Genomic DNA, 49,026 nt, shown 5'->3' with positions numbered 1-49,026 from the left:
AAAACAACCAGCACAACGCAAACCCCAACTCCCCAACTCACTGGACTTCAGACCAGTGAACTTCCCAACCAAAAATAAAAATAAACAATAATAATTATTAGTTAATAATTATTAACATTAAATTTTATTATTGATTATTTTTGAACAAATTAACATTTCATAAAACATAACTAAATAAAGTTATGTTCTTTAGCTTGATTTACTATTATCTGCTTTAGAAAATTTAATTTAATAAAAATATTATTATGCTTAAGTTAAATTTTAAGACTATATTTATCTAATAAGCTCCCAATCAGTCTCTTCTCTTGGTTCTTTTTTCTTATCTTTATCACCTTTAAAGATATCACTATACTTAACTACTTCTCTCTTTTTTTCTTCTTTATCTTGTTCCATAAAAGCTTCACTCTCCCTAAAATATTATTCTCTTTTAGTATTTCAATAAATTAATAATATATTTATTATCACATATTATTTAGAAGCTAATTTTTTATATTCTCTATTTTTTAAATTTTTATAAAAATAAAGAACTCCTTAAGTAGGGTTAAATACCTTAAGGAGTTCTCATTTATATAAAGTTTAAAATCTTATAGGCCTTCTACTTCTAATGCTTTTCTGCTTGATATCACTACGAATGGAATGTAGATTAATACTGATACAGCTAAACATATAAGTGCTACTAATCCACCAGTTAATGACCCTGTTGAAATAACAGCTCCAAGTATTGGTGGAGTTACCCAGTTTGCAACTATACTTACAGCAGGAACAAATCCTATTAAAGTTAATCCATAAGCTATACTTGCTGAAGCAAGTGGTGCTAATATAAATGGTATAAAGTATACTGGGTTAAGTACTAATGGCATACCAAATATTACTGGCTCGTTTATATTAAAGCAAGCAGGTGCAATACCTAATTTTGCAATCATCATTTCTTGTTTGCTTCTTCTACCTACTATAAATATAGCGATTAGAAGTGCTATTGTTGTACCTGATCCCCCCATATTTACATATGAATCTAAGAATTGGCTATTAACAATATTTTGTGGTATTTGTCCATTTTGTAATGCAGTTGTATTAGCTAATGTAAGTGGTAATAATACAGCATTTACAATTGGTGCTATTATATTGGAACCATGTATTCCGAAGAACCATAATAATTGTTGGAATAATATTAATATAAGCATTCCACCAAAGCTTCCAACTAAGCCTTCTAAAGGTTTTTGGATTGTTAAGAATAATGATTCAAATACATTGTCAATTCCAATTGCAACGAACATCATTCTTAGAGCTCCAGCTATTACTAAAACTATTATTGATGGTAATAATCCAGCAAATGATCTTGATACTGCAGGTGGTACTCCATCTGGCATCTTAATAACTAATTTAGGATTTCCAACAAGTCTTACATATATTTCAGTGGCAACAAGTGCTACTATAATTGCAATAAATAATCCAGTTGAACCTAAGTAATTGCTATTGAATCCTAAATTATCAGCAAGTTGCATAGGCGTTTTTGGATATAGTATAAAGAATGAACCTATTGATATAACTGCTGCTCCAACACCATCTTTATCATATCCTTTAGCTAAGTGATATGCTATTGTAGCAACTATCAATATTGACATGATTGTGAAAGAACCATCGTAGATAACTCCTCCGAAATCCTTCCAGTTAGCTGGTAATACTGAACTCATGAAGTTTTGATAAGCTTCCCATGGTAAGTTATTAATTAATACTGCAAATGAACCAGCTATAATTAATGGCATTATTGTAACAAATCCATCACGGATAGCAACTAAGTGTCTTTGTGAACCTATCTTTGCCGCTATAGGTACAAAATATTTTTCCATCCACTCAAAAAACTTTTTCATATGTAATTCCTCCTATCGTTTCGAATTACTATCTTATTTCTAATTTTTATTTTACAGTCTAAGTATTAGATTATGATAACTTTATTTTGAAATAAATTAGTAATCCCTTTGTATCTTATATTTTGTAATTTATTTACGTTTACACTATTTATATATAGCAATTTGCATGCCAAAACTTTTATTCAATTACATTTTCACAAAATGGCTACTTTTCGTGAATCTAATCACACTTTTTCGACATTATCTTACACACTTTTCAAATATCACTGTGTAAAATTATTACACAGTATTACACTGATACGCTTTTCTGTGTAATATATTATAAAACGTTTACTAATAAAATAAAAAGATGTTAGAAATATTTATATTTCTAACATCTTTTTTTAATTAACTATTTTCTCTTTCTTCTTATTATTACTGCACCTCCTACTAATGATAATACGCCTGCTAATAATATACCACTAGATACCATACCACCTGTTGCTGGTACTTTTCCTGGGTTATTGCTATTTCCTGTTCCCTGGTTACCACTTCCACCATTATTGTTTCCGCTAGCATTTCCATTATTAGAATTATTATCTCCTGGCTTATCTATATTTGTATTATCATCTTTGTCCTCATCTTTATTATCATCATCTACGTTGTCATCTGAATTTTCTTTTAATTCATTTCTAGCTTTAGTAAGAGATTTTATTGCATTATCAATATCTTCTGATGTTGCAGCATCATTTTTTAATACCTTTTCTGCATTATCTAATGATTTGTTTAAGTTATCTACACTTTCCTTAGTATATTTTGATAAATCCATAGCCTTAATTTCCTTTATTAATTCTTCAAGCTTAGATTTATCTGGTTTGAATCTTAAATCAAGGTAAGCTTTCATTAAGTTATCAAAAGCACTATCAACTTCTGCTTGCATAGCATTTTCATCAGCTAATACATTTTTAGCTGCTTTTAAATATTTTTCTAATTTAGTCCATGTTGATTCTATATACTTATCTTTTTCTAAAGCGTCTATTATATCAACTATTCCATGAAGTGCTTCCTTGTCCCCTTGCTTAAATTCTAACATATGAATTGCATTCATTAATCTCTTGAATACACTATCTACATCTTCTGCTGTAGCATCTTCATTTCCATAAACAGCTTTAGCTTCCTTTAATGCTTCTTTAAATTCTTTAACTACTGCTGGAACTACATCATTAAGTGCTCCATCAGCTTCTGCTTTTTCGGCATAATTAATTGCCATTCTTAGTGCAGTTTTATTAACTTCTGTAGCATCTTCTCTTTCTATAGTTAGTGAATATGTCTTATTTTTAAGACCATCTTCTGATTTAATAAGAACATCTATCTTTTCATCTTGTCCTGCTGTATAGATAACTGAAACCGATGCATTATTTGTAACATCTGCTGTTATCTCTGGTAATTTTTCATTATTTTTAAGTTTTAAAGTATAATCTACTCTATCTTCTCTAAAATCTTTTAAGTCTTCTCCATTAACCTTAATCATATTTGTACTAAAGTCTTGATTTATAACTGCTTTCTTTTCAAATGCTTTTATTTCAGTTATACCAAGTCCCATATTTTCTTTTGCATTCATCTTTATTCTTAATGCAAAAGTTTTAACCATATCAAAATTTAGATAATTAGTATCTGTTCCTGATGTTACCTCTGGAGTAGAAGTCATATTAGCAACTGATTTCCAATTGTTATCATCATTTAATGGTGAATTTTCTTCATCTAAAATATGTGCTGGATCACTTGGTAATGATATCGTGTCTCCAGTATAATACTCAACTACAAAATCTTTTGGAATCTTTGTTCCATTATCTTCAAAGAAATCAACTTCTAAGTTATTTATATATTTCATTTCAGGTACACCTGATCCAAATATAACGCCAACCCAATCTGTTGCATTTTTATTTGACCTTTTCCAATTTGACCATCTATTATTTGCAGCACTTGGATTATGCTCTATTACACCATCATTTACTTTTTCAATACTATCTTGTGATGCTTGATCTATCTTAGTATCATTTGTATATGATGCAAATGCCATTGGAAGATCATAACCATTTCTTCCTAGAGCTATATTATCTCCATTTACAGACTCATTACTTACTCTTATAGATATACTTGCCTTAATATCTGTTCCATTTACTGTTCCTTCTACTTTAAATGTTCCTTCTTTATTTAATAACTCTTTATCATACTCTGCCCAAGTTACATCAACATCAACACTTGTACTATCAGTATAGTATGCTTTAACTGTTCCTGGAAGCTTTGGTGCTACTCCTTTATTTGTAACAATCGATAAGTTTCCTAGTGCTGAAATACCTTTAACTGTAACTTTCGCTACTGGCTTTAACTCTTGTCCTTCAACTGTTCCCTCTACTGTAAATACTCCATATTTATTGTAGTCTTCTTCCTTTATATCATTCCATTTAACTTCTACATCTCTTGAAAGTCCTACATCATAGTTTGCTTTTATCTTACTTGGAAGAACTGGCTTAACCCCTTTATTAGTATCTACATTAACCTTCTCATAAGAAACAACTGTTTTATCGGCAGTATTCTTTCCTATATTAACATTTATTGTATTAGTAGTTTTCTTTACACCTTTATAAGTTACTTCTGCTGAAAGACTTATATCTCCTTCAGTAAATGCATATAACTTATTATCTTTTATTTGAACTTCTGCACCACTTTCTGCGCTTACATTATATTTAATGTCTAACTCATTTTTATTTATATTGTTTCCATCTTGTAATTTAGCTTCTATTATGATGTCAACTATATCGTCTTCTATTATATTTTCTTTTCCAAGTGATATACTTGCACTGTCAATTGTTGGATCACTTTCTTTGAACTTAATTGAATAAGTGCTTCTCTTTGTACCATCTTCTCCAATTACTATTATTCTAGTTGTTCCATTAACATCTAATGCTGGAACTACAAATACACTTCCATTATCTTTAGCCATCGCTGTAACCTCTGGAACTTTTGATCCATATGGAAGATTAACAATGTAATTCATAGTACCTTCTTTAAAGTTTTCTATAGCTACACCATTAACTTTAATTTCTTTTAAAAGTGATGTTCCTTCACTTACTAATACATTTGAATAAACTTCAAATTCAGTAAGTCCTACAGCTTTATTTGCATCTGTGTCTTCTTTTAATAATGCTCTTATTTTATTTGTTTTTACTGTGTCAAAAGTTATCTCTTCAGTTCCCTCAGCTGAGAAACCTGTCTTCTTACTTTGATTTGCAACTTCCTTCCACTCTTCTCCATCTAAATATTCAATTGTTATCTCGCTTGGAATCTCTACCCCGTGATCTTTGTACAAGGAAATTCCAACCTTATTAATTGAATAAGCTTTATTAAATTCAATTCCTACATAGTCATCATAGTTTTCTCCTGGTTTTCCCCAGTTAGTCCACCTATTTTGTGGAGAATTATTTTTTGATATTACTCCATCATTTATATTGTTTATATTGTCTGCTCCTAAATAAGTAGTAAAGGCTTTAGGGAATTCTTTACCTTCATTTACTGCAATGTTTTTCATTTCAAAGTTATCAGTAACAGTAACTATTACTTTCCCCTTAATACCTGAAACTTCTTCTACAGTTCCTTCTACCTCTACTGTTTTAGCACTATTAACATCCTCATCAGTTAATTCTCTATCCCAAGTTACTGGATAATTTTCTATACTACCGTCATTAAATATTGCTGAAACTTCTTTTGGTAGTTCTGGTTTATCTCCAACAGCCGTTAAAATTCTACTATCTAGTATGCCTATTATATCTTTTACAATAACAGTTACTTCAACAGGAATATTACTATATTCAGTAGTACCACTAACTTTAAAAGTACCTGCTTTGCTTAATTTATCACTAGGAACATCCTCCCAAGTAACTGGCACTTCACCTTTGCTTCCATTACTATATAATGCAGTAACTTTATCTTGAAGATTTAGCTCCCCATTAACTGGTACTGTTATATCACTAACGTCATACCCTACTATCTCCATCTTATCCATATCTTCTTCATCAACTGAATAAACTTTTATATTATCTGTACCTAAACCTTCACTTGTTGCAGTTAATGTAAATGATCCTGCATTAGCATCTGATTGAACAATAACAAGCGCCTTACCATGGTCTGCTTTTCTCTTATTATCTTTATATCTTTCAACACTCGCAGCATTACCATTATCAACCCCAACTATCTTTCCGTTACCTGATATTTCAAAGTTAATTAAATTATCAGCATTTGGCACTATTGTTCCATTTTCATCAACAACATCTACTGTTATATAAGAAAGATCAGAGCCATTTGATTTAACGACCTGTCTATCAGCAGTTAAATTAAGCTTCTTTGCTTCTTTTGCTGTTTTAACTTCATCTCTTGAAATTTCTTTTCCACTCGCATCTTTTGCAACAGCAGTTAATTTTCCTGGCTTATATGGAACTCTAAATTCTAAATGAAGTTTTCCTTCATTAGTTTCTTTATATTCTCCATTATATCCAGCATTTGTTACTTCGTAAGTATCTGTTCCAACTAACTCTCCAAGTTCCTTAGAGTTAACATCTTCGTTATAATATAAATCAACACTATTTGCATTAGTGTATGCATATACTAAAATCTTATCTCCATCAACCTTTATGCTATCATCATTTTCAAAGTTCCAGTGTGGTAGTAAATGAACCATTGGCTCATCTGACCATTGACTTTGGTAGAAATAAAAAACATCTTTTGGGAATCCAGCTGTATCTATTGCTCCAAAATATGAACTCTTTGCTGGATATGATCCATAATAAGGAGTTGGCTCTCCAATATAGTCAAAACCTGTCCAAATATATTCTCCTGCTATATATCCTCTATCTCTATCTCTCTTCCAAGCTTCTTCAGCTGTCTTTCCCCAACCAACATAATCATTATCATATGATGACTGTTGTTTATCTTGATGTGTATGCATTTGAAGTTTTTGCTCTGGATGTGAATAAACTCCACGACTTCTTGTTGCAGATGAATTTTCTGATCCATATATCTTCCAATCTGGATGTTTTTCTCTAAGACTATCGTAATTATCTTCAGCATAGTTAAATCCAACTACGTCTATAATATTTGCTACAGCCTCATGAGTACCTTGTCCATTACCCATTCTAAATTTATCTTCACCCATTGTTGTTGGTCTTGTAGGGTCCACTTCCTTAACCCAATCGTTTAAATTTTGAGCTGTTTGTACCGCTTTATCTTGGTTAGTTTCCCATATTTCATTTCCTAAAGACCACATTATTATACTTGGTGCATTCTTTCCACGCTCAACCATTTGCTTTATATCAAATTCTGCCCAAGTCATATCTCCATGTATTGATTTCTTTTCAAAAAATCTTCCATAATCATATGATTTCTTTCCATCATACCAAGTGTCAAAAGCTTCTTCTATAAGAAGTATTCCTTCTCTATTACATATATCTATTAATTGCTGTGAAGCTGGATTATGAGTAACCCTTATAGAATTTACTCCCATATCCTTTAATAGCTTAACTTGTCTTTCTATTGCAGCCTCATTTGATACAGCTCCAAGTGCTCCCTGGTCATGATGCATACAAACGCCTTTTAGTTTCATTTGCTCTCCATTTAGGAAGAAACCTTCATCATCTGAAAAATCAAACCATCTCATACCAAAGTCAGTTTCATACTCATCAACTACATTTTCATCAATAGAAACAGTAGTTACAACTTTATATATATAACCACTCTCAGTGCTCCAAAGTTTTGGATTCTTAACTGCTACTTCTTGGCTAAATTTCTTTTCACTCTTTTTAGTTACTACTTCTGTACTACTAACTTCTCCAACATTTTTGCCCTCTGCATCATATATAGTTGAAGTTACTTTTACATCCTTATCCTCATTCTCTTCATTTATAATATCAGTCTTTATATCAACTAAAGCTCTACCTTTTTTGTATTCTTCTTCAAGGTTTGGAGTTGTAACAAATGTTCCGTATTTATCTACGCTAACTTTTTCTGTAACAGTTAAGTGTACATCTCTATAAATACCACTTCCTGAGTACCATCTACTGCTAGGTTGCTTATTATTAACTTTAACTGCGATAACGTTTTCAGTAACTCCATCATAAACTAGGTTATCTGTTATATCAAAAGAAAATGGAGTATATCCATAAGGATGATTCCCAACTTGCGTTCCATTTACATAGACATAACTGTCCATATATGCACCATCAAAATCTATTGATATCTTTTTACCTTCCATTTCTTTAGGAAGTACAAAACTCTTTCTATACCAACCTATTCCCCCATCTAAATAACCACCTTCATGAGTAGATGGTGAATTTTTATTGAAGTCTAATTCTATACTCCAATCATGAGGAAGGCTTAATTGTCTCCATGAATCATCATTAAAATCCTTATCCTTTGCTTCTGGGACATCCCCTAAATTAAATGTCCATCCATCATTAAATAATATTGATCTTTGTTTCTCTTCTGTTAGTACTTTACTCACCGGATTTTTCCCACCTTCCTTTATAGTATCTGCTAAGGCTGTTACCCCTGAGGATGTTACTATTATTGATAATGAAAGTAGGGCTCCTAATATCTTCTTACATTTCATTTTTTTCTCCCCTTATACCCTTTATTTTATGTTATCCATAATGTAATTTATCTCGTATTCATCAACTATATTATCCTTATTGATATCATACTCGCTTTTATTTTTTCCATAATATTTAGATGCTATAGATAAATCTCCTAAGTCAATTTTCTTATTTTTATTGAAATCTCCTAATAGGATTTCTTCTCCACTGCCTCCATTATCTTTAGTGTTTATAAAAGCATGATTAATTTGAGAATCAACTCTTCCTCCATGTGGATTACTTCCTACAGATAAGAAAGTTAATGTATGCTCTCCATATGCTAAATCTTTACTATCGAATATTACTTCATTCTCTAGTCTATTTTCTGAATATGGATCAATTTCTAAAAATTCTCCATCATCAATCTTAATCTTATATAATCCATGATTTGGGTCCTTAGCTCCAATTAATACAATTCTTGATCCTTCAAACTTAATGCTATAAGTTTTATTTTCTCCTCTTGCCCAGGCTCCATTTGATTCTTGATTCCACCCCTCTCCAAAGGTAAACTTATTCATTCCATTTCCAGTATCAGTTGTATTAATCTTTAAATAAGTATTGTCATCATCTTCTATAGTCACCTCTAAATTATCATTAAATCCTATTATTCCCCCTATAGGATTGCTTAAGGTCACAAAGAAGTTCTCATCCTCTTCGACTTCATCATCATCTATTATTGTTATTCTATCTATTACCTTTTCTGTTTCATTTTCATCAAAGGATAAAGTTCCAGACCATACATGTAGATCCTTTAAATTTTCTGCACTTCCTAACACTGTATCATAGTTTACTTCAATTCTTCCTCTGCTTCCCCCTTTTCTAATAACCTTAAATTCTGGATTTTTAGTGCTCTCTGAAACTCTTGTTGAAGTTTTTTCAAATTCTACTAATCCCATACCATTATTATCAAGTATAAAAGCGCCATCAAGATGACCTGAAATTCCAGTAGATCTTTCATTTTTTCTTCCAGATACCCTTATAGTTGCAGTATGCTCTCCATATTCTAAGGTTTCACTTTCATATACTATTTGTTTTGTTTTTCTGCTTTCTGCATATAAATCTATATCTTTAAATTCTCCTCCATCAATGGAAATTTCCATTATTCCATGACTAGGATCTTTAGCAGCTGATAAATAAAATAGACTTCCTTTAAATTTTATATCCACAGTTGATCCAGCTTTATTGGACCAATGTGCATCTCCACCTCTATCATTGTCTCCATGAATATCCTCATAGTTCCAATTAGCTCCAAAGTTAAATTGATTTACCTCAGTTCCTTTATTTGAATCATTTAGAAACTTTAGTCCATCAGGAATATCCTTTGGTAATTCTATATTTTTAGGTGCCTTATATACATTAATTTCATTAATTAAAGGAGTTGCTAATGAATCCTTTATATTAATTCTTATCTTCTTGGCAGTTGTTGGTGGAACTCTTACATATCTTTTATATCCAATAGTTTTTCCTGAATATATTTCACTCCACTCTTCTCCATCTCTAGATGCTTCAACTGAAAATTCCTTTACTCTCTGTCCTAAAGTTATATACTCTTGAAGACTTACTACATCAAATGTTGTATTCTCATTAAACTCAATCTCTATAGTTCCAGTTTTAGCTGAATTATTTGGAGCCCAATAAGTATCAAAGTCATTGTCATTAAGCTTATCTTTGCTGTAAGTATTATTTATTTCACTGTCAACTGACAATGTACTGTTATCAGTTAAATCTTCATCTAATAATCCCTTTACTGCATCTCCAAATTCTTTTATTCTATTAACATCATTTTCATGTAATATTCCCTCCTTATTAGGTGGGACATTTAATAATAAAACAGAATTTCTGCCAACTGACTTAGTATATATATCCATCAATTTTTCCAATGATTTAACTGCATTGTCTTGAGATTTATGATAGAACCAGCCTGGTCTTATAGATACATCTGACTCACCTACAACCCAGTCTGGACCATTTTCTTCTCCAGTATTTAAATAGCTAGGTACTTCTCTCTCACTCATCTTAGCTAAATCAATTGTTGACCAGCATGGCTCTCCTGCATATCCATTTTCATTTCCTATCCATCTTATATCTGGTCCTTTTGGACTAAATATTGTACAGTCTGGCTGAAGTTCTTTTATTAACTTAAACCATTCATCAAATTTATACTCCTGTGTAACATTAGAGCCCTTAGCACCATCCATCCAAACCTCTGAAACTTCTCCGTAATTAGTTAAAAGCTCAGTAAGTTGTTCCATATAAACTTCATTGTAATCTCTTCCATTTCCCTCACCATAATCTGGAGAGTTTTGATCCCATGGAGATAAGTAAACACCAAACTTTAATCCATATTTTTTGCAGGCATCAGCTACTTCTTTAACAACATCACCCTTTCCATCCTTCCATGGACTTTTTTCTACACCATGATCTGTTGTCTTACTTGGCCAAAGGGCAAATCCATCGTGATGCTTTGCTGTAAATATAACTTTCTTAAAACCCCCATCTTTTAATGTTTTAACCCACTGATCCGCATCTATCTTTGTAGGATTAAACCTTGCCGGGTCTTCATTTCCATTTCCCCATTCAACATCATAGAAAGTGTTTATTCCAAAATGTATAAAGGCTGTTAGTTCATCTTTTTGATAATCTACTTGTTGAGTAGTTGGAGTAGCACCATAAGCTTCTGTAACAGATTTTAATGAATCTTTTGATGATGTAGCATTTGCTTGTATTAAGTTACTTGCTGTACCTAATAAAAATGTAGTAAACAATCCATAGGCTATAATCTTCTTAATTCTACTTTTATTCATAAATAAACTCCCTATATAAATATTCTTACTTAGATTTAATTACTTCTATAAGATACTCTTCTAAAGTTTAGTTCTGTTTTATATTATAGTTTTAGAAATTATTCTATTATTGAAAGGATGCCTTTAAGGCTATCCTTCCAATAAATTTAGATTAGTTTACTTTCTTTTTCTTCTTAGTATTACTACTCCACCTGCTGCTGACATTATTCCTGCAAATAATAATCCTGTCTGTACCATTCCTCCAGTTGCTGGAACATTTCCTGAACCGTCTCCACCATTTGGCTTATTATTATTATTATTATTATTATTATTATTATTATTATTATTTCCTGAACTACTATTATTTCCTCCATTTGTTCCGTTGTTATTTTCTCCTGGTTTATTTCCACTTCCATTATTATTTCCTGGCTCTTCATTATCACTATTATCTCCAGGCTTCTCTGTTTTTTCCTCTAAGCCAGCCTTTGCTTTTTTAAGAAGTTTTATAGCATTATTAATATCTTGCTTTGTAGCATCTTCATTATTAAGAACCTCTTCACCTTTACCTACAGCCTCATTAAGATTTTTTACACTTTCTTCTGTGTATTTAGATAAATCCATGCCTTTAATTTCATTTATTAGCTCTTCTAATTTTGATTTATCTGGTTTTAATCTTAAATCAAGATAAGCTTTCATTAAGCTATCAAATGCTTTATCTACTTCTGGTTGCATAGCATTCTCATCAGCTAATACATCCTTTGCCTCTTTAAGTGCTTCTTCTAACGGAGCCCATGTTGTTTCAATATAATCACTCTTTTTTAAAGTTTCTATTATATCAACAATTCCTTTAAGGAGTTCCTTATCACCTTGTTTAAACTCTAGCATATGAATTACATTCATTAACTTTTTAAGTGCATCATTAATTTCTACCTTAGTTGCATCTTCTTTATTGTAGACTTCCTTAGCTAAATCTAATGACTTATTAAACTCAATGATTACAGCTGGAATTACGCCATTAAGTGCACCGTTTGCCTTTGCATCTTCTGCATAATCTATAGCCATTTTTAATGCTTTTTTATCAACTGGTTTAACTACTTCATTTTTAATATTAGTAATTGCAGAACCACCATTAATAGAATGTTCTTTTCCTTCTCCATCTGCAATTTTTACATTTACTGCATTAAACTGAACATCATTTCCTTCAGCTTTTGCTTTGAATGATAGTTTTGCAATATCCTTATCACTTTCTATTGGAGTTCCCTTTGTTGCAACAATTACTTTTATTTTATTTTCTACTTCCTTACTACTAACAATATACTTTTCACTATCCATTGAAGTTGCTTCAACAAATTCAGCTTTTTCATTGTCAAACTCAACATCAAATTCCATTGCAAAGATATTATCACTATTTAATTTACCTGTTCCAAATTTAACATCAAAGTTATTTCCAACTAGAACTTCTTCTGGTGCTGTAACATTTAAATTTCCTTCTAAGCTAGCATCTTTAGCTCTATAAACATTTAATTCTGCTGCTGAAGCAAATCCTCCAACCCCCTCTTTTGCAATAAGTCTAACATGAGTTGCCTCAGCTGAATCGTTTAATTTCATAGTTTTAAGCTTATTGTTATTTTCAAATGAACCTTCTGAAACTTTAACAAAGTCCTTACCATTAGTACTTACTTGCACTTCATATTTTGTAATGTTACCATTTTGTCCACTTTGTCTTGGAAGATATGTCAATCTATCAATATTATACTTTCCGCCTAAATCTAAAGTTATATATTGTGGAAGTGGTTTTACATTATTATAATTAGTATGCCACATAGTATCTTCATTTCCATCAATCGCAAAACTTGCTAACCCTTCACTTCCTACATTAGGATGTTCACTTGAAGCTGTAGCATGCATTTGCTCTTGTGGTATCATTAATGGATCTGATATAGCAGCTTTATTGTTAACTAAAAGATTATCAAATTCTCCCTTGAAAGCTTTACTGCTACTTCCTATATTCTCTAATGGGAATACAAATGTTCCAAAGTTATTTGTTTCACTTGATTTACTTATCTCATCAACATACTCGCCATTTACATAAAGCTCTGTCTTATTTAACTTTCCAACTATAGTTATATCTACCCATTCTCCCTTTGGAAGCTCATAATTAAATGAATAGTCATAGCTCTCTCTTGAGAAACCAACCTTTCCCGTCTTCTTTTGAACAGCCTTAAATTGACCTTTTGAAGATTCAAATAGAACCTGTTCTTCATTACTGCTATCATTATCTCTGTTTACACTAAATGAAATTGAATAATTCGGTCCTATATTATTAATTGGAGTTTTTAGAATACTTTCTCCTCCATTTAATTTTAATGATCCATTATTAATTTCTGCATTTTTAATTTCAACAGAGTTATATCCATTTTCTGATTTATCATCTGCAATATTATTTTCTGCATTTTCAAAATCATAATTTATAACTTTTTCTGTCTTTGACTCTACTTTAAATGTTGGATTTGTATTTGGTGCTGTTCCAACCTTTTTTGAAACTTCCTTAAACTCATTATAAGTTTTATCTTCAGCTTCTCCCCACATCTTCTCTGATAATGCTTGTATAGCTGGGTAAACTCTATCAAAAATATCATACTCAACTATTCCATTTGATTTTCTATCTATCATGTCATTCCAAAGAGTAAACATTCCTCCAAGCATTTGAGGTGAACCTTCTGGTAATACAACTCCATTACCAAACTTATTAGCTTCCCAATTATTGTAAAGCCATTCAGTATCTAAATAATTTCTATAATAGTTAGCTCCTGGAACTATATAAACCCAGGCATCATCTGTATTTATTAAATCAAACCCTTGATTATACATATCTTTTGGATTTGCCCATCCACAGTTCCAAATATTCATTTGAACACCTTCTGATGTTACAGGAGTACTTCCTTTTTTATTTGTTAAACTTCCCCAAAGTCTTGGTACAGCTTTCTTTTCATCTCTCATAAATTTAAGCATCTTATCTGTATATGCTCTATATTCCTCAGCTTTTCCATAGAATTCATCTGTCCCTATATGAACTGTAGAATTTCTAAACACAGGATTTTCTCCATCCATAAATTCGTTATATATGCTTTTTATATAATTAACAACATTTTCATTATTTACATCTAACATTGCAGCATTTTCACCATGACCATTTCCATATGCATATTCTGGATGTACTTTTGTAAATGCTAATGCATGTCCAGGTGTATCAAATTCAGGTACTATATTAACTCCGTAAAGTGATGAGTCATCAATAAACTTACCAAACTGTTCTTTAGTATAATGTCCATCTTTTGATGTTAAGGCTACTCCATTTGAACCAACATCATTTGATTCAAGTCTAAATCCTGCATAAGCTTTCTCTAAAGCTTCACTACCATACTCATCAAGCCATATATAGTTGTCATTTAAATGAATTTGGAAGTCATTCATTTTATACCATGACATTGTCTTCATTATTTCATATAAATAATCTAACGAAGTGAACTTTCTTCCTACATCAAGCATAAATCCTCTTACATCATATTGTGGATAATCTCTAACTAAACCTTTTGGTATATAATTTTTATTTTGTTTAAGGATTTGAAGTATTGTTCTAGTTGATAAAAAGATACCTTGTGCTTCGTTTGCTTGAACCTTTACAGCATCATCTATCTCCATATAGTATCCTTCTTTTCTAAGCTCTTTATAGTTTGATGTTAATGAAAGATAGAAATCTCCTTCCTTTGGAGAATTAGATACTACAACTTCTATATCACGTCCTAATATATCTTTGTAATCCTTAGCGAAAGTTTCAGCTACACTTCTTAATTTACTTTCTGAATCTTTACTTATAACTATTCTTGAATTATCTTTTATTTCAAAGTTTCCACTCATACCAGCCCATTCTCTAAGTTCTGGAATAACTGTTGGCTTATCATTTATACTTACCATATTTGAACCTGGTACAGTTAATTCAATAGCCTTAGATGTTGCCTTTTCATTTCCTTTTTTGACTTCAAAATTCATTGAAACCTTAGTATTTACAAGAGGTTTATGGATATTCATTTCATAATCTATAACCTCTTCATAATCTGCACCAATAAAGGATATTTCAAATCCTTCTGGAACTTCTGGCATCTTAAGTTTTGTATCCTCTGCACTTAGTTCTTCTACTTTTATGCTATTTGCAACTTCCTGTACGGTTTTTGGCGCTTCTGGAATTTTCCCATTATATATTTCAATTTCGTATACTGAAACAGTATTCCAATTAACACCTTCTGAATTTGCAATATGCTCATCTATATATAATCTTACATATCTTCCACTTACTTTTTCATTTAACTTTATTTCATCTCTATGATTATCTGGCGCTTTAGTTGCAGTATAAACATCAACCCAATTTTCATTATCTACTGAAGTTTGAATTCTATATTTAGGTGAATTTTTTCTCTCCCACTCTATAACTACATTATTAAACTGAGTGTTTGCTCCAAGGTCTACTTTAAGCCATTGGTCTTCTGATGAAACAGCACTTGCCCATCTTGAAGATTTATCTCCCCCTCTATCAATAATTCCATCAGTAGCTTTACTTGCCGTAAAAGTGTTTGTTTCTACAGATGATGCAGTAGCTTCCTTATTTAAAGCTACATTAACTCCTTCTGTTGGTTCCTCAGCATCACCATAGACTTCTACTTCATATAGTGAAACAGTCTCCCATGATATATCCGAATCCTCCTCTTTTGGGGTATAGCTTTCAACTAACACTCTTAAATATCTAGCTTCCTGCTCTCCAACCTCTATAGTCTCCCTATAATTTTCAACTTTTCCTCCCCCATAGATACTTGTCCATGAAGTTTTATCATCTGAAATTTCTATTCTATAAGATTCAATATTTTTTCTTTCCCATTCAATTGCTACTTGATTAAACTTTGTCTTTTTGCCAAAATCAATTGCAACCCATGGATTCTCTTCATATCTTTCACATGCCCATCTAGATTGCTTTTCACCAGTTCTGTCAATGATTCCATCATTTATTTTACTTGCACTAAAATCTGATGTTTCTTCACTTGATGCAAATGTAGCTTTTCCTAAAGCTAGATTTAATTTTCCTTTATTTTTTAATGCAGTAGCATATGCAGAAATATTTCCACACATCATTGTAAAGATAAGAAATAAAGGTAGCATTAATTTAAATCTTCTATTTCTTTTAAGATATTGCATTAGATTACCCTCCAATAAATAAATTTTATAAAGATATTTGAAAGTTTTGATACTTAAATATAATTAAAATTTATGTCTATTAATATTAGATTTTTTGAAAAGCTAAAGAAGCATATATGTCTCCTTTAGCCCTTCATGAGGTCTAATTCCATGCTGAATACTATACTTAGAATATTATTATTTTATTTAAACTCTATAGTTTATTTATTAAACTACTTTTTCCTTCTTCTTATTATAGAAATTCCACCAAGTGCTGAAATCATTCCCGCAACCAGTACGCCTGTTTGCACCATTCCCCCTGTTGCTGGTATATTATTATCGGCTCCTTGATTATTTCCTGGTTTATTTCCACCATCTGGCTTATTTGGATTTGTTGGTTTATTTCCATTACCTCCATTATTATCTGAACCATCCCCTGGTTTATCTGGGTCTACTGGCTTATCTGGATCTACCGGTTTATCTGGGTCTACTGGCTTATCTGGATCTACTGGTTCGTCTGGATCTACTGGTTTATCTGGATCTACTGGTTTATCTGGATCTACTGGTTTATCTGGATCTACTGGCTTTTCAACTAAGTTGTTTTTAGCATTATTTAATCTCTTTATTGCATCTTCCACATCTTTATCTGTTGCCTCTTCATCAGCTAATACTTCCTTAGCTTTTTTTAATTCTTCTTTAAGAGCTTTTACACTCTCTTCAGTGTACTTAGATAAATCTAATTTTTCTATTTCTTTTATTAAATCTTCTAGCTTAGATTTATCTGCTTTATATCTTAAGTTTAAATACGCTTCCATTAATTCTTCTAAAGCAGTATCAACTTCTGGCTGCATAGCATCTTCATTATTTAATACTTCCTCAGCATTTTTTAAAACTGCTGCTAACACCTTCCAAGTTGATGGTGTATATTCTTTTTCTTCTAATGCTTTTACAATATTAACTGTATACTCTAACTCTTCCTTATCTCCGCTTTTAAATTCAAGCATATGGATTACAGTCATAAGTCTATCTAATGCAGTGTTTACTTGGACTTGTGTTGAATCAGCATTTTCATATACCTCTTTTGCTTCTTTAAGTCTTTCATTAAATTCCTTAACTACTGTTGGAATTACTCCATTAAGATCACCTTTTTCTATTACATTGTCCCCATACTCTATAGCCATTTGTAATGCTTGTTTATTAATTTTATCTATTGTTGTAACTGTAACTTTTACCTTATCTGAAGCTATTCCATTTGAATTTATAGCTTCTACTTCAAATAAATACTCTGTTTCATCTTTCAGATCAGTAGCCATATATTCCTTCTCAGTAACTGTATCTATTTTCTTTCCATCTCTATAAATATTGTATTCTATAATGTCTTCATCCTCATTAGAACTCCATGTAAGCTTAACACTATTAAATTTAATTTCTGAAGCCTTTAAATCAGTAACCTTGCTTGGTTTTTTTACTAATGCACTCTTTGCTTCATTTAATTCATTTAAGATATTATTTATTTCTTCTTCAGTTGCATCCTCTTTATCTAAAATATCAGTTGCTAAAGCTAACTTTTCTTCTAATACTTTAAAGCTATCTTCAGTGTAATTATCTTTATTAAATTCCCTTACTTCATTTACTAACTCTTGCAGCTTACTTTTATCTACTTCTGGTTTCTCTGGCTTTAATACTAAGCCTTCCTTTGCTGTTCTTAATTCATTAACTGCTTTTTCTACATCTTCTGTAGTTGCACTTTCATTAGCTAATACATCTTCTGCTTTCTTTAATCTTTCTTCTAAGACAGCTACAGACTCCTCTGTATACTTATCTTTATCTATGCCCTGTACTTCAGTTATCAATTCTTGTAATTCATCTTTATCTACTGTAACCTTTGCAGGTTCTTTAACAGCTATAAGCTCATGTATTACAGGCTTTACATTACTTATCCAGTCAAACTTCACTTCAAAGATATCTTTAAAACCTTTTACATCTATTACGTTGTAACTCTTTGATAGCTTAGATACTTTTTTCCATCCATCAGAAGTTCTAATTGAAACATCAGCATTTGATATATTGTCAGCACCTTGAAGCACTACAATTTCTTTAATTTTTTCTTCTTCTGATATTTTATAAGAAAGATTTCCACCATTAAAATCATCTGATTTTGGAGTATAGAAACTTGCTATGCTTCCATCAATTACATTCTTAATTCCATTCTTTTCAGTACCTTCATGAGTACTTTCAATATTTGGATCTTTATTCTCTGGCTTAGCCTCTCCTTCATTAACCTTTATCTCGTATAATTTCAACCAGTTGCCATGATTCTTTGTGCTTCTTAGCCTAACATATCTGGCTTCCCTTCCACCAATATTATCTACTTTAAGATATCTATGTGGTACTTGATGAATTGGGAAGTTTTTAGTTATATCTCCTGGATTATTAAATTCATGAACAGTTTCAAAGTTTGTTCCATCAGCTGATATTTCAAGCACCCCTTCTTTAAAGAAGTCAGCACTTCCATCATTAACCCAAACTGATATATCATTAATATTTCTAAATCCACCTAGATCAACTGTAATTTGCTTGCCACTATCTTGATTACCATTAGTCCAAACAAATGTATCTATATCACCATCAAATACATTATCAAATTTACCCTCATATGGATTACCATAGTTTGTTGTAACTGATGGCTCTACAAATTCAGCAATTCTAACCTTAAGTTTTTCTAGATTAAATTTGACTTCATTATCAGTTTTATTTATAAGTCTTATATATCTTGCACTTCCATAACCTTTATCATCTTTACTTATTTCTCTCCACTCACTTGTATTCTCAGAAACTTGAAGTGTTAAATCCGTTGTATTTAAAACCTTTTCAATAGATGATATATTCTTTATTGAATCTAGCTTTATTCCAAGATATTGATTCTTTGATAAAGTTATTTCTTCATCACTTGATAATGTTGAACTTGAGCCCTCTACATTAACCTTAAGTGATTTTAATTCATCTCTATTAGTAAATACATTAGACTTTCCTTCACTGCCATTTATAGTGAACTCTCTTACAGCTGTCCATAAATCTGGCTTTCCTCCTGGAACTCCAGCCTTTACAGCTCTAAGTCTTATGAATCTAGCTTCTATTCCTAAATTTTTCTCACTTATTCTTACTTCATTTCTTTCATCACCTATTTGAATCCATTCTTTTCCGTCTACAGAATACTCTAAAACTGACCTATGGTATCTATCATGATCATTATCATTTCTACCTTGTACAATATCTATTTCATTTACAGGTACAACATTTCCAAGATCTAAACCATAATAATCATTATCCTTCTGTACGTTTTGAATATACATATAGGTACTTTCATCACCATCTATCATTTTTTCAAACTCATCTTTATCATCATGAGATGTAATTAAACTCTTTATAATAGCTGTCTTATCTAATTTTGCATGAATCTTAGTCTCTACCTTTGATAGCATCTCATTTATAAAAGGAATAACTCTCTTTGTTGCAGCCTCAACTGTAAGCTTACTACCATTTATAGTTTCATAAGTAAACATCTTTGAATCTTCAATATTCTTTAATGCCTTTGAGTATGATGTCCATGCATCCACTGCATTTCCTTCTTCTTCACTTATCATAGCTTGCATTATATCACTTCCTGCAAGTCCTATCTCTCTTAAGCAATTAAGCCATGGTTCCATTTCATCATATAGATTGAAATTTTTCTCCCGAACAACTTCAGAGAATACATTAACTGCATTAACTATCTTGTCAAACTCACTTTTTAAATTACTTGCATCGCTCTTTATATCTTCTTCATTATTTAATTTATTTCTTATTGCTTCAAATTCATCTTTTAAATATTCTGACTCTCCAACAGTTAATCCATGTCCACTAGGTTCTGGTGTACACATATGACTTGCAATAATATTAAACTCTTCAGCTACCTCTGGAGTAATATATTTAAATGAATCTTTCCAGCTTTCAGTTGCATTAAATTCATCTGTATTCCATGTATAATCTGCAACTGCAAATAATGAAATTTTTGATGCTTCTGCTTGTGCCATAGGGTTTGTTACTATACCTGCAAAATTATCAACTCCCGGTTCCATAATTTCTCCAGGACCAAGAAGTAACCTTGCATTTTTATAATCATTAACTGGCCAATTAAGCCACATATATGGATCTCTACCATGAGCATCCTTTGGCCATTGAAGAGCATCTTGAGTAACTCTTCCACATACACCATCACCGGTCCACATAATTTCAACATTCTCTGGAAGATCTTTCATAGTTTCTAGATATGGCTTTCCTGAATTTCCAGTCCAGCTTTTATTGTAGAAAGGTGGACAGAATATCAATGATTCTGTTCCTTGTTTTTCCTTAACCCAATTAGCTACATCAGTAACTAACTTTTTATGTTTTTCTCTATCTGTTAATGATTGTGATGTACTTATATCATCTAAGAATAATCCGAACTGCCTAACTCCTATACTGTAAAGTTGATCTAATTTATCTGTTAACCTCTTTAATTCATTTTCATAATCATTCCAATTAATCATACTAAATCCTGGGTGAATTGCCCAAACGAAGTTACACTTAGATTCCTTACCTACTTTAACAAGTTCCGCTAATTCATCTAATTTATCCTTTGGGTACAATTCTCTCCATTTGCTATTATGATATGGATCGTCCTTTGGTGCAAAAATATAAGATGTCATCTTTACTTCTCCGCCAAATTCCATAAGGCTTGCTCTATCTTCATTACTCCAAGGATGTCCATAAAAACCTTCTATAAATCCTCTATTTTCAGCATCTGCATAATCTTCTATTTGAAGAGTTTTTATAGTTTTGTTTTCTAACTGATTAAATATCATTTTAAGAGAAGCTAGTCCATAAAAAGTTGCGTCAGTATGAGCCCCAAGGATAGCTATGACACCTTTTTCTTCTAAATTTTTATCTACTTTTAAAACATATGCATCATGTTCATCGTATATCTTCTCATTATAAGAAATTTTCTTCTCATTAAAGTAATTATTAACATACCCGTCTGAGCCCCTTACCCCTAGAAGAACATTTGTCATATCGTTTACAGTTTTGTCTGAAATACTTCCTTTTATATTGTTTTCTTCTAATATTTCCATTAAGAAATTCTTTGTACTTTCATCAATATTACCTTCAACTACTATGTTTACATTATCAGTGATTACAAATTCGCCTTCTGTATATGTCTCACTTTGCGGCAATGGATAAATTTCATAATTTTCTTCTTTGGTTACTTGCTTATTTACCTGTGTAGTCTCATTCGATTGTGCTGCTAGAACTTTTAAACTTGAAATATTTGTTGTTATAATCGCTGATAATATCAACAAACTAACTTTTCTTTTCAGCATTAATTTACTCCCCCTCTGATTAAAAATTTTGATTTATTATTTATATGTCAATGCTTAATAAAGAACTTCTTAATAAAAAAAGCTAAAAAGACATACGTATATCCTTCTAGCTAAGTACCTGTTAAATAATTGGCACAACTCTAATGCAACTAAATATAAAATTCAAAGTTAGTTTGAAATATTTTTTAATATTTTTAAGTATATATTAATTTTTTATTAAATATTTCTTACAATACATATATTATTATATATGCTATATTATGTCAATGGATTATTTCTACCTAATCTCAATTTAATTAAAATAAAAAAGAAATTCTAAAAAGTTTGATCCTTTTAGAATTTCTTCTTTATAATTATTTTATATTATAAGCTATTTAAAAAGAGAAAAATAAAATTTCCACTTTAATTTTTTCATAATTGTTCTCTTCTAAAAGTAGCCTTCTTAAAAAGCTCACATAATATATTTTTATTATTTTCTTCTATAGCTTTTTTCATTTTTATAAGCTCTTCATCAAACTTTTCTATAGTTCTTAGTAAGTTCTCTCTGTTTCCTAGAAAAAGTTCGCTCCAAAGTTCTTCATTTATATTTGCTATACGTGTTAGCTCTCTATAACTATCGCCAATGAAAGAACCTGTATCTCTACCTTCCTCATCACTATTTATAAGTGATACTGCAATAACATGTGGCAACTGACTTGTAAAAGCTATCATTTCATCATGATATTTTGAACCTATCTTTTTTACACTCTTAAATCCAATATCATAAACTAAGTTTTCAACAAGCTCTATGTTCTCCTCCTTATTTCTTTCAATCGGAGTTATTATATAATTTGCCCCATTAAAAACTTTATCATCTGCATAGTCTATTCCCTTTTTCTCTCTCCCTGCCATTGGATGTCCAAAAATAAAATCTACTCCATCTGGAAGAATTTTCACTATGTCATCTATAAACATTTCTTTAATTCCAGTAGCATCTGTAATTACTGCATCTTCTTTAAAATTATCTTTATTTTCTTTTATAAAGTTTAAAATAAGCTTTGGATATATTGATATTATAATAAGGTCTGCACTTTTTAAAATTTGACTTCCATCTTCATAACCTTCCTTTATAATCCCCATATCTTTAGCTTTTTTTAGAGTATTTATATCATTATCTATTCCATAAATGTCTTTATACCCATTATTTTTTAAAGCCATCCCAAAGGAGCCTCCAATGACTCCAAGTCCAACAATTACAATTCTCATATTCTCATTCGCCCCCTATTTAAATAATGGAGTTTTAAAGAACTTTCCCCTCAAACTCTGCTATTTTCTTTATTTTCTCCATTAATTTTTCAAAACTTTCTGGTTTAATTGATTGCTGTCCATCACTTAAAGCATTCTTTGGATCGTTATGAACTTCTATCATAAGACCATCGGCTCCTGCCATTATTGCAGCCTTTGCTAAAGGTTCAACTAAGTACCAGTATCCAGCTGCATGACTTGGATCTACTATAACAGGTAGATGACTTAACCTTTTAACTACTGGAATAGCACTTAAATCTAATGTATTTCTTGTAGCAGTTTCAAAAGTTCTAATACCTCTTTCACAAAGAATTACATTATCATTTCCACCAGCCATTATATATTCAGCTGCCATAAGCCATTCTTCTATACTTGCTGATAACCCTCTTTTTAAAAGTATAGGTGTTTTTGTTCTACCTACTTGCTTTAAAAGATCAAAGTTTTGCATGTTTCTTGCTCCAATTTGTATAACATCAACATTTTCTACAAACTCATCAATGTAATCTGTTGACATTAATTCTGTAACTATAGGAAGACCTGTAGCTTCCTTTGCCTTTTTTAATAACTTTAATCCATCAAGTTCTAACCCTTGGAAACTATATGGTGATGTTCTTGGCTTAAAAGCTCCACCTCTTAAAAAATTTGCACCTGATGCTTTAACGCTTTTTGCTATTTCAATAATTTGTTCTTCACTTTCAACTGAACAAGGCCCAGCCATTATACCTAGGTTTCCTCCTCCAATTTTATTTCCTAAAACATCAACTATTGTATCCTCCGGTTTAAATAATCTATTTGCTTTTTTAAATGGTTCTTGAACCTTAACTACCTTTTCTACACCATCAAATCTTAAAAGCTTATTTTGATCTAATATTGAAGTATCTCCCATAACTCCAACTATTAAGTGTGAATCTCCTTTTGATATGTTAGTTCTAAGTCCCAATCCTTCTACGCATTTACTTACTTTATTTACTTCTTCTGCCTTTGCATTTGTACTCATAATAATTATCATAAAATATCCTCCAAAATTTCCTATGTTTTTATTAATACTTCTTAGAAATTCCCGCTATACTTCATATCCTAGTCCTTAGACACTTTTTAATTTATCTATCTATAAATGCATTTTTACATCTTTAAAACAACAAATTAAAGATTCATTCAATCTTATAAATGTCTCTTAATTTTGTTGTAGTCCTTCAATCTTACTCTGGAAAAGAGTTATTTATAAACTCCTTATCGCCCCTTCTTTTATATAATAAAGACCCCTAAAAGTATTTACCTTCGTAATTCTAAAACCCTTTTTCATATACCAATATCTTTTTCTTGGCTTTGATCAGTTTATAACCTTAATACTTTTAATCTGCTACTCCTTAATCTTTCCCTTAAGCTTAAATTTTGCTAAATTAATCGTATCTCTTAAAAATCCTTCATTAATAACTTCAACATGTGCAGCCTCTTTGTACTTATAAAATCGCTCTTCATAAAGCTTATATAACTTTTCCTTGCCCTCTTTAAGCAATGGTCTGCTAGAAATATCAATATCTCCTACTATTTTTTCAATAGGTCTATTTATAAATAGGATAATTCCATATTCTCCTAATATATCTATATTGATCCCTCTCTTAATAACTCCACCACCTGTTGAAATTACACATCTTTTTTTTAATATAAGCTCTTTACATGCCTTTGTCTCTAAATCTCTAAAATCATTTTCTGACTTTGCAAATATCTCTTTTATTGATTTCCCGTGTGTTTCTTCGATATATTGGTCCATATCATAAAAGTTGTAATTTAATTCTTTAGCTAAAATCTTTCCTATTGTTGTCTTGCCGCATCCTGGCATTCCAATAATAACAATTTTATCTCTTTTTTCCATAACTACTCCTTATTTAAACTTTATAATAAGTCTCTTATATATATCTAGTATAACCTTTTTATCAATACTTCTTTCTTGCCAAATCTCCTCTGCTTTAATAGCTTGACCTACAAGCATCATAAGTCCTCCACAAGTGACTTTATTATTTTTAATACCCAGTTTAAGAAACTCTGTCTCTAAAGGATTGTATATTAAATCAACTAAAGCATCATATTTTTTAATTATATATTCTGAAACTGGAGAATTAATGATCTTTGGATACATTCCAACTGGAGTTGTATTTATAATAACATCTCCAAAAACTTCATCTAACTCTTCATAAGTTATAACATCTATTCTACTCTCATTTTTATATAATTGCTTTTTAGTTCTACTAACTAATTTAATCTCTAAAGCTCCTTCATCTAAAAGATAGGCCACAACTGCTTTACTTGCACCACCAGTACCTAAAACTGTTACCTTCTTGCCGCGTACAGTAATACCTTTATCTTCTAGCATATACTTAAAACCATAATAATCAGTATTATACCCTAAAAGTTTACCTTTTTTATTGAAAATTGTGTTAACAGCTCCAATTTCCTTAGCTTCCCTAGAAATTTCATCCAAATAATTCATTACTGTTTCTTTATAAGGTATAGTTACATTCACCCCCTTAATACTCAAGGTTCTTAAAGATTTTGAAAGCTCCCCTATATTTTCTTTAGGTATTTCAAATAATCTATAGGCTCCTTCAATATTAAGCTCTTTAAATATATCTTTATGAATTTCCGGAGACAAGGAATGAGAAAGTTTTTCTCCTACAAGTCCATAAAATTCCATCATTTCACATCCATTCTTTTCTTATACCATCCTAATAATTTAAAATATTCACTACTTTCTTCTATTAACTTAAGAGCTTTTATTACTTCACTATTCTGAAGACTTCCCTCAAAATCAATATATAAGAAATATTTCCACTTATCATGCTTAGTTGGTCTTGATTCTATCCTTATCATATTTATATCATTTTCTGCAAAGTGTCTTAAAAGCCTATATAGTGTACCAGCTTTATCTTCTAATGAAAATACTATACTTACTTTATTAGCTTCTTTTTCTTTTAATAATTCTTTTCCTATTATAATAAATCTTGTGCAATTGTTCTTTACATTGTTTATTTTTTCTTTTATTATATCTAAATCATATATATTAGCTGCCCTACTACTTGCAATTGCAGCTTTACTTTTATCATTTAAATCTTTTATTAACTTTGCACTTGTTGCTGTATTATGATATGGAATAAGTTTTAAATCACTATAATCTTTTAAAAATTCGCTAGTTTGACTAAATCCTTGAGGATGTGAATATACTTCTTTAATATCATTAAACTCTGAACCATGTACACCTATTAAATGTTGATCTATCTTGATGCTTTCTTCTCCAACTATATAGAATCCATACTTTACTAAAAGGTCATGTACTTCACTTATTCCACCTGTTGATGAATTTTCAACTGGAAGTATTCCATAATTTATCTCATCATTTTTAAGTGCTATAAATACATCTTCAAATTCTTCATAAGCTACCGCCTTATTCTCTTCTCCAAAATACTTTAAAAGTGCTTCTTCACTAAATGAACCCTCTGCCCCTGGAAATCCTATTATATCCTCTTTTAATATAACTCTTTCTTTTATAGTAAAGGAATCCTTTGCTCTATTTAGCTTTCTTCCTTGTAACTCCCTAGATACTTCCATCATTCCATTAAAGAATTTTTCTATTTCTTTGGCATAATCTTTATTTTGTAATCTATCTATATTTTTCTTAATTACAACATCTTCTCTGCCCTTATGGAAAATTGGAAGGTTCTTTGCTTTCTTATATTCTGCTACCTTTAATACCACATTCATTCTTTTTTCAAATAGTCTTGTAATCTCACTATCTATATCATCTATCTCTTTTCTGTAGCCTTCTAAAGCATCCATTTTTTCTATCTTCCTTTCAAAAGTTCTAAAATTCCAATTGCAGCAACACTTTCTATAACGGGTACTGCCCTTTGTACTATACAAGGATCATGTCTTCCTTGGATATTTAATTCTTCATTTCTCTTCTCATCTATATTAATAGTATTTTGTTTCTTTAATATTGAAGCTGTTGGCTTTATAGCTACTCTAAATATTACTGGCATTCCATTTGTAATACCTCCAAGTATTCCACCATTATTGTTACTTCTTGTTTTTATCTTGTCTCCATCATAGTAAAACTCATCATTAGCCTCTGAACCTTTAAGCTTTGTTATATTAAATCCTTCTCCAAATTCTACTCCCTTAACGGCTGGAACTGAAAATAAGAGATGCGCTAAAGTTGATTCTACTGAATCAAAGAATGGATTACCAATACCTGCACCTATATTTACAATTGCACATTCTATAATACCACCTACAGAATCCCCTTCTAATTTTGCAGATAATATTTCATTCCTTATATCATCATCTAAGCTTTTATTAATTAAAGGAAGTTCCATATTTGGTAACTCTTCTATTAATTTATTATCAACATTTATTGGATTAAAAAATTCATCTTCTACAGTTCCAATACTTTTTATGTGAGATACTATCTTTATTCCATGAGATTCTAATATTTGCTTACATATGGCTCCACCAAATACAAGTGGTGCTGTAATTCTTCCTGAAAAGTGTCCACCACCTCTATAATCATTAAAACCATCATATCTTATATTTCCAGTATAATCTGCATGACCTGGTCTCATTAAACTTTTAAGCTTACCATAATCTTTAGATCTTTTATCACTATTTCTAATCATTCCACAAAGAGGTGTTCCTGTTGTCTTTCCTTCAAATAGACCACTTAGTATTTCAATTTTATCTCCTTCTTTTCTTGAAGTTGATAAGTTATTTCTACCTGGTGCTCTTCTCTCCATTTCATAATTAATTTTTTCTATATCAATTGAAAAACCTGAAGGAAGACCATCTATTGTAAGTCCAATACCGACACCGTGAGATTCTCCAAAAATAGATATTTTTAAATTATTTCCCCACATTCCACTCATCTACTCTTCCTCCTAGCATTTTATAATCTTCAAAGAAACTTGGGTATGATTTAGATACACATTCATAATCTTCTAATATTATTTCACCATTACATCTTGTAGCTGCAATAGCTAACATCATGGCAATTCTATGATCTTTGTGGCTCCATACATTTACTCCACCTTTAAATTCATCTATTCCATGAATTATTAATCCATCTTCTTTTTCTTCAATATTTGCACCTAACTTTGATAGCTCTAGATTAATTGCACTAAGTCTATCACATTCTTTTATTCTAAGCCTTTTTGCATTTATAATCTCTGTCTTTCCCTTTGAAAGACTTGCAACTACTGAAAGTATAGGAATTATATCCGGGCATCCTTTTGCATCTATAATAGTTCCATTTAGACTACTTGAATTTCCAATTATCCCATCTTCACTTCTTTCAAATAAGACCCCCATACGTTCTAAAATTTCTATAACTTCCTTATCACCTTGAAGTGAATCATTATCTAAATCTTTGCATACAACTTTATTTCCTAAAGCATCTGCACATAAGAAAAATGCACCCTGAGAATAATCTCCTTCAACTCTATATTCTCTTCCTATATAGCTTTGATTTCCTTTTATAACAAACTCTTTATAATCATTATTTTCTATCTTTACTCCAAAGTCAGCTAGTGCTTTTAGAGTTAAATCTATATATCCCTTTGATTCAAGTGTCCCTTTTATAATTATCTTAGAATCACCCTCTAAAAGCGGCAGTGTAAACATAAGTCCTGTTATAAATTGTGAGCTTATATTACCTAACACTTCAAATTCTCCTGCAGCTAATTTTCCTTTAGTTTTAAGGTCTAATTCTCCCTCTTTATATGAGTAATTAATACATTGCTCCTTAAAAATATCATAATAAATATCTAAAGGTCTCTTTCCAAGATTTCCTCTTCCTATAAATCTATTATTAGAATTACTTAATGAAGCTATTGGAACAAGAAATCTTAAAGTTGATCCTGATTCATTACAATTTATAATTCTCTCTTTAGAAACATCATCCTTTATATCTAATCCTATTATCTCTAAAGCTCCATCTTTTATTTCTATCTTAGCACCTAATGCTCTCATACCATTTATTGTTGCAATTATATCATCTGATAAATCTATATTTGTTATTATACTTTTATCTTTGCTAAGTGCTGCACATATAACTGCTCTATGCGCCATACTTTTTGAAGGAGGAATCTTAGCTATTCCTTCTAACTTATTATTATATATTTTAAGACTTCCCATTATATATGTCTCCTTTTATCTAAAGAATTCTACTGTAGTATCATAAATTTCCGCATTACCTATTTCTTTCATAATAATGACTTTAAGTCTACTACCCATGTTCTTTTTATCTAAAGATATTGTTTCAATTATAGCATCTTTATCTATTAACTCTACTTCAAATGGAAGACCATATCTAACTAAAATATTCTTAATATCTTCTGAAAACTCTTTGTTTACTAATCCCTTATCTTCAGCAAGCTTTGTTATCAAATACATTCCAATAGCTACACCCTCACCATGAGTAAACTCTGAAAACCCATAGTACTTTTCAATTGCATGCCCTAAAGTATGACCAAAGTTTAAAATCATTCTCTCTCCAAGATCCTTTTCATCTCTCTCTACGATAATTCTTTTACTATTACAACATGTATATATGATATCCTCGATGTGCTCCATTACTTCTTCTCGAGTATTTAAACTATTTAAAAGATTAAATAAATCTTTATCTCTAATACAGCCATATTTTATAACTTCACCCATTCCATCTTTATAGAATTTCTCATCTAACGTATCTAAAACATTTGGATCAATTAACACTCTCTTTGGTTGATAGAAGCTTCCAACTAAGTTCTTTCCTCTAGGAAGATCTACTCCAACCTTTCCACCAACACTACTATCTACTTGTGCTAATAGTGAAGTTGGAATTTGAACAAAGGATACACCTCTTAAAAATGTTGAAGCTACAAACCCACCAAGGTCTCCAACAACTCCTCCACCTAAAGTTATAATTAAATCTTTTCTCGTTAACTTAAAATCCAGTAGCTTTTCATAAACTTCTGGAAGTGTAATAAATGACTTACTCTCTTCACCTGGATTTATTGCATATTTCTCTACAATAAATCCATCTTCTTTAAGAGAATTAAGGACTATATCACCATAATATTTATCTACATTTTTATCTGTAATTATAAATATCTTTTCTCCATTAAATACTTTTCTTATTCTTTTTGGAACATCTTTTATAAGTCCCTTTTCTATTTCTATGTTATAGGAGTTTTCTCCTAAATTAACTAATAATTCTTTCACAGTAAAACCTCACTTTAAATTACAGTTTTTAATTAACTATTTATAGTTATTATAGGTAATATCCTTGGTAGCTATAAATAGTTAATTTCTATTGTAAAATTATAAAACTCTTCCTACTGCCTTGGCAATAGGTCTAAGTTCTTCTAATAGTTTACCATAAACATCTGGTTTTATGGATTGCTGTCCATCACAAAGAGCATTTGCAGGATCATTATGAACTTCAATTATAAGACCATCTGCTCCAATTGCAACAGCAGCCTTAGCTAAAGGCTCTACCATCCACCACTTCCCTGTAGCATGACTTGGATCAACTACCACTGGAAGATGACTTAATTTTTTAATTGCAGGTATAGCACTTAAATCTAATGTATTTCTTGTGTAAGTTTCAAAGGTTCTTATACCTCTCTCGCATAAAATTACATTATTATTTCCACCTGCCATAATATATTCTGCACTCATAAGTAGCTCTTCAATAGTTGCAGATAGACCTCTCTTTAAAAGTATTGGTTTTCTAGTCTGCCCAAGTTCCTTTAAAAGATCAAAGTTTTGCATATTTCTTGCCCCAACTTGTATAACATCAACATCTCTATTGAAAATTTCAACATCATAAGGTGACATTATTTCTGTAACTATTGGAAGACCTGTCTTTTCTCTTGCAAGCTTTAACAGTTCAAGACCATCATATTTAAGCCCTTGGAAGCTATATGGTGATGTTCTTGGTTTAAAAGCTCCTCCTCTTAAAAGATTTGCCCCAAATTCTTTAACATCTTTTGCAATCTCTGTTATTTGAGATTCACTTTCTACTGAACATGGCCCTGCTATCATAGCTAATTTATCGCCACCAATTTCTACTCCATTTACATTAACTATTGTTTTGTCTGGATGAAACATTCTATTAGCTTTCTTAAAAGGCTCTTGAACATGCATTACTCTTTCTACATTTCTATTTGCCTCAATTTGAGTAGGGTCAAGCTTACTAGTATCCCCAACAAGTCCTAGTATGATAAGCTCTTTTCCTATTACAGGATTAACTGATACTCCCTTATTTTCTAATTGATGTGTTAATTTTTCAATTTCCTCTTTTTTTGTTTTTGGTTTTAAAATTACTATCATATTTAAGCCCCCTTTATATTTGAAGTTGTATCATGAAAGTACTTTAAAGAAATTAATATACGTATCTAAAATTAAATATTAATTTTTAATATTTTACTGATTTTCTTTCAAATTTCCCTTTAATACAACTTCCTAACCTTATTTATTGTATAAAAAAAGAGCCCAATCTATGAGCTCTAAATCTAACATATTGATGGAAATATTATAAAAGTAGTATAAACTTAATTACTCATATCAAAGAATTATATTTTTTTGTGCAAAACAAATAGCCAGCGCCATAATAAAAGCCCCAGAAGCTAAAGTAAAAAAAGCTATAAGATTTTGCTCTTAATTCTTTGATTAATCCTTTCATAATATTCCTCCATAATTACATTTATTTCATTTTTAGTATTTAAAAATTATTTTACCATACTTCCATATTACCGTCACTAACTTTTTAATTATTTTATTTAACTTCTACAAAAAATAATTTTAATAAACAATTAGGTCTTTAAAATTCCTTTAACCCTAATATTATTAATATAGTAATTTAAATATTTCATCTATATAATAAAATCTATTAATTTCTTATCTTATCACTTTAATTCTTATTAAAGGATTGGCGCAAGTAATCTTACTATAGATTCCATTATCTTTTGTCCTCTTGGCCTATTTACAAACTGTTCTAGTTTAACTTCAGTTGATTCCTGTAAATCTTTCATAAATTGCTCTTCACATATTTTAGATTCATTTTCATCGAAAATGAGTGCATTAACCTCAAAGTTCAAATAAAAACTTCTCATATCCATATTAGCTGTTCCAATACTTACAACAGAACTATCCACAACTAAAGTCTTAGCATGAATAAATCCATTTTCATAATAATATACTCTCGCTCCAGCTTTTAAAAGTTCTCCGATGTATGAATCTGCTGCCCATTTCATAAACTTATGATCAGGCTTTCCTGGTATAAGTATTCTAACATCTACACCTGATAATGCTGATATTCTTATAGCTTCAAGAATTGGCTCATCTGGTATAAAGTATGGTGATGTTAAGTATACATTTTTCTTGGCATTATTAATCATTTTAAGATATGCATTTTTAATATATTCTTCATTGTGGTCAGGTCCACTTGTTACTATTTGAACGCCAACATCCCCTTCTTCATATTCTTTTTCAAGCATAAACTTGCTAAAGTCTTCTATATCTTCTTCTGATGCATAACACCAATCCAAAAGGAATCTTTCATTTAAATCATTAACCGCATTTCCTTTTATTCTTATATGAGTATCTCTCCAAAATCCTATCTTCTTATCTCTATTTATGTACTCATCTCCAACATTAAATCCTCCTACATAACCATATTCACCATCAATAACTACTATTTTTCTATGGTTTCTATAATTTACACGAGTATTTACATGTGGAAGCATTCCTGGGAAAAATATTGCAAACTGTCCTCCAAGCTCTAAAAATTTCTTAAGTTTCTTTTTAGTCACAGTATATGATCCCATACTATCAACTAATAACCTAACCTCAACACCATGAGCTAATCTTTCTTCAAGTGCCTCAATCACTTTAGTTCCTATAAAGTCCTTTCTAAAAATATAATATTCAATATGAATATACTTCTTGGCATTTTTTATATCCTCTAATAATGCTTTAAACTTATCTTCACCATTTACATAGATATCAATTTCATTTCCTATAGTATATCTTGCACCACTATTGTTATAGTTCATCTTTCTAAGATCTAGGAATTGTTCTCCACCATCATGGCCACTATTATCATTTAAAATTTCATTCATTTCTTTTTTCTTATGAACATCATTTATAATCTTTCCTCTAAATAACTTTTGTCTACTAAAGTTTTGTCCAAGTATTATATAAATTATAAATCCAATACCAGGTAGTACTAAAAAAATCAAAAGCCATGCCCATGTTGTTGTGGGATCTTTTCTTTCTATAAAGATTAAAGAAAAAGCTAGAATAGTATTTAATAATAAAACTAAAATTGTTATAAATACAAATAGACTCATATAAGCATCCCCTCTTTATAATTACTTTTATTTGTGATTTCTTTCATCATTTTGTATATTCTTTCCCTTTTTACGTATTTTATTTCTTAATTATATTACCTTTTAAATAGCTACGCAATTAAATACTTATCTAACTTTGTAAAAGTAATATTAATTATTAATACAATTTATAAAAAAGATAAGGTATAAGAATTCCATCTTATACCTTACCTAATATTACTATGCTAATTTTACTATTGTTATTTTAGTTAAACAGTATTTTAAACAAGATTTGCTTCCATTTATAAGCTCTATAAATGTATCCTCGCATTTACACCCTGAAACATTTACTATTGCTGTACCTGAAAGATTTACAAGTGTTCCACTCTTCACTATATCTCCTACTGCTATACTGCAAGTTTCTCCATCTACGCATAACTTTAATTCTGCAAGAGTACAGCTTTCTCCTGATACAGATGCACCAAAGTTAATTAAATACGTTCCTTCTTCTACTCTTATATCAGAACATCCTTCTTTATGCTTTATAGAGTCTCCATTTATAGTTATATTATTTGTTAATGGAATTGCAGCCTTACTTAAAATCATTTGACAACAATTTGATACTATATAAGCATTTTCATCGGTTACTGAAGATCCGCATTCACCTTTTGGCCCTCTTCGTCCCTCTGGCCCTCTTGGTCCCATTGGTCCACATGGTCCCATTGGTCCTTCTGGTCCCTCTGGTCCTTCTGGTCCTTCTGGCCCTACTTCTCCTTCAAGTCCTCTTGGTCCCATTGGTCCTTCTGGTCCCATTGGTCCTGTATCACCCTTTGGTCCACATGGTCCACATGGTCCTCTTGGTCCTTCCGGTCCCTCTGGTCCTTCTGGCCCTTCCGGTCCCTCTTCTCCTTCAAGTCCCCTTGGTCCCATTGGTCCTACTGGCCCCATTGGTCCCATTGGTCCCATTTTTCCTGTATCACCTTTTGGCCCTTCTGGTCCTCTTGGTCCTTCTGGTCCTTCTGGCCCTTCTGGTCCTTCTGGTCCTTCTGGCCCTTCTGGTCCTTCTGGTCCCTCTGGTCCCTCTGGCCCTTCCGGTCCCTCTGGTCCCATTGGTCCTCTTGGTCCCATTGGTCCCTTTGGTCCTTCTGGTCCCTCTGGTCCCTCTGGTCCTTCTTCCCCTTCTGGTCCCATTGGTCCCTCTGGTCCCATTGGACCTTGTAATCCCCTAGGTCCTGTTACACCTTGTAACCCTTGTGGTCCTTGTTCTCCTTTTGGTCCTTCTGGCCCTTCTTCTCCTTGCTCTCCTTGTTCTCCTCTTGGTCCTTCTGGACCTCTTGGTCCTGTTGGTCCTGTTGCTCCTGTTTCCCCTCTCTCACCTTTTGGTCCTCTTGGGCCTATTGGTCCCATTGGTCCCTCTGGTCCTTCTGGTCCTTCTTCTCCTATTTCTCCTTGTGGTCCTTGTGGTCCTTGCTCTCCTCTTGGTCCCTCTGGTCCTTCTGGTCCTCTTGGTCCTTCTGGCCCCCTTGGTCCTTCTGGTCCTTCTTCGCCTTGTTCTCCCATTTCACCTTGAACACCTTGTGGGCCTCTTGGACCTGTTGGTCCTGTTGGTCCCATTGGACCTGTTGGTCCTGTTGGTCCTTCTAATCCCATTTCTCCTTTTGGTCCTATTGGTCCTCTTGGTCCTGTTGGTCCTGTTGGTCCTTGTAGTCCTCTATTCCCCATTGGTCCTACTGGTCCCATTGGTCCTTCTGGCCCTTCTGGTCCTTCTTCTCCTCTTGGTCCTTGTGGTCCCCTTGGCCCAACTTCACCTTTGCATCCCATTGGCCCTTGTGATCCTTCCGGTCCTCTTGGCCCTCTAGGTCCTGGTGGACAAATTATACATTCATCTTTACATTTTATACTTAGCATTGGACCACTATGCCCTCTTGAAGATATAAATACAACTTCACCTTCTTCTTTAAAAGATGCTACTATTGTTATACCATTATTTTTAATTTTCCCTCTAATCCATGACTTAACAAGTTCAGATATATCAATACTTATATATCTGCCTTCACACTTATCGTCAATAAATATATTTTTTCTAAATAATTTAGCCTTAGGAGCATTTTTATAATTAACGTCATAAACATCATAATCATCTAAATTGTATAAAATATCAATGAATATTCCTTTATCTTTACATGAATTAACCTTTTTTACATAAAGCTTAAGTTCAGCTTCTGAAACCTTGCATCCACATAAGCATTCCCTTAAATCAAATTTCATAAGAGAATTGTCATATTCACATTTACAATCATCCTCATCACCTTTTGAAACTAAAAGAACCTTTTCTTTTGAAAAATTCTTAGTTGGGTAACTAGAGGAAATAAAAGTATCATCTTTGGTCTTAATATTTTTATCGCTCAAAAAATCACCGCCTTTTAATAGTCATTACATTATATTCTTAAATTCTCACTTTGCTATTATAAAAGGTGAATTTTCGACATTTTTTATATATCCCAACTTAATATTGTCTTTAACTTCTTAGCTTTTAAATTTCTTCTCTCCATTTCTTGAGTTAAATATTTTCTATTATACTCAATCTTATCTTTTGGTGCTAAATATAAGTTTGCTAATTCATTATAATAATATGACTTTTCTATATCTCCGATAGTTGAATAATATACACAAAGTTCTAGTGCCGGAAACCATGTTGAATATATATTATTATTGAATCCCATATTTTTTTCATCTTCATCTAGATTCATTGCAGCCTTTAGATAAATTACTCCTTCATCATACATACCTTTACTTTTAAAGCATTCTGCAAGTAAACAAAGCATCTCACTATTTGGATAATATTTCTTAAAAGAATTAAAAATTAACTCTATTTTTTCATCATCATTTCCACCAGATATATTAAGGGCTCTAACTAAATTTATAGTTCCTCTTTTAAAATCTTCTGACCATAAATCCTCTTTTTCTAAAACTTCCCTGTATTTTTTTATGGCATCATCATATAATCCATTATCATAAAGTTCATTTGCATAATAGAAAAGATCCCTTGTTGTAAATTTTTCTCCTCGTTCTTCCATTCCACCAAATATTAAAAGATTTCTATTAGTATGAGCTTTTTGTTTATCATGATTTATTGTTATATCACTTTGAATTATATTTCCATAAACATTCAAAAACTCATGAACTTTTCCAACCCATTTATAATTATTTGCTCTTTTAACTAATCTATTTCTTTTAAGAGAATAAGTTGTCTTTCCCTCTGAATCTCTAGCTAGAGAATAATTCATCATTACAGAATCAACACTATTATCTAGCTTTTCTTTTAAGTCAATTAACATATTTATATTTTCTTCATCAATAAAGTCATCAGCATCAAGCCACATTATATATTCTTTACTAGCTTTACTAAATGCATAATTTCTCGCTTTTTCAAAATTATCTTCCCACTTAAAGTCATATATTTTACATCCAAATGATTTTGCTATTTCCTTTGTATTATCTGTAGAACCTGTATCTACAATTATAATTTCATCAACAACATCATTGATACTACCTAAGCATCTTCCTAATGTTTTTTCTTCATCTTTTACTATCATACATAAACTTATGGTTATCATCTAAACTTCACCTCTACAAAACTATAATTTTACCTATTATATTGTATAAGCGTATTTTATAATGGTGATTATAACCTCAAGCTAAAGCAATCTTTTTAATTGATAATATTAGAATATAATAAAAAATACCTAGAGAATTTAATTCTCTAGGTATTTTACGTAAGCTATATTTGTGAATATTAAGCGAAGTATCTATCTAATAGTCCTTTAAATGCTCTACCATGTCTAGCTTCATCTTTACACATTTCATGTACTGTATCATGGATTGCATCTAAGTTTAATTGTTTAGCTAAAGTTGCTAAATCTTTCTTTCCTTGGCAAGCTCCGAATTCTGCATCTACTCTCTTTTGTAAATTTACCTTTGTATCAGCATCAACAACTTCTCCTAAAAGTTCTGCAAATTTTGCAGCATGTTCTGCTTCTTCAAAAGCAATTCTCTTATATGCTTCAGCTACTTCTGGGAATCCTTCTCTATCAGCTTGTCTTGACATTGCAAGGTACATTCCAACTTCTGTACATTCTCCCATAAAGTTTGCTTGTAATCCTTCTACAATTCTTGGATCTACGTCTTTTCCAGCTCCGATTCTGTGTTCATCAGCCCAAGCCATTTCTCCAACTTGTTCCTTGAATTTATCAGCACCTACTCCACATACTGGGCATTTTTCTGGTGCAGTTTCTCCTTCATGAATATATCCACATACTAAACATACAAATTTTTTCATATTTAATCTCTCCTCTTTCTTACACACATTTTTTATATTTAACTTTTTAAAATTCTAATTTATTAAACTTTGTTTTGACTTGTTGTGTCCTTCTATAGTCATTATTATATAATAATAATTATCCGTTGTAAATACTTTTTTTATAATTTTTTAATTTTATTATTGCTAAATTATGCCCTTTAAATAATACCCATATTTCAATATTTTTATTTATGTAATCAAAAAACATAAGTTGATATTTAATGACTGTTTTATCTATTATTTTAGTTTCTATAAGCTATATGTATATTTATAGCAAAATTTGATGTATTATATTATTGAATATATTTTATGGAGGTATTACATATATATGGATAACCAAAAAAGATCAAATTCAAAAAAGCAATTATATAGAAAAAAACAAATAAAAAAAAGAAGAATTCTAAGAAATAGAATTTTATTCTTTGGATTATTATTTATAGTAATAGGAGGAACAGGCTACATTATACATAATTATAATTCTTCAAAAACGCTTAAATCTACTGAAGATAACTCTAAAAATACATCTCAAGCTAAAACTCCTAAGGAGGAAGAAACTCCACCTAAAAGAGAAGAAATATTACTTACAGCAGCAGGTGATTTTACTTTAGGTACAGATGACTCCTTTGATAAAGCAACTAGTCTTCCAGCAGCAGTTAGTGCATCTGGAAATAATTACTCTTATCTTCTTAAAAATGTAAAAGACATCTTTGAAGGTGATGATTATACTCTTGTTAATCTAGAAACTACATTTACTAATAGTACTAATAAATTAGATAAAGGACATGCAATCCAATTTCATTTTAAAGGTCCATCTGAATTTGCAAAAATTTTAACATCCTCTTCTATAGAAGGTGTCACTATTGCAAATAACCACATATATGATTATGGCAAGCAAGGATTTAATGATACTGTTAATACTTTAAAAAATAATAAGGTTGATATAACCGGTGAAGGACATATAATAGAAAAAGAAATTAAAGGTATCAAATTTGGTTTTTTAGGTTACCAAGCTTGGGATAATGGACAAAAAATTAAAGATCAAATATCTAAAGATATAAAAATTCTTAAAGATAAAGGAACCCAAGTTATTATTCCATATTTTCACTGGGGAATAGAAAAAGATAGTAAACCATCAGAATACCAAATTGATTTAGCACACTTTGCTATTGACTCTGGTGCCTCAATGGTTCTAGGTTCACATCCTCATGTAATTCAGACAATTGAAAATTATAAAGGAAGGCTTATTGCATACTCTCTATCTAATTTCTGTTTCGGTGGAAATTCTAATCCTGCAGATAAAAGAACATTTATTCTTCAATCAAAGTTTGACTTTGAAGGGGATACTCTTAAGGATATTGAATATAAAGTTATTCCAGCTACTATATCATCAGTATCAAATAAGAACGACTATATTCCAACTGTAGCCACTGGAGAAAAAGGGGAAACAATTTTGAATTATATAAATAGCTTATCACCTACCCTTAAAGGTTCTATAAGTGATTCTTATTTTAAGCTTCCAAAAAGCTCTTAAAAATTTATAAGTTTTAAAGACAAACAAAAAAGACTATAGTTAATCTATAGTCTTTTTAACAAGCAGAAATTATCTGTTGTTTCTTTGTTGTTTTCTAGCTCTTCTGCAGTCTGGGCATCTTACTGGTTCGTTATCGAATCCTTTTTCTTTGTAGAATGCTTGCTCTCCTTCTGAGAAGATGAATTCCTTACCGCAATCTTTACATACTATTGTTTTATCCATTCTAATTCCTCCTGTTTAAAGACTTCATTAAAACTTATAAATTCTCTAAAAGGAGAAAATTATAACTTAACTATCTTTAATCATTTTTTTGTATTTCTACCATTTCATAGTACCAAAAACGTTTTAATAAATCAAGTATTTTAATAAAATTTAACACTTTTTTGTAAACAAAGAAAGGAGCATAGATTTAATCTATGCTCCTCTTATTTCAAGAAACTATCTGTTGTTTCTTTGTTGCTTTCTAGCTCTTCTGCAGTCTGGGCATCTTACTGGTTCGTTATCGAATCCTTTTTCTTTGTAGAATGCTTGTTCTCCTTCTGAGAAGATGAATTCCTTACCGCAATCTTTACATACTAATGTTTTATCCATTCTAATTCCTCCTGTTAAAGACCTCATTAAAACTTATAAATTCTCTAATAGGAGAAAGTTATAATCTAATTATCTTTAATTTTTTTTTTGTATTTCTACTCTTCTTATTTTATCAGACATGCTTATTAAAATCAAGCATTTTTAGAAGTTTTTTAATTTTAATAAAAAAGAGATATAGAAAATCTATATCTCTTCATGTAAGAAACTATCTGTTGTTTCTTTGTTGCTTTCTAGCTCTTCTGCAATCTTGGCATCTTACTGGTTCGTTATCGAATCCTTTTTCTTTGTAGAATGCTTGCTCTCCTTCTGAGAAGATGAACTCTTGACCACAATCTTTACATACTAATGTTTTATCCATTCTAATTCCTCCTGTTAAAGACTTCATTAAAACTTATAAATTCTCTAATAGGAGAAAGTTATAATCTAATTATCTTTAATTTAATTTATTTTATTTTGTATTGCTACTCTCTTATAATAACAGATACTTCAATTAATTGCAAGTATTTTTAAAAAATTCTAAAAATTTTAGAATTCTATATAGTTATAATTAAATCTCTTGCCATTTGTTTGTTTTAGTAAAAACCCTAGCTCTATCATAAGCTCTGTCTACTATTTCTTTATCATATCCTATAAATGAAAGTATCTTTATAGCATTCCTAGTCTTAGACCTTCCACTATACAATTTATAATCAAATATTATGTCATTATCTTTTATTTCTTCTTGGAAATGATAATTATTAAAGTTCTTTTCTAATATATAGGTTAATTCTATATCATGGGTTGCTGCTACACATATACAATTTTTACTTTCTGCTAAATGATTTAATACTTCAGAAGATGCTGCAATTCTCTCTATTGTATTTGTTCCTCTTAATATTTCATCAACAAAGCAAAGAATAGGATATTCTAAAGGTATACTATCTAATATTCTCTTTAGTGACTTTATCTCTACCATGTAATAGCTCTCTTTTGTAAATATACTATCTTTAAGAGCCATTGAACTATAAACCCTAAAATAACTACTTTTATATTCTTCTGCATATACAGTATATATACTTTGAGCTGTAATTGCATTTAATGCTAAAGTTTTTAAGAATGTAGATTTTCCTGATGCGTTTGAACCTGTAATCAATATGGATTTATCTATGTTAATTGAATTTTTAACTGGTTCTTCTATAAATGGATGATATAGATCTTTCGATTCTAAATATTCTTTTTTCTCACTACTTTTTTCTAAGATAGGCTTAGTATAACTATCCAAAGAATCCCTGTAAGATGCAATTGAAATCAATGAATCTATATACCCCATATATTCGTATATATTTTTAAAATCATCTACTTTTTTATATAATATATTTAATATTTTCTCATACTTTATTATGTCACTTAACATAACATTATCTTTATACATCTTCCATATTGAAGCATCACTCATATACATATTTGAATCATCTAATATAACTTTATTCCTTATAGATTTTAAATTATTTAATGAATCTTTTATATGTAGAAATTTATTGTTTATATACTCTATATTTAATGAATACACTTTATTTGCTGTGTTTATCATTCCAAGCATATACATATAATCTTGTATTTCAAATTTATGTTTATTTTTAATTCTCCAATTTAAAATAATATTAATTCCAATAGATATCATTACTAAAAATGCTAGTACAGGCTTTATAATCGTTAAAATTACAAATATAAATGGTATAATTCTCAAACTTCTATATAATAAAAGCTTATCTTTATTAGGTTTCTTTGGCTCTTTAAAATAGTTTGTTATGCAAGCTGAATCTTTTTTACCATACTCCCCTAATGTAAACTGAATCTTAAATCTATCTTTTGAATTTCTCATAAAATAATCTATTATTTCATCTCTCCAGATTAATTCACACTTATCAAATAATGGTATCCTCAAAATGCAATATAGAATTTCTTCTCCTATTGAAGTTTGAGTATTGTTCATAGATTTAAATACTTCATCCATATTTAAATCATTCCATGTTATATCATCAATAAAAAATTTTTCATTATCTTTTTTATTTCTAAAATAACTCCTTACATATTCAAAGTTCACTTTAGCATTTTTTATATTTATTTTTTCCCCATAGCTTTTAAGTATTCTTTCTCTTAATCTTTTTCTTCTTTTATAAATTTCATAAATATATGCCCCTATAATAAGTATCACTGCAATTATTATGTAAATATAAATCATACTGTCTCCCCCTTAAATTTATTAGCAGTATATAAAATAATTTTATTCTCATTATATCATGCAATTATTTTCTATTCATAAAGTATACTTCCTTTAACTATATTTATTTTATAATTCTATTTAAACTAAAAATGACTATCCTATATACAAGATAGTCATTTAGAGATATAAACTGTATCATTTCAAAGCATCGACAAAATCCAACTAAAAAAGAGATGTATATTACATCTCTTTTAATTAACTTTGAACTATAGACATACCTACAGCAAAGACTACTATAACTAATGTTAGTATATACAATAACATCCCTATTTTATTTCCTGCATTTATAGTCCATCCTATTCCTACTCTTTTTTCCACAAATATTGATGGATCTTGTTTATTGTAATATATAAAGCCAAATTTCCATTTACTATCATCATCTCTTTGTATTACATTATTATTTTCTGTTTCGTAATCATTTCTAATCTTAAATGCTTTTATTGAATAATACATAAGTGCTATAAGCATGATAGCTGTAAGTATAACAACTATCCACATTGCATTTCTACTGTTTTTTATTATTTGCAGCACTTGAAGATTTCCTATAGTTAATGTTATCAAAGCAACTAGCATTATACACATCATAAGCTTTGATATTATATCTCTATATTTTAGATTATTTCCCCTAGATTTCTCTGGATTTGTAGGATCAATCTTCATCTTCTTAGTTTGTAGTATATAATCAACTGCTATAAAAGTTATTATCATAAACACTATAGAAAATATTAAACCACCAAAAAGGAAAAAATTCTTTTCAGAGTAAGCAGTTATATTTCCACTAAAATCAAACTGAGTTGGAATTCTATCAGGTAATATACTATATTGTTTTATGGCAAAAACTGTATTTAATACTAATACTGGAATTCCAATTAAAAGATAATACCCGAGTCTTTTAAAGCTGTACTTGTTTCTTTCTGTAGAAACTACAACAACTTGCTTTTTATCCTTTAACCCGCCAAGTTCTTCTTTAAGTTCTCTTATCTTTTTATTATAAACTCCATAACATACCATTCCACCTATTATAGAAAAGAACATTGAAATTATAGCTATTAGCTGACTATTTTGAAAATAACTTATTACGATTCCTAAAATCGCTAATATACTAATAATTACATTTATATTTATATATTCTTTTTCCTTTTGCTTTATTTTATCATTTGCTCTAATTTCATCACTTACAATACATCCTATAAGTACATTTTTCTTTCCTTTTACAGCTAAAATCGCACACGCAAAGAATTCAGTAAGAATTACCAAAATCATTATAATTATAAATCCTATATCAACCATAAAATCTATCTCCCCTCATATCCATCTAAAATAGTATTTAATAAACTTACCATTTCATCTCGCTTTAATCCCTTTGCCATACCTTCTGCTACCACTTCATTTATCTTTTCTTTATAGCTTTCTATAAATTTTTCATCATCCTTAGCTTTCTTTATATTTACAAGTACACCAATTCTTCTGTCTACACTTACATACCCCTCTTCTTTTAACAAGTTATATGCTTTATTCACTGTATGAAGATTTACTTCTATCTCTGATGCAAGTTCTCTTACTGCTGGAAGTCTATCGCCATCTTTTATCAATCCCTTTGCTATACCTTCTATTATATTCTTCTTTATCTGCAGATATATTGGAACTTCACTATCAAACTCTAATGTCATTAACACAACTTCACCTTCTTATATTCTATTTGTTATATATAATATATAACATTATTAGTAAAGTTTCAATAATATAAGTAATTTTATTTTTTCATAAGCAATTATATATTAAGGCTTATAAAATAATTAAAGAAATCACTATACATTAATGTAATTTTTATTATTTTTATATAATAAAAAAATCCCACATTATAATTATACAGTGCTCCTGAAATATTAATAATGCAGAATCTAAACTTTTCTATTTATTTTTTATGTTTTACTTTTTTGGATAAACTAAGTATCGTACCTTAATTTTATATATTTATCATAACTATACAAAATTTATATGGTTATTATATAAATTATATATTTTAAATATATTAAATTCAGTGTTATATTATATCAGTAAGAATTTTTACTCTACTTTTTATTATGTATTTTTCTAATTAAACAACTTAATAAAACTTTTTGCTGCTTTTGAAAGATTTGTACTTTTTCTATAGATAACTCCAAGCCTTGTATATAGATTAGTTTCATCTATTACTTTTGTTTTAAGATTATTACTTTCAATAATCTTTGCTGCTGATTTTGGAATAACTGCTATACCAAGACCTGCTTTTGCCCATAATAATGTAGTTCTTGCATCATCATTTTTACAGAAACTATTTAACTTAACATTATTTTTTTCAAATATTGATGTAATTAATAATTCATATCTTCTATAGAAAATTAAAGGCTTATTATCTAGCTTATCAAGTGATATAATATCTTCTTTTATATCACTAAAGTGTTCTTCTCTTGCAACTGCAACCATAGGCTCTGATTCTAGATAATTCAAAACAACATTTTTTGCTTTAAAAGGTGTTCTAACTATTGCTACTTCAATAGTATTATCTTCAAGCATCTCTAGCATTTCAAAGGTTGTACCTTCATGTACTTCGAAGCTTATGTTAGGATTATTTTTATGAAATTCTATCATTCTACGTGATAAAAGTGCAGTTCCTGATGATGAGATAGTACCAAGTCTTAATGTTCCTTTAACGCCATTATCAAAGTCTTCTATCTCTTTAATTGCAGTATTTGTTAGTGAAACTATCTTACATGCATGTTTATATAAAAGTCTTCCTGCATCAGTTAAAGTTATATTACGAGAACCTCTTTCTACAAGAGTTATACCAAGTTCTTCTTCTAGAAGTTTTAACTGCATACTTAAAGGTGGTTGTGAAATATGTAGTCTCTTTGCAGCTGAAGTTATGTTACCTTCTTCTGCAATTGCAATAAAGTATTTAAGATGTTTAATATCCATAAATAGCACCTCTGTTTATGTTAAAGTTTGTTTAAATCTTATGTTAACTAAATATTTAAATAAACTTTAATATAAAATAAATTACTTGTAAAGACAATAAATATTAATTAAACATAGAAAGGATTTTAGTATGAAAGATTTATTTGATTTATACCTTCTCTTTATAAAACTTGGACTTATGAATTTTGGTGGAGGATATACAATGTTTCCAATACTTCAAAGGGAAATAATTGAAAAAAGACATTGGATTACCGATGAAGAACTTACTGATTATTATGCAATTGGTCAATGTACACCTGGAGTAATTGCAGTTAATACTGCTACATTTATAGGATATAAAAGGAAAGGAAGTCTAGGTGGAATATTTGCAACACTTGGGTTTGTAACTCCATCTGTAATACTTATTTCAATAATTGCAACTTTTATTGGCAACTTTTCTGATCTTCCAATTGTTAAAGATGCCTTTGCTGGAATTCGTGTATGTGTTGCTGTACTTATTTTAAATACTGCAATTAAATTACTTAAAACATCTGTAATTGATATTAAAACACTTATTATATTTGTGCTTGTACTTGGATTTTCTATTTTTACAAATATATCTCCTGTTTTATTCATAATTATTTCAGGAATAAGTGGAATTGTACTTAAAGGACTTGGAGGTAAAAAACATGATACTAATTAGATTATTTTTTGAATTTTTTAAGGTAGGTCTTTTTGCCGTAGGTGGTGGCGCAGCTACTATTCCATTCCTTTATGATATTTCAGATAAAACTGGATGGTTTACTCACACTGACCTTGCCAATATGGTTGCTATATCTCAATCAGTTCCAGGTGCAATGGGTATTAATATGGCATCTTATGTTGGATATGCAACTAAAGGACTTGCAGGATGTATAGATGCTACAATTGGTATTATTGTTCCTTCCATTATTATAATTTTACTTGTAGCTCAAGTTTTAGATAAGTTTAAAGAAAATGATATGGTTCAAAATTGTTTCTATGGACTTCGTCCAGCATCAACTGGTCTTCTTGCCGCTGCTGGATTTGAAATAGTTAAAATATCAATATTAACTTTAGATAAGTACGCCAAAACATCAGATATTATGGATATACTTTCCTTTAAAGCATTAATACTTGCAGCAATTTTATTTTTCTTAATATCTAAATACAAGAAGTCACCAATTGTTTATATAGCTTTGTCTGCTGTTGTTGGAATTGTATTTAAGTTTGCATCTTAAAACTATAAAAAAGCCCGCAAAAATTAATTTTGCTGGCTTTTTTATATTTATATTATTTCTTTTATTATTTTATATAGTATATTTATTCTATAAAAAACTTATAATTATGATGTATTTTTCACTTATCTTTTATAATCGATTCTCTAATTATATTTTTACTTTCCTTCTATAATACATTGTTTGCATTGTCTACAGTAATAAGCTTTAGCCTTTTCGCTACCTTCTACTATTGAGTATTTTGCAAGTTCTACCCCATTTGGACTGCTTAAACATTTGAATATTCCTCGTTCTTCATTTTCAGGTATCCAACAAAGTGCTTCACGTTTGTTTTGTATATATCCCTTTTCCATTTCAGAATTGCAAAGTGTACATTTCATAGAAATTTACTCCTCTCAAAAATATATAATTTATATAAACCAATTAAACTTATCTATTTATAAATTATATTATCTCTATCGAAGTAATATTTTCTAATTTTATTATTTTTAAAGCATTTTCATTATTTTTATTTATATATTCAATTCTTAACCATATCTCATCAGCAGATCTAACTATTCCTTTTATAATATTCCCTGATCCATTATCATCTACATAAACTAAATCTAAAATTATTTTACACTCTTTACCTACGCACTCTTTTATGGTATCAGTTAGAATTTTTTTAGATTTATTTTTTCTATCTAAACTTTCTTTTTCTTCAATTCTATTTATTAATGCATCAGATAATCTATCTATAAATTTATCTGATGCTATAGAAGAACTAGCTTCTTCTACGCCATATTTTACTGCCAATTTTATAATATAATAAAATACTATCCCAAGAATAAACCAAAGCATAATATCTTTCCCCCATACATAATTTAAATAACCATAACTTAACCAATTCTAATTTCAATATTACTTTTTATTAAGACTTTCTTCCTTCTTAAACCATTCATTTGCTAACTCTAATTGGTTTTTCTTTTCATACATAAGTCCTAATCTTCTATATAACCCCGATTCCTCTGGATTTTTTTCTATACCCTCTTTTAATAATTTTTCAGCTTTATCATACTCATTTCCGTTAATATATATGTCTGCTAATAAAGAATATGCTCTTGGATTGTTCTCTATTAAAATATATTTTTCTAATGCCTTTTCCTTATCATGCATATATTTATCTGAATATATTTTCTCTTCCTTAGTCCTATCCTTATCAGCATTTCTAAATTCAAAAAATTGTTTAGTAAAGTTATCCTTTAAATTTTCATTCATAATCCTTTCAAGATCTTCTATAGAAATCCCTACAACTTCTTTAAAAGCAGTATTAAAATCTGATTCCTTACTTTTTAATATAATATCTTTTAATTTATTTTCACCTTTTAATATAACTATCCGTCTCACTGCATACTTACTTTGCATATATATTGTATTTTCTTTTTTTAAATTCTTTTCCCACTGCTCAGTAGTCACAAGCTTATTAAAAGGTACTATTTTATTAATTTCTGTAATATAGTTTGTATCGGCAATATGTTCTGCCACTCCTTCAATAAACCACAAAGGAATAGTTGAAATATCTACCTCATTCGCCTTGAAGAATTCAAACATTACATGATGAGTATATTCATGTATTAATGAATCCTGTAACTTTAAGGTTCCTAATACATCATCATATGCATCCTTTCCATAAAAATAAATATTTTTAGTAAGTGGAATATACATACCATCTAAACCTTCTGAATTATATCTCCCTTCAAATACATCTTTTATATAATCAAATTTAATAGTTACAGGTGATTTATCAAAATCTCCAAAAATTCTATTATTTAATTTAATTGATCTATCTATAATTAAGTTTATATTATTTAATGCTGGTTCTAATTTTTCTGTATAAAGAATTGTATAATCATCTCTTTCTTCCTTTTTAAATACATCATTATACCCTTCTGGTTCCATCTCTGTTTTTTCTAAAACAGCATATAAAGCTATACTCCTATCTTCTTCTCTATAAATCTCCACCACTGTAATTGTCATAACAACAACTATTCCTATAAGTATTAGATTTAATGTACAAAACAATATATCCTTTACTTTACATCCCTTTTCTTTCTTTACTATGTTTTTAACTATCTTAATTGTACTAAAAATTAAGATTAAACTTAGTATTAATGCTAAAATTATATTACCTTTAAAATTCAAAAATATTGGTAAAAATATGTATACTAACATAGTTATAAGATATACTATTATCTTTAATCCTGTCTTTATAATTCCCATACGCTTCCCCCTAATGTTATTTTATAGACATTCCCTAAAACCCATGATGATTATAACATATTTTGTAATTTATGTATCAAAAATCATCTATTTAAAATACATTTCTTTGCAATATCTCTTTTATAATTATTTGAATATTAATCCATAATTTAAAATAAAAATATTTTACCTTCTATAAACAAATGAAATAATTAGTTAAATATATAATTACATTATTTCTATAAAACTCTCTATATTTTGTCTTAA

31 protein-coding genes are annotated in these 49,026 nt (G+C 30.0%); 3 read left to right on the top strand and 28 right to left on the bottom strand.

Annotated elements, in window-relative coordinates; translation table 11 throughout:
* Window positions 1-584 precede the first annotated feature (584 nt).
* The 18 genes from JOC62_RS15625 to JOC62_RS15540 form a co-directional block, all read right to left on the bottom strand.
* Window positions 585-1,868, bottom strand: a complete 1,284-nt coding sequence (locus tag JOC62_RS15625; protein WP_204596224.1) for a PTS sugar transporter subunit IIC — start codon at window positions 1,866-1,868, stop codon at window positions 585-587.
* Between the two features lie 391 nt (window positions 1,869-2,259).
* Window positions 2,260-8,508, bottom strand: a complete 6,249-nt coding sequence (locus JOC62_RS15620; RefSeq protein WP_204596223.1) for an Ig-like domain-containing protein — start codon at window positions 8,506-8,508, stop codon at window positions 2,260-2,262.
* Window positions 8,509-8,529: 21 nt separating this feature from the next.
* Window positions 8,530-11,334, bottom strand: a complete 2,805-nt coding sequence (locus JOC62_RS15615; protein WP_204596222.1) for an alpha-L-fucosidase — start codon at window positions 11,332-11,334, stop codon at window positions 8,530-8,532.
* Between the two features lie 156 nt (window positions 11,335-11,490).
* A complete protein-coding gene (locus JOC62_RS15610) occupies window positions 11,491-16,557 on the bottom strand; it encodes a discoidin domain-containing protein (protein WP_204596221.1) in 5,067 nt (1,688 codons plus the stop codon).
* Between the two features lie 212 nt (window positions 16,558-16,769).
* Window positions 16,770-21,935 (bottom strand): beta-N-acetylglucosaminidase domain-containing protein, encoded by a 5,166-nt coding sequence (locus JOC62_RS15605; protein WP_204596220.1) that lies wholly within the window; start codon window positions 21,933-21,935, stop codon window positions 16,770-16,772.
* 411 nt (window positions 21,936-22,346) lie between these two features.
* Window positions 22,347-23,180, bottom strand: coding sequence for a prephenate dehydrogenase (locus JOC62_RS15600; RefSeq protein WP_204596219.1), 834 nt, complete (start codon window positions 23,178-23,180; stop codon window positions 22,347-22,349).
* Window positions 23,181-23,214: 34 nt separating this feature from the next.
* A complete protein-coding gene (gene aroF / locus JOC62_RS15595; protein WP_204596218.1) occupies window positions 23,215-24,228 on the bottom strand; it encodes a 3-deoxy-7-phosphoheptulonate synthase in 1,014 nt (337 codons plus the stop codon).
* Between the two features lie 351 nt (window positions 24,229-24,579).
* Entirely contained in the window at window positions 24,580-25,092 is a 513-nt protein-coding gene (locus JOC62_RS15590) for a shikimate kinase (RefSeq protein ID WP_204596217.1), read from the bottom strand.
* 9 nt (window positions 25,093-25,101) lie between these two features.
* Window positions 25,102-25,911 carry a shikimate dehydrogenase gene (gene aroE / locus JOC62_RS15585; RefSeq protein ID WP_204596225.1) on the bottom strand — a complete coding sequence of 270 codons (810 nt, stop codon included), beginning with the start codon at window positions 25,909-25,911 and terminating at the stop codon, window positions 25,102-25,104.
* Window positions 25,911-27,050, bottom strand: a complete 1,140-nt coding sequence (pheA, locus tag JOC62_RS15580) for a prephenate dehydratase (RefSeq protein WP_204596216.1) — start codon at window positions 27,048-27,050, stop codon at window positions 25,911-25,913. The genes aroE and pheA overlap by 1 nt, the downstream gene beginning before the upstream one ends.
* Before the next feature lie 5 nt (window positions 27,051-27,055).
* Window positions 27,056-28,135, bottom strand: a complete 1,080-nt coding sequence (gene aroC, locus JOC62_RS15575; protein ID WP_204596215.1) for a chorismate synthase — start codon at window positions 28,133-28,135, stop codon at window positions 27,056-27,058.
* Window positions 28,113-29,402, bottom strand: coding sequence for a 3-phosphoshikimate 1-carboxyvinyltransferase (gene aroA, locus JOC62_RS15570; protein WP_204596214.1), 1,290 nt, complete (start codon window positions 29,400-29,402; stop codon window positions 28,113-28,115). Before aroA ends, aroC begins: the two co-directional genes overlap by 23 nt.
* 15 nt (window positions 29,403-29,417) lie before the next feature.
* Window positions 29,418-30,470: a 3-dehydroquinate synthase gene (aroB, locus tag JOC62_RS15565; protein ID WP_204596213.1), complete on the bottom strand. Its 1,053-nt coding sequence runs from the start codon at window positions 30,468-30,470 to the stop codon at window positions 29,418-29,420.
* 99 nt (window positions 30,471-30,569) lie between these two features.
* Window positions 30,570-31,583 carry a 3-deoxy-7-phosphoheptulonate synthase gene (aroF, locus tag JOC62_RS15560; protein WP_204596212.1) on the bottom strand — a complete coding sequence of 338 codons (1,014 nt, stop codon included), beginning with the start codon at window positions 31,581-31,583 and terminating at the stop codon, window positions 30,570-30,572.
* Window positions 31,584-32,173: 590 nt separating this feature from the next.
* The gene (gene cls / locus JOC62_RS15555; protein ID WP_204596211.1) at window positions 32,174-33,604 is read right to left on the bottom strand and encodes a cardiolipin synthase; all 1,431 of its coding nucleotides are present in this window, start codon (window positions 33,602-33,604) and stop codon (window positions 32,174-32,176) included.
* Between the two features lie 219 nt (window positions 33,605-33,823).
* The gene (locus JOC62_RS19395) at window positions 33,824-35,992 is read right to left on the bottom strand and encodes a DNRLRE domain-containing protein (protein ID WP_204596210.1); all 2,169 of its coding nucleotides are present in this window, start codon (window positions 35,990-35,992) and stop codon (window positions 33,824-33,826) included.
* 83 nt (window positions 35,993-36,075) lie between these two features.
* Window positions 36,076-37,200 (bottom strand): glycosyltransferase family 2 protein, encoded by a 1,125-nt coding sequence (locus JOC62_RS15545; RefSeq protein WP_204596209.1) that lies wholly within the window; start codon window positions 37,198-37,200, stop codon window positions 36,076-36,078.
* Window positions 37,201-37,379: 179 nt separating this feature from the next.
* On the bottom strand, window positions 37,380-37,922 hold the full coding sequence (locus tag JOC62_RS15540; RefSeq protein ID WP_204596208.1) for an NADH peroxidase: 543 nt from the start codon (window positions 37,920-37,922) through the stop codon (window positions 37,380-37,382).
* Window positions 37,923-38,271: 349 nt separating this feature from the next.
* On the opposite strand from JOC62_RS15540, the gene JOC62_RS15535 reads away from it, so the two are divergent.
* Window positions 38,272-39,474 (top strand): CapA family protein, encoded by a 1,203-nt coding sequence (locus JOC62_RS15535; RefSeq protein WP_204596207.1) that lies wholly within the window; start codon window positions 38,272-38,274, stop codon window positions 39,472-39,474.
* A 69-nt stretch (window positions 39,475-39,543) separates the two neighbouring features.
* Here JOC62_RS15535 and JOC62_RS15530 read toward each other — a convergent pair whose 3' ends face one another.
* The 7 genes from JOC62_RS15530 to JOC62_RS15500 form a co-directional block, all read right to left on the bottom strand.
* Entirely contained in the window at window positions 39,544-39,696 is a 153-nt protein-coding gene (locus JOC62_RS15530; protein ID WP_204596206.1) for a zinc-ribbon domain-containing protein, read from the bottom strand.
* 216 nt (window positions 39,697-39,912) lie between these two features.
* The gene (locus JOC62_RS15525) at window positions 39,913-40,065 is read right to left on the bottom strand and encodes a zinc-ribbon domain-containing protein (protein ID WP_204596205.1); all 153 of its coding nucleotides are present in this window, start codon (window positions 40,063-40,065) and stop codon (window positions 39,913-39,915) included.
* A gap of 205 nt (window positions 40,066-40,270) precedes the next feature.
* A complete protein-coding gene (locus JOC62_RS15520) occupies window positions 40,271-40,423 on the bottom strand; it encodes a zinc-ribbon domain-containing protein (RefSeq protein ID WP_204596204.1) in 153 nt (50 codons plus the stop codon).
* A gap of 189 nt (window positions 40,424-40,612) precedes the next feature.
* On the bottom strand, window positions 40,613-42,286 hold the full coding sequence (locus JOC62_RS15515) for a MutS-related protein (RefSeq protein ID WP_204596203.1): 1,674 nt from the start codon (window positions 42,284-42,286) through the stop codon (window positions 40,613-40,615).
* 237 nt (window positions 42,287-42,523) lie between these two features.
* Window positions 42,524-43,618 carry a DUF1648 domain-containing protein gene (locus tag JOC62_RS15510; protein ID WP_204596202.1) on the bottom strand — a complete coding sequence of 365 codons (1,095 nt, stop codon included), beginning with the start codon at window positions 43,616-43,618 and terminating at the stop codon, window positions 42,524-42,526.
* A 5-nt stretch (window positions 43,619-43,623) separates the two neighbouring features.
* Window positions 43,624-43,998, bottom strand: coding sequence for a GntR family transcriptional regulator (locus JOC62_RS15505; protein WP_243425091.1), 375 nt, complete (start codon window positions 43,996-43,998; stop codon window positions 43,624-43,626).
* A gap of 424 nt (window positions 43,999-44,422) precedes the next feature.
* On the bottom strand, window positions 44,423-45,286 hold the full coding sequence (locus JOC62_RS15500; protein ID WP_204596200.1) for a LysR family transcriptional regulator: 864 nt from the start codon (window positions 45,284-45,286) through the stop codon (window positions 44,423-44,425).
* Between the two features lie 130 nt (window positions 45,287-45,416).
* Between JOC62_RS15500 and JOC62_RS15495 the strand changes: the two genes are divergently transcribed.
* A complete protein-coding gene (locus tag JOC62_RS15495) occupies window positions 45,417-45,968 on the top strand; it encodes a chromate transporter (RefSeq protein WP_204596199.1) in 552 nt (183 codons plus the stop codon).
* Window positions 45,955-46,524, top strand: a complete 570-nt coding sequence (locus tag JOC62_RS15490) for a chromate transporter (RefSeq protein ID WP_204596198.1) — start codon at window positions 45,955-45,957, stop codon at window positions 46,522-46,524. Before JOC62_RS15495 ends, JOC62_RS15490 begins: the two co-directional genes overlap by 14 nt.
* Window positions 46,525-46,679: 155 nt before the next feature.
* Here JOC62_RS15490 and JOC62_RS15485 read toward each other — a convergent pair whose 3' ends face one another.
* The 3 genes from JOC62_RS15485 to JOC62_RS15475 all read right to left on the bottom strand — a co-directional run bounded on the left by JOC62_RS15485 (window position 46,680) and on the right by JOC62_RS15475 (window position 48,780).
* The gene (locus JOC62_RS15485; RefSeq protein WP_204596197.1) at window positions 46,680-46,901 is read right to left on the bottom strand and encodes a PF20097 family protein; all 222 of its coding nucleotides are present in this window, start codon (window positions 46,899-46,901) and stop codon (window positions 46,680-46,682) included.
* A 64-nt stretch (window positions 46,902-46,965) separates the two neighbouring features.
* On the bottom strand, window positions 46,966-47,361 hold the full coding sequence (locus JOC62_RS15480; RefSeq protein ID WP_204596196.1) for a hypothetical protein: 396 nt from the start codon (window positions 47,359-47,361) through the stop codon (window positions 46,966-46,968).
* A 60-nt stretch (window positions 47,362-47,421) separates the two neighbouring features.
* Window positions 47,422-48,780: a tetratricopeptide repeat protein gene (locus JOC62_RS15475; protein ID WP_204596195.1), complete on the bottom strand. Its 1,359-nt coding sequence runs from the start codon at window positions 48,778-48,780 to the stop codon at window positions 47,422-47,424.
* Window positions 48,781-49,026: the final 246 nt, after the last annotated feature.

It is taken from the genome of Clostridium sardiniense, from assembly GCF_016907995.1.
Classification (GTDB): Bacteria; Bacillota; Clostridia; order Clostridiales; family Clostridiaceae; genus Clostridium; species Clostridium sardiniense.
The sequence above is the reverse complement of the archived record's forward strand: the minus strand, read 5'-3'. Positions and strand labels throughout refer to the sequence as shown.

Excerpts from the sequence above, each read along its gene's own strand:
- JOC62_RS15530 (WP_204596206.1), bottom strand. The coding sequence starts at position 39,696 with ATGGATAAAACAATAGTATGTAAAGATTGCGGTAAGGAATTCATCTTC.
- pheA (WP_204596216.1), bottom strand. The coding sequence starts at position 27,050 with ATGGATGCTTTAGAAGGCTACAGAAAAGAGATAGATGATATAGATAGT.
- aroF (WP_204596212.1), bottom strand. The coding sequence starts at position 31,583 with ATGATAGTAATTTTAAAACCAAAAACAAAAAAAGAGGAAATTGAAAAA.
- aroF (WP_204596218.1), bottom strand. The coding sequence starts at position 24,228 with ATGATAATTATTATGAGTACAAATGCAAAGGCAGAAGAAGTAAATAAA.
- JOC62_RS15520 (WP_204596204.1), bottom strand. The coding sequence starts at position 40,423 with ATGGATAAAACATTAGTATGTAAAGATTGTGGTCAAGAGTTCATCTTC.
- JOC62_RS15535 (WP_204596207.1), top strand. The coding sequence starts at position 38,272 with ATGGATAACCAAAAAAGATCAAATTCAAAAAAGCAATTATATAGAAAA.
- aroE (WP_204596225.1), bottom strand. The coding sequence starts at position 25,911 with ATGGAATTTTATGGACTTGTAGGAGAAAAACTTTCTCATTCCTTGTCT.
- JOC62_RS15525 (WP_204596205.1), bottom strand. The coding sequence starts at position 40,065 with ATGGATAAAACATTAGTATGTAAAGATTGCGGTAAGGAATTCATCTTC.
- JOC62_RS15485 (WP_204596197.1), bottom strand. The coding sequence starts at position 46,901 with ATGAAATGTACACTTTGCAATTCTGAAATGGAAAAGGGATATATACAA.
- cls (WP_204596211.1), bottom strand. The coding sequence starts at position 33,604 with ATGAGTCTATTTGTATTTATAACAATTTTAGTTTTATTATTAAATACT.
- JOC62_RS15480 (WP_204596196.1), bottom strand. The coding sequence starts at position 47,361 with ATGCTTTGGTTTATTCTTGGGATAGTATTTTATTATATTATAAAATTG.
- JOC62_RS15590 (WP_204596217.1), bottom strand. The coding sequence starts at position 25,092 with ATGGAAAAAAGAGATAAAATTGTTATTATTGGAATGCCAGGATGCGGC.
- aroC (WP_204596215.1), bottom strand. The coding sequence starts at position 28,135 with ATGAGTGGAATGTGGGGAAATAATTTAAAAATATCTATTTTTGGAGAA.
- JOC62_RS15500 (WP_204596200.1), bottom strand. The coding sequence starts at position 45,286 with ATGGATATTAAACATCTTAAATACTTTATTGCAATTGCAGAAGAAGGT.
- JOC62_RS15490 (WP_204596198.1), top strand. The coding sequence starts at position 45,955 with ATGATACTAATTAGATTATTTTTTGAATTTTTTAAGGTAGGTCTTTTT.
- JOC62_RS15615 (WP_204596222.1), bottom strand. The coding sequence starts at position 11,334 with ATGAATAAAAGTAGAATTAAGAAGATTATAGCCTATGGATTGTTTACT.
- JOC62_RS15625 (WP_204596224.1), bottom strand. The coding sequence starts at position 1,868 with ATGAAAAAGTTTTTTGAGTGGATGGAAAAATATTTTGTACCTATAGCG.
- JOC62_RS15545 (WP_204596209.1), bottom strand. The coding sequence starts at position 37,200 with ATGATAACCATAAGTTTATGTATGATAGTAAAAGATGAAGAAAAAACA.
- JOC62_RS15510 (WP_204596202.1), bottom strand. The coding sequence starts at position 43,618 with ATGGTTGATATAGGATTTATAATTATAATGATTTTGGTAATTCTTACT.
- JOC62_RS15540 (WP_204596208.1), bottom strand. The coding sequence starts at position 37,922 with ATGAAAAAATTTGTATGTTTAGTATGTGGATATATTCATGAAGGAGAA.
- JOC62_RS15600 (WP_204596219.1), bottom strand. The coding sequence starts at position 23,180 with ATGAGAATTGTAATTGTTGGACTTGGAGTCATTGGAGGCTCCTTTGGG.
- JOC62_RS15610 (WP_204596221.1), bottom strand. The coding sequence starts at position 16,557 with ATGCAATATCTTAAAAGAAATAGAAGATTTAAATTAATGCTACCTTTA.
- JOC62_RS15495 (WP_204596199.1), top strand. The coding sequence starts at position 45,417 with ATGAAAGATTTATTTGATTTATACCTTCTCTTTATAAAACTTGGACTT.
- JOC62_RS15620 (WP_204596223.1), bottom strand. The coding sequence starts at position 8,508 with ATGAAATGTAAGAAGATATTAGGAGCCCTACTTTCATTATCAATAATA.
- JOC62_RS15505 (WP_243425091.1), bottom strand. The coding sequence starts at position 43,998 with ATGACATTAGAGTTTGATAGTGAAGTTCCAATATATCTGCAGATAAAG.
- aroA (WP_204596214.1), bottom strand. The coding sequence starts at position 29,402 with ATGGGAAGTCTTAAAATATATAATAATAAGTTAGAAGGAATAGCTAAG.
- JOC62_RS15605 (WP_204596220.1), bottom strand. The coding sequence starts at position 21,935 with ATGCTGAAAAGAAAAGTTAGTTTGTTGATATTATCAGCGATTATAACA.
- JOC62_RS15515 (WP_204596203.1), bottom strand. The coding sequence starts at position 42,286 with ATGATTTATATTTACATAATAATTGCAGTGATACTTATTATAGGGGCA.
- JOC62_RS15475 (WP_204596195.1), bottom strand. The coding sequence starts at position 48,780 with ATGGGAATTATAAAGACAGGATTAAAGATAATAGTATATCTTATAACT.